This is a genomic window from Bradyrhizobium acaciae (assembly GCF_020889785.1).
GTDB classification, from domain to species: domain Bacteria; phylum Pseudomonadota; class Alphaproteobacteria; order Rhizobiales; family Xanthobacteraceae; genus Bradyrhizobium; species Bradyrhizobium acaciae.
Map to the genome: position 1 here is coordinate 55,475 of NZ_JACMYK010000010.1, position 57,671 is coordinate 113,145.

Here is a 57,671-nt window from a genome sequence, read left to right on the forward strand (position 1 = left end):
GGATGACAGAGGAAACGGTCGACGTCGTCTGTCGTCAGCTGCATCCGCGCAAGGATTTCGGCAACGGCCGACCCAAGGTGATTGCGGACGAAATCCGGAATGGTGCGCTGAAAGACGACACCGAAGCCTTCCGGATCGACCGTCCAGCCCATGATGTCGAGCGTATCCGGCCAGAGCTTTTCGCCCGCCGCCTCGATCCGCGTCGCACCGCCGTCCCCGGCGCGGAGCACGATTGCGGCGGCGCCGTCGCCGAACAGGCTGGCGGCAACGATATTCGCCTTGGTCAGTTCATCGTGCCGGACCGCGAGCGTGCAGAGCTCGAGCGCAACCAGCAGCACGTTCGCGCCCGGCCGCGCTTCCGCCAGCCGCGACGCGATCGACAGGCCCGAGACGCCGCCGGCACAGCCCAGACCGAACACCGGCACGCGCGACACGTCTGTCCGCAAACCGAGCTTACCGGCGACACGCGCCTCCAGCGTCGGCGTGGCGATGCCCGTCGAGCACACCGTGACCACGATATCGATGTCGCTGCCGATCAAATCAGCACGCGCAATCGCCTTGCGGGCGGCGTCGACGAACAGCGCCTCCGCGCCTTCGAGGAAGGCCTGCGTCCGCTCCGGCCAACCGCGCCGTTCGAGGTACCATTCGATCGGCTTGACGCCATAGCGATGCTGAATGCCGGTGTTGGCGAACAGGCTGGAGAGCGTCTCGAACTCGGGATAGCGGTCGGCGAGAAGATTGCGCGCGGCCTGCAGAACTTGTCCCTGATGGAATAGATGCGGTGGAACCGCCGTCGCCATGGAAACAAGCGCGGCCGTCTGCTTGGTCTCGGTCATCGTGGCTCCAGTTCCCCCGGTTGTGGAACCACGCGACGTGCAAAATATTTCAGGCGGCGCCGACATCAGCCGCGCGCTGCATTCACTATAAATTGACCCAGCCTGGTGGTGAAACGCCGGTCAGGAAGCGGCGGTGTCTCGTTTGCGGAGCAAGTTCTTCACGAAGCCGAACGGCACCGGCGACAGTGGGCCCTGCGGCGCACGCGTGATCAGGGCGATCAGGAACAGCGCCAGCATCGCGAGCCAGAAGCACAGCCAGAAGCCGTCAATATAGGCGAGCGTGTTGGCCTCGCGCTGCACCAGCGCCGCGAGCGTGCCGACGGCCCGCCCCATCGCCGTCCCTATGCCGTGGCCGGAGAATTCACCCGCCAGGCGCTTCAGCAGTTTCACGACGTCGACATCGCCGTTCTGAACATGCTGTCCGAGATAGTTCGAATGGATCTGCTCGCGGACGCGCAGCCAGGTGCCCATCAATGCGATGCCGATCTCGGCGCCGCCGAGCCGCATGATCTGGATATAGGCCGCGAACGCCGTGGCCCGCGACGGATCGGAGTTGGCGAGCGCCATGATGATGATCGGCAGCAGCGTGAACGCCTGCCCGACCGACGCCAGCAGAACGATGCCGACAAAGTCCTCGCGCGCCCAGACATGGCTCAGCTGCGTGCCCCAGAGATTGGCGGCGGCGAATGCCGAGAAGCCGAGCACCACGACGATGCGCGGATCGAGATGGCGGAGCAGCAGGATCGAGATCGGCACCAGCACGAACATCGGCAGCGCGCCGTAAGTGAACAACAGCGCGCCCGACTGCTCCGGCCGCAGCGCGGCGACGGTGCCGAGGAAATTCGGCACCAGCGACGAGTTCGACAGGCCGGTCAGCGTGTAGAGCAGGATGACGATCAGCGAGAGCCCGATATTGCGCGAGAACAGCACGTTGAAATGCGCCCAGGGCCGGCGCGCCACCATCTCGTTGATCATGAAGGCGACGATCAGGAGCCCGCCGCCGATCAGCAATGCCATCACCGTGCCCGACGACAGCCAGTCCAGCCGGTTGCCCTGGTCGAGCCCGGCATAGGCCATCGAGACTCCGGTGCCGAGAAGCAGCATGCCGCCCCAATCGGCATGGTGCAGCAGTTCGCGATTGACCGGCTCCTTCGGCGTACCGAGATAGACCATCAGCCCCATCAGCGGTGCGATCACCACGCCCTGCCAATACAGCCACTGCCAGCCGAGGTGCTCGACATAGAAGCCGACCAGCGAGCTCGACGAGTCCAGCGCGAAGCCGACGCGGATCGAATACATCGCGATTGCTGGAATCCACCAGCGGATCGGCAGGTTGCGCAGGATGATCATCAGCGTCGCCGGCACGAAGGTGCCGAGCAGCATGCCGTGCGCGATGCTGAGCGCGATCAGCGTCGTGTAGTCGCGTACGAACGGGATGGTCAGCGAGACCACGGCGTAGACCAGACTCGGGATTCCGAGCACGCGGCGCAAACCGAACACGGTGGCGAGCCAGGCCACCGCAGGCGCGACGAAGATCTGCGAGCCGATCGCCGCGGTCGAGAGCCAGGCGCCCTCGTCGAAGGTGAGCGAGAACGCGCCACGCAAATCTGGCAGGCCGATCGTGGTCAGACGGCTGTCGAAATTCGCCAGGAACGCGCCGAGCAGCCCGGCCACGACCGCGAACAGCGGATAGCGCGCAACGTCGCCACGCGAGACCGGACCGCGTTCGCGATCGTCACTTTCCGCCATTGGCGACCGCCTCGCCGGTGTTGATCCGCGTCACCACCGACATGCCCGGCAGCAGCCGCTCGAGCAGCGGCTGGCCCTTGTCGAACTGAATCCGTACCGGGATGCGCTGTACCACCTTGGTGAAATTGCCGGTGGCGTTGTCGGGCGGCAGCAGCGCGAACTGCGATCCGCTCGCCGGCGCGATGCGCTCGACGACGCCACGAAGCCTCTGGCCGGAGAACGTGTCCACCGTGACCTCGACCGGCTGGCCCGGTCTGACGTTGGTCAGCTGGGTTTCCTTGTAGTTGGCGATCACATAGACGTTCGGCAGCGGCACGACATTGACCAAATTGGTGCCGATGTTGACGTAGTCGCCCGGCTGCACCTGGCGCTCGCCGGTGACGCCGTCGAATGGTGCCGCGATCCTGGTGTAGCCGAGCTTGAGTTTGGCCGATGCCAGCAGGGCCTTGGCGGCGTCGAGGTCGGCGGCGCGCTGCTTCTTGGTGCCTTGCAGGACCTCGAGCTGATGGCGCTGCGCTGCGATCACCGCGCGGCTGGCCTGCACGTCGGCCTCCGCCTTGGCATAGGATGCAGTGGCCTGCTCGAGCCGCTGCCGCGTGCCGGCGTCGGTCTGCGACAGTGACTGCTGACGTTCTTCCTCCTGGCGCGCCAGAGTCTGCTGCGCCTCCGCGGACAGCCGCGAGGCCTCGGCCTGCGCGATGGTCGCATATTGCAGCTCGACCTGGGTTGTTGAGGTTGTCGAGCGCGGCCTGGGCACCGACCACGCCGGCTTCGGCCTGCGCGACCTGCGCCTGGTAGTCGGCAGGATCGATCTGCACCAGCAGATCGCCGGCCTTGACGCGCTGGAAATCGGAAACCGCGACCGTGAGCACTTCGCCGGACACCCGGCTACTGAGCTGGGTCAATTCGGCGCGCACATAGGCGTCATCGGTGGTCTGGATCGTGGCGCTGCCGGTCCATCCGTTCCAATGCGTCGTCGCCACTACGACGAACACCAACGCGACGAGCACCGCAAACAGCGGAATGGCGAAGCGTCCCCAGAAGCCGCTGGCCGCAGGCTGCGGCTTGGCTGGTGCCTGGACTGGAGCAGTCGCAGTCACTTGCGACGGACCATCTTGAACCTGCTCTGCCACGCTACACTCCTCAAGTCACGCGCCGGAACGCCAAGCCTGGTAACACTTGATGACGATGATGCCTCAGACCGTCTTCTCCGGCCACCGGCAGAGATCATTGATCAAACACACTTCGCAACGCGGGCCGCGGGCGAGGCAGGTATAGCGACCATGCAGGATCAGCCAGTGATGGGCGTGCAGCATGAACTCCGTCGGGATCACCTTCTCCAATCCCAGCTCGACCTCGAGCGGCGTCTTGCCCGGTGCGAGACCGGTGCGGTTGCCGACGCGAAACACGTGGGTGTCGACCGCCATCGTGTGTTCGCCGAACGCCATGTTGAGCACGACATTCGCGGTCTTGCGGCCGGCACCGGGCAACGATTCGATTTCGGCGCGGGTGCGCGGCACCTGGCTGCCGAATTCGGCGATCAGCTTCTCGGAAAGCGCGATGACGTTCTTGGCCTTGTTGCGATAGAGCCCGATGGTCTTGATGTACTCGCGCACTTTTTCTTCGCCGAGCTCAAGCATCTTCTCCGGCGTGTCGGCGATCTCAAACAACGGCCGCGTCGCCTTGTTGACACCGGCATCGGTTGCCTGCGCCGACAGCACCACCGCAACCAGCAGCGTGTAGGGGTTGAGATGCTCGAGCTCGCCCCTCGGCTCGGGATTGGCTTTGCGGAACCGATCGAAGACCTCGTAGACCTCCGCCGCCGTCCATGGCTTTGGCTTTGCGATTTTCTTGGCGATCTTCTTGGCAGGCTTTTTGGCCGCCTTCCCTGCCGCGCGTTTGGGCAGCGGCGTTGCCGCTTTCGCGGCTTTCTTGTTCGGCGCGGACTGAACGCTTGACGCGCCGGCGCGTTGAGGACGGATGATTTTGGCCATGAACGGGATATACTGATACGTCATGACCGCAGGCAACGACTTTGATCGGAGCGATGACCTCAGGGCCGATGACCTCGAGGTGAATGCGCCTGAGGCGGAGCCGAAGCTGTTCTCGGCGCTGCTGACGCCGCACCGCTCGCTGAACCGCACGGGCTTTATCGTGCTGATGTCGTTCGTCACCGTGATCAGCTTCATCGCCGGCGCGGTGTTCTGGTGGCTGGGCGCCTGGCCGATCTTCGGCTTCTTCGGCCTCGACGTGCTGGTGATCTACTGGGCGTTCAAGGTCAATTTCCGCACCGCCAAGGCGAGCGAGGAGATCACCGTGACGCCGTCGGAACTGCGGGTGCGCCGGATCAGTCACCGCGGCCATGTGGCCGAATGGGTGCTCAATCCACTCTGGGTGCGGTTCGAGCAGATCTCGCATGAGGAGTTCGGCATCGAACGGCTTTATCTGGTGTCCCGCGGCCGCCGGGTCAGCGTCGGCAGCTTCCTCAGCCCGGACGAAAAGGCCAGCTTCTCCAAGGCCTTGACGGCGGCGCTGAATACCGCGAAACGCGGCCCGACCTACAACCCCGTCGCCTAATCGCGCTCCTTTTTGAGCATGATCTTGTCGGAAAACCGGTCCCCACTTTTCCGGATCATGCTTGTCAGAAATCGGGTGGTTTGGACGCGCCATGGCTCCTAAATCAGACACCATGATGACACTCGCCATACATGACCAGCGCCTGGCCAAGCCGGGCCTCCAGAGCGCCGCGCTGCGCGACTATGATTCGGTGCGGCGCGCCATCGCGTTCATCTCGGAACACTGGCGCACCCAGCCGACCATCGAGGCGATGGCCGATGCCGCCGCAGTCACGCCGGATGAACTGCACCATCTGTTCCGCCGCTGGGCCGGGCTGACGCCGAAGGCCTTCATGCAGGCGCTGACGCTCGATCACGCAAAGAACCTGCTGCGCGATTCCGCCAGCGTGCTCGACGCGGCACTCGACTCCGGTCTTTCAGGACCGGGACGACTGCACGATCTGTTCGTTACGCACGAGGCGATGTCGCCAGGCGAATGGAAGACCGGCGGCGGCGGCATGACGCTGCGCTACGGCTTCCACCCCTCGCCGTTCGGCACCGCGATCGTGATCGCGACCGACCGCGGGCTCGCAGGCCTTGCCTTCGCCGACCACGGCGGCGAGCAGACAGCGTTTGCCGACATGAAGCGGCGCTGGCCGAATGCGACCTATGTCGAGGACACCGCCGGCACCACTGCGTTGGCGCAGCGCGTGTTCGATACAAGCTTGTGGCGGGCTGACCAGCCGCTGCGCGTTGTCTTGATCGGCACCGACTTCGAGGTGCGGGTGTGGGAAACGCTGCTCAAGATCCCGATGGGCCGTGCGGTCAGCTATTCCGACATCGCCTGCAAGATCAGCAATCCGAAGGCCTCGCGCGCCGTCGGCGCCGCGGTCGGCCGCAATCCGGTGTCGTTCGTGGTGCCCTGCCATCGCGCCCTCGGCAAGAGCGGCGCGCTGACCGGCTACCACTGGGGCATCACCCGCAAGCAGGCGATGCTGGGCTGGGAAGCGGGACAGGTCGGATTGCACTGATCGCCGCGAGCGAAACCTACGGTCTCTCACCGTCGCCCTGAGGTGCGAGCGGAGCGAGCCTCAGGATGACGGATCAGACGTTGCTTACCCCGCCAGATCGACCTTGGACGCGACGGTGGAATCGGCATTGAGCCGATAGACCACCGGCGCGCCGGTCGCGAGCTCGCGCTTGAGGATCTGCTCCGGCGTCAGCTTTTCCAGCACCATGATCAGCGCGCGCAGCGAATTGCCGTGGGCTGCGATCAGCGTGCGCTGGCCGCGCAGCACGCCGGGCAGGATCTCCTGCACATAATAAGGCAGCGTGCGTGCCAGCGTATCCTTCAGGCTTTCGCCGCCGGGCGGCGGAACGTCGTAGGACCGGCGCCAGACCAGGACCTGGTCCTCGCCCCACTTCTTGCGGGCGTCGTCCTTGTTGAGGCCGGAGAGATCGCCGTAGTCGCGTTCATTGAGCGCGAGATTCTTCGTGGTCGGCAATCCGGTCTGGCCGATCTGCTCCAGCATCAGCTTCAGCGTGTGCTGCGCGCGCGTCAGGTCGGAGGTGAAGGCGACATCGAACGACAGCCCCTGCGCCTTCAGCTTGCGACCGGCGTCCTTGGCTTCAGCGATGCCCTGCTCGGTGAGATCAGGGTCCTTCCACCCGGTGAACAGGTTCTTCAGATTCCATTCGCTCTGACCGTGACGAACGAGCACAAGAAGACGATCACTCATTTCAGATTCCGTTTTCGCTTAGATGGATTTCGTCGAGCGATCTCAGTCGTTCAACCCGAGAACGTCGGTCATGGAATACATGCCGGGCTTCTTGCCATGCGCCCACAGCGCAGCCTTCAGCGCGCCCTGCGCGAACAGCGCGCGATCCTCGGCATGGTGCGACAGCGTGATGCGCTCCGAGGGGCCGGCAAAGATCACGCTGTGATCGCCCGCCGCGGTGCCGCCGCGCAGCGAGGCAAAGCCGATATCGCCGGCACGGCGCGCGCCGGTCAGGCCATCGCGGCCGCGTGCCGAATGCTGATCCAACGCGATCTTGCGGCCGGCAGCAGCGGCTTCGCCGAGCATCAGAGCGGTGCCCGACGGCGCATCGATCTTGGACTTGTGATGCAGCTCGAGAATTTCGATGTCAAAGCTCTGGTCGAGCGACTGCGCGACGCGCTTGACCAGCGCGGCAAGCAGATTGACGCCAAGGCTCATATTGCCCGACTTCACCACGATGGCGCGGTCGGTGACGCTGCGGATCACCGCATCATCGGACTGCGACAGGCCAGTGGTGCCGATGACATGAACGAGGCCGCGCTCGGCCGCGATCGCGACATTGGCGATGGTCGCGGCCGGCACGGTGAAATCCAGGATGCCGTCGGCAGCCGCGGACATCGACCATAGATCGGCCGACAGCTTGACGTCATTGGCGGGAAGGCCGGCGAGCACGCCGGCGTCCTTGCCGAGCAGCTCCGAGCCGGGCGCTTCCAGCGCGCCGACCAGCACCGCTCCCGGGGTTTCGGAAATCACCCGCGTCAGCGTGCGGCCCATCCGGCCGCCGGCTCCCGCAACAATCAGACGCATGTCAGCCATGGCTCACCTCTCCAAGCCGTATAGCGAGCCATGGCTGTTCCGGCAACCGAGCCCGCCCCGGCTATGGGCTATTGTGACCTTCGATGATGATGAGGTCGGCGATCGAATGCGGCTGCCGCACCTTGATGTTGGCCTGGTATTCGGGCGAGTTATAGCAGGCGAGCGCGGTCTCATAGTCCGGGAATTCGATCACGACGTTGCGCGACCGGCTCTGGCCCTCCACGGTGGCGAACTTGCCGCCGCGCACGATGAACTTGCCGCCGAACTTCTGGAAGATGGCCGGGTTGGCGGCCATGTAGGGCTTGTAGCCGTCCTCGTTATGAACGTCGACGCGTCCAATCCAGTATCCCTTCGCCATCTCTGTTCTCCCGTGTTGTTGGTTCAGGCGAGCGCCTGGGCGATCTCGGTGTGAATGGCTTCGGCGACGGCCTTCGGATCGGCGGCCTCCATCACCGGACGTCCGACGACCAGATAATCGGCGCCGGCAGCAATGGCGCGCGCCGGCGTCATGATGCGCTTCTGGTCACCGGTCGCCGAGCCCGCCGGGCGGATGCCGGGGGTCACCAGGTTCATCTGATCGCCGATGATCTTGCGCAAGGCGCTCGCTTCCTCCGGCGAGCTGACGAGGCCGTCGACACCGAGCGCCTGCGCCTGCCGGGCGCGCGCTTCGACGAGATCGGAGACGTTGAGGCGATAGCCCGCGGCGTGAAGGTCGCTGTCGTCATAGGAGGTCAGCACCGTCACCGCGAGGATCTTCAGACCGGTGCCGGCGCGGGCCTCGACCGCCGCCTTCATGGTCTGCGGATAGGCATGCACGGTGAGGAAGGTCGCGCCGAGAGTAGCGACGCTTTCGACCCCGCGGGCAACGGTGTTGCCGATGTCGTGCAGCTTGAGATCGAGAAAGACCTTCTTGCCGCGGCCTGCAAGCTGCTTCGCCAGCACGAGACCGCCGGCGTAACCAAGCTGATAGCCGATCTTGTAGAAGGTGACGCTGTCGCCGAGCCTGTCGATCATCGCCTCGGCCGCAGCGACCGACGGCAAATCGAGCGCCACAATCAACCGGTCTCTTGGAGCGATCCCTGGAGCGATCTGGGCTGGCTGCATGTCACCTCACATCATGCGTTGGGAATGGTCGATCAGCTGTCGCACCAGCGCCCGCATCGCATTGATGTCGCCCTGGTGCTTCAGACGATCCATATCGTCATAGGCCTGCTCGGCGAATGACAGCGCGAGCTGGTTCGGGATCACGGTGGCGTGGCAAGCGGTCAGGATCAGGCGCAGCGCTGCCAGCGCACGGGTGCCGCCGAGGCGGTTGCCGGATGCCGCTGCCATCGCGAAGGCGCGGCCGTGGAACACCTGGCCGCGGGCCTCGTGCGCATCCTGCACGCGGCTGACCCAGTCGATGGCGTTCTTCACCAGCGCCGGCACCGAGGAATTATATTCGGGCGTCACGATCAGCACGCCATGATGGGCGCCGATCATCCGCTTCAGATTGACGGCGTGCTGCGGCACGCCCGATTTCGCCTGCAGGTCACCGTCATAGATCGGCAGCGGAAAATCGCCGAGCGAGATGCGGGTGACGTCGGCGCCGGATTGCGCGAGCTCGTGTGCCAGCACGGCGGCCAGCTTCGCATTGAGCGAACCGGATCGAAGCGATCCCGGGATCACGAGGATTTTCAGCGCGGACATTTCGAAATCGCAGGTGTAGGTCGCACCCAGCGCGACGGCGCTGGAAGGTCAGCCCTTGCGATACACCCAGACCCGCGCGGGCGGAAGGTTCATCCAGATCCGCTCGGAGGCCTCGGTGGACACGCCCGGAAGCGACTTCGGAATCGGGGGCGCCACCGAATAGGTGAACTGGACGAACGGCGCGCCGGGTGCGAGCGCCAGGAAGGCATCGCGGATCAGCTTCAGGCGGGTCAGCATCGGCTTGGTGACCAGCGGCAGACCGGAGACCACGGCCGAGGCGGGTGTCTTCATGACGTCCCACAGCGTATCGCGCAGCCTGTAGGCGTCACCCTGGACCACCTTGGCCTGCGGATAGCGTTCGCGCAGCAACGCGCAGAAGCCGGGATTGTACTCAACCAGGACGAGACGCTTTTGATCGACGCCGTGCTCGATCAGCGCGTTGGTAATCGCCCCGGTGCCCGGCCCAAGTTCGACGACCGGTCCTTCGGCTTCGGGATCGACATATTGCGCCATGGTGCGGGCAAGCAGCCGTCCGGACGGCATCACCGCGCCCATATGCAGCGGCTTCTCGATCCATGAACGGAGAAAACGTACCTCGTCGTCGAGACGGAGGGGCTTCTTCGACGCACGCACGGACGATTGCAGAGGCATGTCGCTACCAGGCGGGACCGCGCACAATCGAGCGGTTGTCAGAAAACAGTCATAAACACGTATAGATCGAAGTCGTTACGGTCAAGCATAACGACTGCGGCTAGACCGAGCGGTTTCCGAAGAAGTCCTTGACCTTAGAGAAGAAACCCGCCGCCTCCGGCTGGGTTGCGCCGGACGACAGTTTTTCGAACTCCATCAGCAATTCTTGCTGCTTCTTGGTCAGATTCTGCGGCGTTTCGACCACAACCTGAACATACATGTCGCCGGTCTGCCGTGAGCGGAGCACCGGCATGCCCTTTGATGCGATGCGGAATCGGCGGCTGGACTGGGTCCCGGCGGGCACCTTCACCTTGGTCTTGCCCTTGTCGATGGTCGGCACCTCGAATTCGCCGCCGAGTGCTGCGGTCACCATCGAGATCGGCACGCGACAATGCAGGTCGGCGCCGTCGCGCTGGAAGAACTGGTGCGTGGTCAGTGACAGGAAGATGTAGAGGTCGCCGGGCGGTCCGCCGCGGACACCGGCCTCGCCTTCGCCGGCGAGACGAATGCGGGTGCCGTCCTCGACTCCCGGGGGAATGTTGACCGACAGCGTACGTTCGCGTGTCACCCGGCCGGAGCCGGCGCAGGAGGTGCAGGCATCCTCGATCATCTGACCGCGGCCCTGGCAGCCGGGACAGGTCCGCTCCAGCGTGAAGAAGCCCTGGGCCTGCCGGATACGGCCGGCGCCGCCGCAATGCGAGCAGGTTTTCGGCTTGGTGCCGGCCTTGGCGCCGGTGCCCGAGCAGGATTCGCAGGTGACCGAGACCGGGATCTCGATCTGCGCGGTCTTGCCCTGGAAGGCCTCCTCGAGCGTGATCTCCATGTTGTAGCGCAGGTCGGCACCGCGTTCGCGGCCGCCGCTGCCGCGGCGCTGTCCGGCCATGCCGAACAGATCCTCGAAGATGTCGGAGAAGGAAGAGGCGAAGCCGGCGCCGAAGCCAGGGCCGCCACCACCCATGCCCTGCTCGAAGGCGGCATGGCCGAAGCGGTCGTAGGCGGCGCGCTTGTCGCCGTCCTTCAGTACTTCATAGGCTTCGTTGATTTCCTTGAACCGGACTTCGCTGCTGGCGTCGCCCGGATTCTTGTCCGGATGCCATTTCATCGCGAGCTTGCGGAAAGCCGATTTCAGCTTGGTCTCGTCCGCGTTCCGTTCAACCTCGAGGGTCTCGTAATAGCAGCGCTTGGTGGACATCCTTCAATTCCGTCCGAAGTTCATCGCGATCGCCGAAGATTGCGCCAGAGACTGCGCTGAGAATCGCGTCAAGGATTGCGCCTGTCTGGAAGATGCAGCGATCGCCTTAAAGAAAAATGACCCCCACTCCTCCGAGACGCGTCGCGTGCTCATTGGTGTGAGGGTCATGATCGAAAATCCGCTTAGGCAGACTTCTTGCTGTTCTTGTCGTCGTCGACCTCGGTGAACTCCGCGTCGACAACGTCATCCTTGGCAGCGTCGTTGGCCGCATCGGCCTCTGCCTGCTGCTTGTACATGGCCTCGCCGAGCTTCATCGAAGCCTGCGCCAGCGTGTTGGTCTTGGCCTTGATCGCCTCGGCGTCGTCGCCCTTCAGCGCTTCCTTGAGGTCGCTGACGGCGTCTTCGATCGCACGGCGCTCGGTGTCGGCGATCTTCGAACCGTGTTCGGCCAGGGCCTTCTCGGTCGAATGAACCAGGCCGTCGGCATGGTTCTTGGCGTCGACTGCCTCGCGGCGCTTCTTGTCCTCGGCGGCGTTGACCTCGGCGTCCTTGACCATCTTGTCGATGTCGGCCTCGGACAGACCGCCGGATGCCTGGATCCGGATCTGCTGTTCCTTGCCGGTCGCCTTGTCCTTTGCCGAGACGTTGACGATGCCGTTGGCGTCGATGTCGAAAGTCACCTCGATCTGCGGCATGCCGCGCGGAGCCGGCGGAATGCCCATCAGGTCGAACTGGCCGAGCATCTTGTTGTCGGCCGCCATTTCACGCTCGCCCTGGAAGACGCGGATGGTCACGGCGCCCTGATTGTCTTCGGCGGTCGAGAACACCTGGCTCTTCTTGGTCGGGATCGTGGTGTTGCGGTCGATGATGCGGGTGAACACGCCGCCCAGCGTCTCGATGCCCAGCGACAGCGGGGTCACGTCGAGCAGCAGCACGTCCTTGACGTCGCCCTGCAGCACGCCGGCCTGGATCGCAGCGCCGATCGCGACGACTTCGTCGGGATTGACGCCCTTGTGCGGCTCCTTGCCGAAGAACTGCTTCACCACTTCCTGGATCTTCGGCATGCGGGTCATGCCGCCGACCAGCACCACTTCGCCGATCTCGCCGGCGGTCAGGCCGGCATCCTTCAGCGCCTTGCGGCACGGCTCGATGGTCTTCTCGACGAGGTCGGCCACCAGCGCCTCGAACTTGGCGCGGGTCAGCTTCATCGTCAGATGCTTCGGACCGGTCTGGTCAGCCGTGATGAACGGCAGATTGATTTCGGTCTGCGTGGTCGACGACAGCTCGATCTTGGCCTTTTCGGCAGCTTCCTTCAGGCGCTGCAGAGCGAGCTTGTCGTTACGCAGGTTGATGCCCTGCTCCTTCTGGAACTCGTCGGCGAGATAGCCGACCAGGCGCATGTCGAAATCTTCACCGCCGAGGAAGGTGTCGCCGTTGGTCGACTTCACCTCGAACACGCCGTCGCCGATCTCGAGGATCGAGACGTCGAAGGTGCCGCCGCCGAGATCGTACACGGCGATCGTGCCGGCCTTGGTCTTGTCGAGGCCGTAGGCGAGCGCGGCAGCGGTCGGCTCGTTGATGATGCGCAGCACCTCGAGGCCGGCGATCTTGCCGGCGTCCTTGGTGGCCTGACGCTGTGCGTCGTTGAAATAAGCGGGAACGGTGATGACGGCCTGATCGACCTTCTGGCCGAGATGCGCCTCAGCGGTCTCCTTCATCTTCTGCAGAATGAAGGCCGAGACCTGCGAGGGCGAATAGGTCTTGCCATCGGCTTCGACCCAGGCGTCGCCGTTCGATGCTTTGACGATCTTGTAGGGAACGAGCTTCTTGTCCTTCTCGACCATCGGGTCGTCATAGCGGCGGCCGATGAGGCGCTTCACCGCAAAGAACGTACGCTCGGGATTGGTCACCGCCTGGCGTTTCGCCGGCTGTCCGACGAGGCGTTCGCCGTCGTCGGTGAAGGCAACGATCGACGGCGTCGTTCGCATACCCTCGGCATTCTCGATCACCTTGGCGTTCTTGCCATCCATCACGGCGACGCACGAATTCGTGGTGCCGAGGTCGATCCCAATGACCTTACCCATGGTTTTGATATCCTCTTTGCTACGGCAGGTTGGTTGGGCCCTGACGGCGCTCCGTACCGAACCCCCAGACGTTCACATACTCGCGATATTGCGACGGTGAGCCTGATATAGGAGAGAGGGTCCTGCCCGCAAGGACTGGACGCAACGTTGAGGCCTGAAAAGACTGACGTTTGAAAGATTGTGTCAGTCCGGCCGCGGCACCGGTTCAAGGCCAAGGCAACCCCAAGGCGACCCCCTGACCAGGTTAACAAATCGGCAATGTGCCGGGGGTCGTCGACCACGAACATCCAACGCGCGACGTCAGCGCTGTTGAGTGAACGCTCACAAACGTCGTATGCGAGAGCGGCGCACGGGTCGAGGGCGCGCTGTTTGGCCGCTGGCGGCTCATCTTGGAAATGTCGGGAAACTGGAAAGTGCCTGCCAATCAAGGCGAAAAGCCCATGGAATCGGGCCTGCAGGCCTGGCGCGGAGCGTTGGCGGCCTGTTGCAGGGCCATCAAAACCGCTAAAAGCGGTCCGACTGAAAGAGGCCATCCAGCCCTGCACCGGCCCCGTTGCGCGGCCACCAAGCAAAACCGGTAGATCCCCCATGATGCCTTTTCGAGTTCTCGTTGCGGTTGCCTTGCTGATTGCTGCCACCTGTCGTGGCTTTGCCGCCGACGTGGTGTTTCCGCCGGGCGCGCATGTCGGGATGAAGCCGCTGGTGGGCCTCGTGCGTGCCAAATCGTTCATCGGCTTCGAGACCGAGGATCAGGGCGTGAAGGTCCTGATCGCCGATCTGCCCGCGGAGGCCTACAACGAGGTCGTGAACGCCTTCAAGGCCAACCCGGGCGGCACCGGCGGCATCAAGCCGGAGAGCCTCGAGACGCCGGCCGGTCTCGGCTATTACACCGTGGAGAGTGCGCGCGACGGCGCGAGCAATGTGCGACGCTATTCCATGATCCTGCCGGGACCGACCTTCTCCGGCTATGTCGCAGTGCAGGTGCCGGAGAACGCGAGCAAGATCTACACCGACGACGCCGTGCGGCAGATGTTCGCCTCCGCCCAGATCCGCAACGAGGTGCCGGTCGACGAGCAGCTCGGCATGATGCCGTTCAAGGTCACCGAGCTCAGCAGTTTCAAGCATGTCCGCATGCTGGCGCCGGGCGCGGCGCTGCTGATGGCCGACGCCGAGGACAAGAGCCTCGAGACCAAGCCCTTCATGCTGCTCGGCATCATCGGCTCGGCCCCGGCCACACCCGACGATCGCAGTCGCTTTGCCCAGCAGATCGCCACCACGATCCCAGGCGTGCGCGACGGGCGGATCACGATGTCCGAACCGATCCGGATCGAAGGCCAGCCCGGCTTCGAGACCCGGATCGACGCCGTCAGCGGCAAGGACAACACCCCGGTGACCATCGTGCAGTGGCTGCGGTTCGGTGCCCAGACATCGATGCGCATCATCGGAAGCTCGCCGCGTACCGATTGGGAGACGGCCTTCCCGCGCTTCCGCGCGGTGCGCGACGGCATCCAGCCGCGCGGCTGATCGGCCCTTCGTAGAGCCGGTTGGAAAAATCCCACTTTCGTCGTTCGCCGAACGGAACTAGCCTCCTCGCGTGGTATCACGCAAAGCGAGGAGGGGCGCGATGTTGGATCGACGACGGATGGTTGCAGGCCTCGGTACGATGGCGCTTGCGACCCTGGTTCCAAAAAGTCTCTGGGCGGCTGCGATCAAGCCCGACGACGGCTCCGCGCTGCTGGTGATCGACGTCCAGAACTGCTTCCTGCCCGGCGGCAGCCTGGCGGTGAAGGACGGCGAGCAGGTGGTGCCTATCATCAACAAGATCGCCAAGAGCTTTGCCAATGTGGTGATGACGCAGGACTGGCACACGCCCGGACACGTCTCCTTCGCCTCGACCCATTCCGGCAAGAAGCCGTTCGAGACCATCGACCTCGCCTATGGCAAGCAGGTGCTGTGGCCCGACCATTGCGTGCAGGGCACCGACGGCGCCGCGCTGTCGAAGGAACTTGCGATCCCGCAGGCCGAGCTGATCATCCGCAAGGGCTTTCACAAGGACGTCGACAGCTACTCCGCCTTCACCGAGGCCGACGGCAAGACCACCACCGGGCTTGCCGCCTATCTGAAGGCGCGCAACGTCGAGCGGCTTTTCGTGGCCGGGCTCGCCACCGACTTCTGCGTGGCATGGACCGCGCTCGACGCACGCAAGGCCGGCTTCGAGACCTATGTGGTGGAAGATGCCTGCCGCGGCATCGACACCCAGGGATCGCTCGCCAAGGCCTGGGACGATATGGCCAAGGCCGGCGTCAAGCGCATCAAGTCGTCTGATATCGCGTAGGACGCCGCCTCGCGCGAGATCCGCATGGCCGAGTTCGCCTCACCCATTGCATTCGATTTCGCGCATCGTCTGCCGTCGCCACCCATGGCGGGCCTGATCGTCCGGATCACGGGTTATCGCGAGACCGCGACCGGCCGGTTCGCGCATCGGCAGACCGCGCCGCTCATCGTCCCGCTGATCGTCAGTTTCGGCACCCCGTTCCTGATCGCGCTGGGACGCGAGCCTGGAGCTGCCGATCGTCAACTCAGCTTCGCCGCCGGCCTGCATGCGGGGCCGGTCTACATCGAATCCGACGGCCGGGCCGCCTGCGTGCAGGTGGATTTCACGCCGCTCGGCGCCTACAGTTGCTTCGGCGGCGCTGTGGCCGACCTGGTCGGACGCATGGTCGAGATCGACGATGTGCTCGGTCATGAGGGTCGCCGTTTGCGCGAACGGCTCGGCGCTGTGACGTGCTGGCAGCGCCGCTTCGACCTGATCGAAGCCTTCGTGCTGCGCCGTGCCCGCCACACGCCGTCTCCCGAAGTCGCGTTCGCCTATCGGAGGCTGGCGCGCTCGGCCGGTGCCGTCAGCATCACGACATTGGCCGACGAGATCGGCTGGAGCCGCAAGCACCTGGCCAGCCGGTTTCGATCCGAGCTCGGTCTGGCGCCGAAATCGCTGGCGCGCGTGATGCGGTTTCACCGGGCGAGCCGGCTCGCCCAGAGCGGGGCCGCGCGTGGCTGGGCGGGGATCGCGGCGGAGAGCGGCTATGCCGACCAGGCGCATCTCGCACGGGAGTTCGTCGAATTCGCAGGGGAACCGCCCACTGCCTGGGCGCGCCGCCAGGCGCTGACCGACCGCCGGCTGGTTCACGCCGACGACGGGCTGCTCGACCGGTAACAAACCTTCAAGCCACAGCCGCGTCGGCTCGTGCAGAGTGGCGCCGTCAGCCAAAAAAGTGAGCCACCATGACGCACGACATCGAACCGCCCCGCATCTATCCCACCCTGCGCTGCACGGACGCTGAGGCGATGATCGCCTGGCTCAAGACAGTGATCGGATTCACCGAGCGCGTGGTCTATTGCGACGGCGGCGTGATCCACCACGCCGAGCTCGCCTACGGTTCCTCGATGCTGATGCTGGGCCAGAGCCGTGACGATGCCTATGGCAGGCTGGTCGGCGACTCTACCGGCCGCCGCACCGATTCAATCTACATCGCCGTCGACGACCCCGACGCCCTGCATGCGAAGGCAAGGGCGGCGGGCGCAAGGATCGAAATGGAATTGCGCGACACCGAATACGGCAGCCGCGATTTCGCCTGCCGTGACCCGGAAGGAAATCTCTGGAGCTTCGGCACCTATTGGCCGAAGGCCGATGAGAAGCCGCTGCCGTGAAGCAGCGGCTCAGACCGTAAAGTCGGCGCTCGGGGCGGGCTTGGCGCCGCCCTTGGAGACGCCGACCAGCGCCGGACGCAGGATGCGCTCGCCGATCATGTAGCCGGCCTGCACGACCTGCACCACGGTGCCCGACGGCACCGACGCATCAGGCACCTCGAACATCGCCTGCTGGAAGTTCGGATCGAACTTCTCGCCGATCGGATCGAACTTTTTGACGCCGTTCTTTTCCAGCGTGTTGAGCAACGAGCGCTCGGTCAGCTCGACGCCCTCAAGCAACGCCTTCAGGCCGGGATCGGCCGCTTCCTTGGTCTCGGCCGGCACGGCGTCGAGCGCGCGCTGCAGATTGTCGGCGATATCGAGCACGTCGCGGGCAAAGCCGGTGATGCCATAGGTCTTGGCATCGGCCACCTCGCGGCGGGTGCGCTGCCGGAGGTTCTCCATCTCGGCCAGCGTGCGCAGCGTGCGGTCCTTCGCCTCGGCGAGTTCCTTGGTCAGCGCCTCTGCCGAGCCCACCTCGGGATCGTCAGGCATGATGTAGGGCTTCGAGACCACGGGCTCACCCGTCGGCGCCGAATTCTCGGTGTTGTCATTGGCCCGGTTCGGATCGGTCATGGCTTGCCTTCTCGAAAACTCGCGTCGGTTCAAATCTTGGGGATTGCTGCCCGGGATATCGTGCTTTAGGCGGCGAAAATCAAGCGCAAGATACCGGCTTCGGGAACAGGGACCTCCGGCTTGGGTGACGAAAACCCGTCAAATGAAGGCGAAATCCGTCCCGGTCAGCCGCCCAGCATCTTGCTGACGATGCGCGCGGCATAGTCGACGGTCGGGATCACCCGTGCATAGTTCAACCGCGTCGGTCCGATCACGCCGAGCACGCCGACGATCCGGCCCTGGGCGTCGCCGTAGGGCGCGATGATGGTCGAGGAACCCGACAGCGAGAACAGCTTGTTCTCCGAGCCGATGAAAATCCGCACGCCCTCGCCGCGTTCGGCACGGCCGAGCAGATCGATCACGCCGCGCTTGGTTTCGAGATCGTCGAACAGCGACTTGATCCGCTCGAGATCGTCGAGCGCGTGCAGATCCTCGAGCAGATTGGCGTGGCCACGCACGATCAGCTGGCGGTCCTCGCTCTCGCCGCCGGACCAGCTCGCGATGCCGGCCGCGACGACCTTTTGCGTCAGCTGATCGAGCTCGGCGCGGTTTTGCGTCAACGCGGTCTCGAGCTCGAGCCGCGCTTCCGCCAGCGTGCGGCCGCGGATCCGCGCGTTGAGGAAATTGGTCGCTTCGGTCAGGGCCGAGGACGGAACACCCGGCGGCAGCGCCAGCACCCGGTTCTCGACCTGGCCGTCTTCGCCGACCAGCACGACCAATGCCTTTTCCGGCTCCAGCCGCACGAATTCGATGTGCTTCAGCCGCGCATTCGACTTCTGCGTCAGCACCACGGCCGCGGCACGGGTCAGTCCCGACAACCGCGTCAGCGCCTCGCCGAGCGCGGCCTCGACGGATTGCGCTCGGCCGACCGCCGCAAGCTGGGTCTGGATCGATTGGCGCTCGGCCTCGGTGAGGTCACCGACCTGCATCAGGGCGTCGACGAAGAAACGCAGACCGAGTTCGGTCGGCAGCCGGCCGGCCGAGGTGTGCGGCGCATAGATCAGGCCGAGCTGCTCGAGATCCGACATCACATTGCGGACCGAGGCCGGCGACAACGGTAATGCGATCAGGCGCGAGATGTTGCGCGAGCCCACGGGCTCACCGGTTGCGAGATAGCTTTCGACGATTTGACGAAAAATGTCGCGCGAACGCTCGTTGAGCTGGGCGAGCCCGGCATGCGGCGCGATCAGGCCGATCGGATCGTGGTGAGTCACACTCCAGTCCCTCACAATTATTGCCTAATTTGTCGATCCCGGAGGCCGGTGACAAGCAGGCATTCGGCCCCCTCGTACCGGACCCTGCCGGGGCCGAAAACCCTTGCCGCTGGACCTTCCCCCTCCTACAAGCACGGGCGAGCACGATCCGGAAAAGTGGCCGCCGGTTTTCCGAAAGATCATGCTCAAACAAGACGATAGAGCGCGATGACGGTTCGTCACGCTCTGGCTCATATCTCTCGGATTTTTGGAGGATTCCATGCGGCCAAGCCGCCGTGCGCCCGATGAACTGCGCCCCGTGTCGCTGGAACGCGGCGTCGTCAAATACGCCGAGGGTTCCTGCATGGTGAAGTTCGGCGACACCCATGTGCTGGTCACCGCCACGCTGGAAGAGCGCCTGCCGCCCTGGCTGAAGGGCCAGGGCCGCGGCTGGGTCACCGCCGAATACGGCATGCTGCCGCGCGCCACGCTGGAACGCACCCGCCGCGAGGCCTCCGCCGGCAAGCAGGGCGGCCGCACGGTCGAGATCCAGCGGCTGATCGGGCGCTCGCTGCGCGCGGCCGTCGATCTCGAGGCGCTCGGCGAGCGTCAGATCACAGTCGATTGCGACGTCATCCAGGCCGATGGCGGCACCCGCACCGCCTCGATCACCGGTGCCTGGGTGGCGCTGGCCGACTGCATCAACTGGATGAAGACCCGCAACATGCTGAAGACCAACGTGTTGCGCGACAACGTGGCGGCAATCTCCTGCGGCATCTACCAGGGCACGCCGGTGCTCGATCTCGACTATGCCGAGGACTCCGAGGCCGACACCGACGCCAATTTCGTCATGACCGGCGACGGCCGCATCATCGAGGTGCAGGGCACCGCCGAGAAGACGCCGTTCTCGCAGGACGAATTCCTGGCGCTGATGGCCTTGGCGCGCAAAGGTGTCGCGCGTCTGGTCGACTTGCAAAAGATCGCGGTGGCGTAGTCAGATTGGCCATGCATCGCCGAATCACCGGAAGGCTCGTCATTGCCACCCATAATCCCGGCAAGCTCGCCGAGATGCGGGAACTGCTGGCGCCGCACGGCGTGGAAGCGGTGTCGGCCGGCGAGCTCGGCCTCGCCGAGCCCGAGGAGACCGGCGACAGTTTTCAGACCAATGCCGCGATCAAGGCGATCGCAGCAGCCAAGGCGACCGGACTGCCGGCCTTCGCCGACGATTCCGGCCTCGTGGTCGACGCGCTCGACGGCGCGCCCGGAATCTACTCGGCGCGCTGGGCCGGCGAGGGCAAGGACTTCATGGCGGCGATGACGCGGATCGAGCGGCTGCTGCAGGAGCGCGGCGCCACCAACCCGGAACAGCGCAAGGCGCATTTCGTCTCGGCGCTGTGCGTGGCCTGGCCGGACGATCACCTCGAAGAGGTCGAGGCCCGCGCCGACGGAACCCTGGTTTGGCCGCCGCGCGGCACCGCCGGCTTCGGCTATGATCCGGCTTTCCTGCCCGACGGCCATACGCGGACCTTCGGCGAGATGACCAGCATCGAGAAGCACGGCCTGCCGCCGCTCGGGCTCGGCCTGTCGCATCGCGCCCGCGCCTTCGTGAAGCTCGCGGAGATCTGCCTTGAGCCACGCTGACCGAGAAGCTTTCGGCGTCTACGTGCACTGGCCGTTCTGCCTGTCGAAATGCCCGTATTGCGATTTCAACAGCCACGTGCGGCATGCGCCCGTCGACGAGGCGCGCTTCGTGCGCGCCTTCGCCCGCGAGATCGAAACGACGGCGGCGCGGGTGCCGGGGCGTGAAGTGTCCTCGATCTTCCTCGGCGGCGGCACGCCATCGCTGATGCAGCCAGAGACCGTCGGCGCCGTGCTCGATGCGATCGGCAAGCACTGGCAGGTCTCGCGCGACGTCGAGGTCACGCTCGAGGCCAATCCGACCAGCGTCGAGGCGACGCGCTTTCGCGGTTATCGCGCCGCCGGGGTCAACCGCGTCTCGCTCGGCGTGCAGGCGTTGGACGACGCTTCGTTGAAAGCATTGGGCCGCCTGCACACCGCGCGCGAGGCGCTCGACGCGGTTGCGATCGCGCGAAGCGCATTCGATCGCTACTCGTTCGATCTGATTTACGCGCGCCCCGACCAGACGCCGCAGATGTGGGCCGATGAATTGAAGCAGGCGATCTCGGAAGCCGCCGAGCATCTGTCGCTCTATCAGCTCACGATCGAGGAAGGCACGCCGTTCTTCGGGCTGCATGCCGCCGGCAAATTGCAGACGCCGGATGAAGCGACCTCGCGCGCGCTCTACGATGTGACGCAGGAGGTCTGCGCCCGCGAGGGATTGCCGGCCTACGAGATCTCCAACCACGCCCGCGCCGGCGCAGAGTGCAAGCACAATCTGGTCTATTGGCGCGGCCAGGAATATGCCGGCATCGGACCCGGCGCGCATGGCCGGCTCGACATCGATGGCGTCAGGCACGCGACTGCGACCGAGCGGCGCCCCGAGGCATGGCTGCTGAATGTCGAGGAACGCGGTCACGGCGTCGTCACCGACGACAGCCTCAACAGCGAAGAGCGCGCCGACGAATTTCTGCTGATGGGGCTGCGGCTCGCCGAGGGGATCGATCCCAGGCGCTATGCGGCACTCTCCGGCCGCAAGCTCGATCCGCACCGGATCGCGATGCTGCGTGAAGAAGGTGCGATCGCAGTCGATGCCGACGGACGGTTGCGCGTGACGAAATCAGGATTCCCGGTGCTCGACGCGGTCGTCGCGGATCTCGCTGCCTAGCTACCGCCGCCAAAATATCGAAAACAACCCCATGCACAGTAGCTGGCAGCTGCCTTGAAGCGATTTCAGGCCGGCCCCTGAACGAAATTCAGGCGCCAAAACTCTTCGGCGAGCCTGCAACCGGCGTGCTGCCGCCTGAGGCCACCTTCATGACCGCAAGGCCACGCTCATTGGTGCCGTCGGAGCGGAAGCGGAACAGGCCGTCGATACCGGCGAAACCGGATGGATTGGTCAGCGTCTCCGGCGCGAAGCGCTGCGCGCCTTGGGTGCGCGCCAGCGCCGCCATCAGCGCGACGGCATCATAGGCAAGCGTTGCGGTGCGCACCGGCTCACCACCATATTTGGTGCGATAGCGGCCGGCAAAGCTGCGGAAGCCGGCCGGATCCGGCGCGGCGTAAAGGCCGCCCTGCAAGACCGGGCTCGCGAACACCCGCGGATTGTCCCACAGCCCGGTGCCGAGCAGCTGGATGTTGTGCAGATTGGCGCCGGCTGCGGTCAACGCGTCGGCGGTCGCGACGACCGATTCGCCGTCGTCGGCGAGCAGCAGCGCGTCGGCCTGGCCGAGCGATTGCGCCACGGTCCGCGCCGGCGTCGCGCGATCGGCGCCATATTTTTCGAATGCGACGACGCGGCCGTTCTTGCGGCCGACCGCCTGCTTGAACGCAGCCTCGACCACGTTGCCATAGGCGTTGTCCGGTACCATCGCGGCGAACGAGCGTTTTCCGATCCCGGCGGAATAGTCGACGATGCGATTGATGTCGGACTCCGGCAGGAAGCTCAGGAGGTAGACGCCGCGTCCGGCCACGCTCGAATCGGTGGAGAATGCGATCACCGACGTGCCGCGCGGCCGCGTCAGTTGCGCGACGGCAGGCACCGAGCCTGCGAACAGCGGTCCCAGAATGATCTCGGCGCCCTCCGAGAGCGCCTGTTGGGCACCCTGCGATGCGCCCTGCGGGCTGCCGCCATCGTCCTTGATCAGCAGCTGGATGTTCGGGTTCTGGAATTCCGCCAGCGCCATTTCGGCGGCATTGCGCATCGACTGGGCGGCGAGCCCGGCATTGCCGGACGCCGACAGCGGCAGGATCAGCCCGATCTTGACCTGCCCGGTGCCGACCGCCTGCGGTTGCTGCTGCGGGCCGGCGGGGCCGCCTTCCGGGCTGCCGCTGGAGAATTGGCTCAAGCTCTGCTGGATGCCGGAACAGGCCGTCAGCAACGGCGCGCCGACGATCAGGCCGAGCGCGGTCCGCCGGGTCGTGCCCGACGGCGGGGACTTGCGGTGATGCGGGCCTTCCATCGTCTCTCTTCTCTTGGCCGACCGGGACCGGCCAGGACTCCATCCAGCTCTGATGAGGCGGGTGGATTTGGGCATATTGTCGGCGAATAGTTAACTAAAACAAAAGGATTATGGCCCCGCGGCGCCGTCGCCGCGGCCTCCATTTCCCTGGTCAAGGCAGCGTTCCGTCACCGCCCCTTTGCGGATGTGGCGCAAGCGCTACCATCCCTCTAGATTGGCATTATGCGCGCAAAAGCCAGTTCCCTCCACAGTTCGGATGCCCCGGCAGGCGCTGCGGCCAGAACATTTTCGATCGGCGGCCAGCATCTGGCCGCACCCAAGGCCAGGCCCGGGCTCCATCTGGTCGCGACCCCGATCGGAAATCTCACGGACATCACCCTGCGCGCGCTAGAGACATTGGCGGGCGTCGACGTCATCGCCTGCGAGGACACCAGGATTACGCGCCGGCTGACCGAACGTTACGCGATCACCGCGGAGCTCGCGCTCTACCACGAGCACAACGCGGCCCAGGCCCGGCCCAAGATCCTCGAGCGGCTGGCGCAGGGCGCCGCGATCGCGCTGGTTTCCGACGCGGGCACCCCGCTGATTTCCGATCCCGGCTTCAAGCTGGTGCGCGAGGTCTGCGCCGCCGGACATGCCGTCATCGCGGTGCCGGGGCCGTCGTCGGTGCTGACGGCGCTGTCGGTTGCGGCGCTGCCGACCGACCGGTTTTTCTTCGAGGGATTTCTGCCGGCGAAGGAGCACGCGCGGCGCGCACGGCTCAGTGAGCTGGCGCGGATCGATGCGACGCTCGTGATGTTCGAATCCGGCAATCGCGTGCAGGACACGCTGCGCGATCTCGTCACGATCATGGCCGGGCGTGACGCGGCGATCTGCCGCGAGCTGACCAAGCTGCACGAGGAGATCAAGCGCGCGCCGGTCGCCGAGCTTGCGGCAGGCGCCGACGCGCTGGAGACCCGCGGCGAGTTCGTGCTGGTGATCGGACCGCCGGCCGATGATGCCGGGGTGATGGACGAGAATTCGCTCGACGATCTCCTGCGCGCGCAGCTCGCGCGCGGCAGCGTCAAGGATGCGGTTGCGCACGCCGTCGAACTGTCGGGCCGGCCGCGCCGCGAAGTCTACGCCCGCGCGCTCGAGCTTGCGAAAACCATCGGGGACGGCGATGGCGAAAACTGACAGCGCCTCGCCCGAGCGCGTTGCCGCGTTCCGCACCGGCATCTCGGCCGAGAGCCGCGCCGCCGCTCTTCTGATCGCCAAGGGCTATCGCATCCTCGCACGGCGCTTCCGCACCCCCTATGGCGAGATCGACCTGGTGGCGCGCCGGCGCAATCTCGTTGCCTTCGTCGAGGTCAAGGCCCGGGCCAGCCTCGATGACGCCGCCTATGCGGTGACGCCGCGCCAGCAGCAGCGCATCGTCAATGCCGCCCAGGCCTGGCTGATGGCGCATCCCGAACATGCCGAATTTGATCTCCGATTCGACGCCGTGCTGATTGCGCCGAGGAGCCTGCCGCGCCATCTGTTAGCGGCATTCGACGCAAGCACTTAAAGTTACCCTCAGACCTCGCGGGACACGCCCATGAAATTGAACGTCGCCGTCCAGATGGATCCTATCGCGCGCATCAACATCCGCGGCGATTCCACCTTTGCGCTCCTGCTCGAGGCGCAGAAGCGCGGCCACGGCATTTCCTACTACACACCCGACAGACTGTCGCTGCGCGGCGAGGAGCTGGTGGCGCCGCTGCAGCCGCTCACCGTGCGCGACGAGGTCGGCGATCATTTCACGCTGGGCGAGCCGAAGCGCGAAGCGCTCAACGGCTTCGACGTCGTGCTGCTGCGGCAGGATCCGCCGTTCGACCTCGCCTACATCACCTCGACCCACTTTCTCGAACGCATCCATCCGAAGACGCTGGTCGTCAATAATCCTGCCAGCGTGCGCAACGCGCCGGAAAAGCTGTTCGTGATGAATTTCCCGCAGCTGATGCCGCCGACCCTGATCTCGCGCGACCTCGACGAGATCAACGCCTTCCGCGACCAGCACGGCGCCGTCGTCATGAAACCGTTGCACGGCCATGGCGGCGCCGCGGTCTTCCGCGTGATGCCGCAGGACATGAATTTCGGTTCGCTGTTCGACATGTTCTCGGTCACCTTCAAGGAGCCCTGGGTGATCCAGCGCTTCCTCCCCGAGGTGAAGCACGGCGACAAGCGCATCATCCTGGTCGATGGCGAATTCGCCGGCGCGGTCAATCGCGTGCCGGCAGCGGACGACCTGCGCTCCAACATGGTTCGCGGCGGTGCGGCCAAGGCGACCGAGCTGTCGGATCGCGAGCGCGAAATCTGCGCCACGCTTGGACCTGCGCTGCGCGAGCGCGGCCTGCTGTTCGTCGGCATCGACGTGATCGACGGCAATCTGACCGAGATCAATGTCACATCGCCCACCGGCATCCGCGCCATTCAGCGGCTCAACGGCCCCGATGTCGCAGCGATGATCTGGGATACCATCGAGAAGAAGCGCGCCGCGAAATAATCCTCCCTTGTGCGCCGCACATGCTGGCTGAAATTTAGCCAGGGCTTTGTCGCACCTGCGTTCGCCTTATTCTACTTGCCAGCTTGCGCAGGCGCGGGCAGCATCCTCTTGCCTGCGTCAGGTCAAGCGGCGGGCCAACGCGGGCAACAACGCGACAAACTCATAAAAATTGTGGAGGAAGACGTTATGACGCTCAATGTCTCACGACGATCCTTGCTCGCGCTCGGTGCCGGTCTCGGCGCCAGCACATTGCTCGGCGGCACCGCCCAGGCGCGCGCGCCGAAGCTCGGCACGCAAACTCCCTATTGGCACCGCTTCGAGCTCGGCGATGCCGAAGTGACCGTCGTCTCCGACGGCCCGCTTCCGCTCGGCGATCCCTCCGGCACCTTCACCGGCGTGCCGAAGGAAGAAGTGAAGAAGATGCTCTCCGACAATTTCCTGTCGCCCGACAATGTCGTGCTCGAGCAGAATTCGCCGATCGTCAACACGGGTGACAAGCTGATCCTGTTCGATACCGGCATGGGCACCTCGAAGGCGTTCGGTCCGACCACCGGCCGGCAGCAGAAGAGCATGCAGGAAGCCGGCATCAAGCCGGAGGACATCGACGCCGTCGTGCTGTCGCACGCGCATATCGATCACATCGGCGGCATCGTCGGCGCCGACGACAAGCCGCTGTTCCCGAATGCGCAATACTACATCGCGCAGAGCGATCTCGATTTCTGGACCGACGAAGGCAAGATGGGCAGTCCGTTGAAGGACTTCGTCGTGCACGCCCGCAAGAACCTGCTGCCGGTGCGCGACCGCATCGTGTTCTTCAAGGACGGCCAGGAATTCCTGCCCGGCGTGCAGGCGATCGCGGCGCCCGGCCACACCGTGGGTCACACCATCTTCATGGTGAGTTCGGGCGGCAAATCCTTTGCCTTCCTCGGCGACCTCTCGCATCACGCGGTGCTGCTGCTGGAGCGGCCGCGGATGGAGTTCTCCTACGACACCGACCCGAAGCAGGCGGCGGCGTCGCGGGTCAAGCTCTTGGAGATGCTCGCTGCGAACAAGACGCCGGTGATGTCCTATCACTTCGCCTGGCCGGGCTACGGCCACGTCGCCAAGGCCGGCGAAGGGTTCCATTACTATCCGGAACCGATGCAGATGACGCTTTGACCGCGGCGCATCCGGGGACGGCGCCCGTCGCCCCCGGATGTTCCCTTAATGTTCTTGCGCTCGGCAGCCCGCTCCGCTACCTTGGGTGGCGGAAGATAGGGGCAGCATGGTCCAGCGCGTTTCCACCGTCGCATTCGAGGGGATCGAGGCCCGTGCAGTCGACGTGCAGGTGCAGGTCGCACCCGGACTGCCGGCGTTTGCGATCGTCGGCCTGCCGGACAAGGCGGTGTCGGAGGCCCGGGAGCGGGTGCGCTCGGCGCTGATCGCCTCCGGTCTCGCGCTTCCCGCCCGCCGCATCACCGTCAACCTCGCCCCGGCCGACCTGCCCAAGGAGGGCAGCCATTACGACCTGCCGATCGCGCTCGGCCTGATGGCCGCGATTGGAGCGATCCCGCCGGATGCGCTCAGCGGCTTCACCGTGCTGGGCGAACTCGGGCTCGACGGCTCGATCGCAGCCGTTGCGGGCGTGCTGCCGGCTGCAATCGGCGCCAATTCGCGCGACGAGGGACTGATCTGTCCGGCCGCCTGCGGCTCGGAAGCCGCCTGGGCGAGCCCGGACATCCAGATCATCGCAGCTCACTCGCTGATCCAGATCGCCAATCACTTCAAGGGCACGCAGGTGCTGTCGCGGCCGCAGCCGAAGGTGCAGGACCAGAACGAGGCGCGCGAGGAGACGCTTTTGGACCTGCGCGACATCAAGGGCCAGGAAAGCGCAAAACGCGCGCTCGAGATCGCGGCTGCCGGCGGGCATCATCTGCTGATGTGATGGCCTTTTGATTTGGAATTAATTGGCCATCTCACCTTCACGTGATGTCTAATTGATTTGGAGAACTTTGCTGCCGTCTTGAACCAGGGTTGAGACGCGGAATCCCAAGGCCGGGTGAAAGGGAACATTGATCTTGTTCGAACATTTGGCAGCCCGTAAGAGCGGCTGCGGGCCCTTCGGATTGAGTGACCAGGTCCATCGAAATGGAATGAATCAGCAGACAACGAGTCGCAGAGGAGCATCTGCGTGAATAAAGCAATCAAAGCTGAAAACCAGATGCAAGCAGCAAGAAAGGAAATTCGGGCGAATATTCGGCAGGTACTGAATACGCAGAAGCTTGGCTCGTCAGTGTCGGTGGTAGAGGCAATGAATGTGTTGCTGGAGGAGAAAAGCCATCCCATACACAAATTGTTCGAGCTTGGAAGATTGGACGTGTCAAATCATGACCACTGGAGAGCTCTGACATTCATCATGGTGGATGAGATTTTTGGCGGCAAGCAGCGAGGTGCGCCGTCGAAAAAAGATGGCCCGATTAGCAACGTGGAACTCCTGCTATACCTGAACCAGATCCGAAGAATGCGAATCGAGGAGGGTTGGCCATCCGACGTTGGATATTGCCTTGCTGATCTACCAGCAATGTTGCAGGTGCTCGAAGAGAATTCCGAAACCCGAGAGCTCGCCAAGCACTACCTGAATAAGAAGGTGACCACGCTAAAAACGTACGTGCATACAGCTCTGACCGAGAGCGCAGCGCACCTGCTCAATCCGCGAAAGGAGATCGATCGAGCGCTGGCCGAAATCGCTGAGGAAGCTTTGAATAATTTTCGTCCAGATTGGCGTCAGGGCGGGAAGCCGTGACCGCCATTGAAAGAAATTTTATTCGAGATTTTTAAATGACTTTCTCTTGGAGAGAATGGGTAATCGTTCAACAGCAAGGACGATACCAATGGATTACTCATGCGATGACAGCCCCGCAACGAACTTGATCCACGGATCAAGTAAGCGGATCACCAACGAGAGATCGTTCAACGACCCTGCCAGGGTTAATCTCGTTGAGCGCATCAGGAAGCTTCGGCTTCCGACGACACAGCCTTCGAGCGGCGGCCAGCTTCTTCGGGTCCTCCGCGAGCAAATGCGCCGCAAACCGAAGACGATGTACGTGGACCGGCACAAGCCGGAGACGTCGGCGATCTCCTCGGAAGGCAATCGTCAAGTGACGGTCGCCGATCAACGCCATTCCTGTTCTCGCTCGGTCGAGTGAGGAGGGCGGTAAATGTCCACATCTGAAAAACCGACCGAAACTGCCGCCACGATCGAACAGCCTAAGCTCAGCTCAGGAGCAACTGGCTTCTTTGACGATCTTGAAGCGCTCAAGCTCTCGCAAGAGGAGATGGGGATTCAAGGTGCGAACGAGATTCTTACGCGCATTCCGGTCCGTAAGCCACAGAAGCACGAATATTTTCGTGTTCGTCCCGGCGACGAGAATAGCTTCACGGCAGTGCTCTACGAGGATCGCGAAACGCGGGAGCACTACTTCGTGGCGCCTAAGATGCTCCCTCTTCTGCGTGCGGTGACCGACGTTTCGGTCGCAACGCTGGTTCCGTTCATCACGAAGCAGAAGATGGTTGGCATCTTCCCGCTCAAGGTCGCGAGCGATGCCACCGCGCAAAGTGGCTGGCAGACCACGGCTATGACGGCGGCCCATTTGGCAAAGACCCAGTGGATCCGCATTCAGGCTGACATGGCTTTGTCGGGATACAGAATCTTTGCGGCGGAGGGGCAGCTTGGGGACCCGAAGTGGCCCGAGAAGCCGTTCAACGAACTTCTGGACCTCGCGTTCAAGGATCATGTGATCTCGAGTCAGGACCACCCTATCTTCAACAAGATCCTCGGCCGGATCTAAGAACTAAAGGCGGCGGGCAAACCCGCCGTCTTCTTCCTAGCAGTTAAAAAAATGTGGGTACCGATCATGTCCACCTTGGGCGGGCAGCTGGACGCGTTCGCTCGCGTGTCACTGGTCGATTTTGAATTTCGTGCGCTGAACGGTAGCCGTCCCGATGTGGTTTGTATGGTTGTTCGTGATTACCGCTCGGGCGAAGTGCGCCGGTACTGGCGGGACGAGCTTACAAATCTCCGCGAGTGCCCTTTTCCGGTTGGTCCGACGGACGCCATGGTCGCCTTTTATGCCTCCGCAGAGTTGGGCTGCATGCTCGAACTCGGCTGGCGACTGCCTTCATCCGTAATTGACCTGTTTGCCGAGCATCGTGTCCAGACTAACGGTCTGCAGCTGCCGACTGGGAACGGTCTGCTGGGCGCCCTGGCCTGGCGAGGTCTAGCTCGCATCGACGTCGCCGCGAAGGATGCGATGCGAGATAAGGTTATGTACCAATCGTCATGGTCAGAAAACGAGCGGACCGAGATTCTGGACTATTGCGAGTCAGACGTGGACGCGCTCGCAATCCTTCTCGGCGCCATGTCTACGACTTTGGACCTCCCGCGAGCACTGCTGCGAGGCCGATACATGGCGGCCATAGCGAAAATGGAGCGTACCGGCATCCCGATCGACACCGAACTCCGCCAGAGCTTTGTCGAAGGTTGGCGACTCGCTCGCGTAGAGCTGGTCAAGACCGTCGATTCTGACTACGGCGTTTATGATGGCTTGAGGTTCAAGCGCGGTCGGTTCGACGAGTGGCTGCGCGTTCACGGCATCCCTTGGCCGCGCACCGACGCCGGCTTGCTGAAACTCGACGACGAAACCTTCAAGGAGCAGGCGTCGATCTGGCCGGTGCTGAAGCCGCTGCGCGAGCTCAGGCAGGCTCTGACTAGCATGCACTTGCCCGACCTTCCGGTAGGTCCAGACGGTCGCAATCGGACCCTTTTGGCTCCGTTTGCCTCCAAAACCGGTCGCAATCAGCCGTCTGCCAAACGGTTCGCGTTTGGGCTTGCCGCATGGCAGCGGGGGATTATACGGCCGCCCGAAGGCTGGGGGTTGGCCTATGTTGATTTCGCATCGCAGGAAATCGGCATAGCCGCAGGGTTGTCCGGTGACCTTGGTCTAATTGAAGCATACGAAAGCGGCGATCCCTATCTCGCATTTGGCAAGCAGGCAGGGTTTGTACCCGCTGAGGCCACCCGCGAATCTCACGCCCGAGTTCGCGACGTCTGCAAGACCGTCGTACTTGGGCTTAACTATGGGCTCGGAGCGGAAAGGATGGCCTACCAGGCGGGCATTGCTCCTGTCCAGGCAACTGAGCTTATTCAACGCCACCGCATTGCATACCCTCGCTATTGGCGCTGGAGCGAAGACACTGTCACGTCCGCACTGCTCAACAATGAGATGACGTCGCTTTTCGGATGGCGTCGCACGATTGGCTCTCTCGATCGCCCGACCTCGCTGATGAACTTCCCGATGCAAGCTAATGGGGCCGAGATGATGCGGACTGCCGCCATAGCCGCCACAGAGGCTGGAATTGCGGTTTGCGCTCCTGTCCATGACGCATTCCTGATTGCAGCGCCGATCGAGCAGCTTGATCACGAAGTCGAACGCATGCGTCAACTGATGGCTATGGCTGGGCGGGTCGTAACAGGGGGTATCAACATTCGTACTGACGCGAAGGTTATCCGATATCCCGACCGCTACATGGATGAGCGCGGCATCGACATGTGGAACAGAGTCGTCCGACTGATCGACCGACCCGACGCGATTTGCTCGCTCACAAGCGTCGCCTAGCGGCGAAGGTCCATTCGCGCTCGCACGAACCCGCCACATCTAATCCGAGTCTACTTGTGCCAATGCAAACAAATGAACGTGAGATACCGACAGCATTGGCCCTTGCGAGGGCTGAGCGCGTCCGAGAACGGTTTTTGAAGGGGCCCATACCGCTTGCTGCAATCTGCAGGGCTGCACAGCTTCCTGGGCAATCGTTGGCGCTTTACTTGGCCATCCGGCACCGGTGCGATCTTACGAGAAGCTCTTGTGCCACCGTCCCGGCAGAACTGCTTGGCGCGCTTGGCATCGACAAGGATGCGAAGTCGAGAGCCCTCAAACATCTCATTGGCGCAGGCCTCGTGACGGTCGAACAGCGTCGTGGAAGGTCGGCAAAGATAGCGATGGTCGTTGCCCAGGGGGTCTGAAATGACTGACGAAGACGAATTTGAAGCGATCGTTCAGCAACGAATTTGTGAGGCGGCGAAGATTACCGGATACCCGTTTCTGGGCCTCCGCAACCTCGTCCGGGAGCTGGGCGCCTATGGGACTGCCAAGCAACTGATCGCGCCCACGCCTCAGAATTTGGGCCGATTTCCGAAGGGACTGCGTGTGCTGTTCGATCACGGCTTGCTTCGTTATTCCATTGAGCAGACGGTCATCGAGTTCGGCCAAAGCGGGAGGCTTTTCGCAGCTGAGGACATGCAGCATGCAGAAGACCGCCTGGCGCTGATAAGAGCGGTTCTTAGGAGGAGGCCACAACCATCGCCAAGAAGGTAGCTAACGTGTCGGTTTTGGTGGGGCACTCTTCGTTACGCCCACGTACGCAGAGATCAGTTAAGCCTGCAATTAGCTATTAAAGCGCCTCCACGCGAGACGCCTTCTGCACAGAACAAGTTGATCGGTTGCCTGAGAGGGGCCTTTCGCCCGGCAATCAAAGGTGGCAGTTGGTCCAATCTATGGAATCAAGCAGCGAGCTCTTCTGCCGCAGCTTGAGGAGGTAGTCAGTCCAGCCGGCATCGGACCGGTCCTGGATGTCTACCTCGTGATAGCCGAAGTCGGTCTTCGGCCATTGGTCTCGAATGATCGCCTCGAAGTGTTCAAAGGAGCAGTGGTAGGGGCGTTCAAATATGCAGTGGTAGTGCAGCCGGTGGTCGGCACTCATTTCCAAGACGCAGACCATGCGCAATCGCTTGCCGTGCACCTTCGCGGCACGACCCAGCACTCTGGTTTCCAATCGCACGCGGAAGAACCGAAGGTTTGCTGACGCGACGATGTCATCTGCTACTCGCGCTCCAACACGCTTCTTCATAGTCAGTGTTACTGCTACGGGATTCTGGAATGGCACCGCGTTGACCAAGCACCCCAAAGCATCGCGGCAGGCCGAAAGCTGCGCTTGCATTAGTATCTGATCGGCGGCCAACGTTCGGACTTGCGCAATCGGCAGAGTGTGCGGAGCAGGAAGTGTCGTGCCTTGTCGCTGAGAATGAGGACTGCACTAGTTGGGCCTGTCAGAAGCACCTTTTGCTCGCCGGTCAATGTGAGCCCACCTAATCGAATTCGATACTGACCCGTAGTACGGCGAGCGTACAATGCTCTCCGTAAGTCCATCAGCTCATCGAAGCTTTGTGGCTTATTCAATTGAAGCCATTCGAGAACGTCAGTTGGCAGCGAACCTGGATATCGTTGGCGATACGTCTTGCGCCGTTCTAGCGGTGCAGGTTGCTCGATCAACGGTGTGGAGGATGAATGCTCTGACTCGTCCCAAAGCGATCGCGACACTGAAGGTGAGCGATTCATGAGAGCTCTCCACGTTGACGTAGATCGCTCTCGTATTGCTTCCGCTGCTCTTCGGTGTACACGCGAGCAGGACTTGCCGGTCCATACGTCCCACCTCGCAGTCCGCGTTCATGTTGGAGGTTGCTGCCGCCATATCGGTTCGTCGCCATCCCACGAAGGTGTGATGGATAGTTGCCTATAAGGCGCTCTTCGATGTTGGTGGCTTTTGAAAGTCGTAATGCTGGCTTGTGCCAGCGTGTTGGCTTGCGAGCCATGATATCTCCGTTCGTCGCGAATGGGATGCAGCGTTGCGCCGCACATGGAGATATTTAGGTTAGTTGGTCGCTGTCATTCCGCCGTTTGGGGGCGATATCAGCTGCTGGCGCTTGGTCTGGCGCGGTGCAGAGCAGACGGAATTCTATCACTTTGCAGCCGCCATAAACTTCGATTCACCGAAATTGCTATTGCACCGTCGAGCATTAGCACCGCCCGCGGACGCTCACGGTTCTGATTTCGGTCGCTTTTGCGGCTGCGATGTCCTGGCTTGGAAAGCGTAGCCTGTCTTGGTTAGTCGCCGAGTAATGGTCGGGTCTGCCTTGGTTAGCAGATCGAACGCCCGGGTAGGAAAGCGACGGGCCGCTAAGGGCCAACTACTGACCTAACCTCGTTGAGGCCCTGGTAAGCCATGTCGCATTGGCCAACCATCGAGCCGCACCAGTCCAGCTAAGCGATATGCTCGTGAAATCGAGCCAAAATGATGGATCACCGTCGTCGCTGCCGGTAAGTTCGGTTCATCATCAATGAGTGCGATTGTTATTTTACCCTCTCGCCGTGCCAATGCTCGCAGGCCGCGCAATATATCCTCAGAACGATAGCGCAAGACGGGTATGCGGTTAGAATCCTGCCACTGTCTCCTAATGAGGGTGCCTTCTTTCCTCCGCTTGCAGGCTGCGAGCGTGATATCCGAATGGCTGCGACGTGGTAGCTTGGCTAGTTTTCTCGCCTTGGTAATCGATCCGAAGCGTTTGACATAGTATCCACTTTTGGGCGTGCTTCCATTCTGATCAATCAAGTTGGCTGACGTATATCCAAACTGCTGCTCAAGCCGACGTAAGGCGCGGAGAAGCCGTGTGTCGGTCCAGCGAATGCCATGGTAGTATTCATCACAGCCGGCTTTCTTACGGCGTTCCCAGCTGTGCTTTTGTACTTCACTGTGAGGTATGACTGGCAGTCCAGCCTCCCCGAGTGCGTTGGCTAAAGAACCGAGGTGTCGCCGAATGTAGTTATTTGAGGGAAGGCAGTCGCTTTTGTTGATTAGTCTGTTCGTGATGTACCCACGAGCCGCGTGCAGTTTTCGCAATCCCGCCAATATCTCCTTTTTGCTCCAATGCTTTCCATTGTTCCCAAATGGAGATACGGGAGGCGGCCTGTATCCGACAGCTTCGTATGCGGCATAAAGCGAACCGAAGTGAGCGGCCACGGTCTCCGCCGACGGGACGTCTTTTGCATTCTCGATTGACTTTTGCTTCAGATATCCTTCGCGGGCCAGCAACTGTTTCAAGGCGGCCTTGATCGTTTCCTTGTCCCACAATCTGCGCCGCGCTAGGCGCTCCTGGGCCTTCGCGTACAACGCAACCGGTACGACCGGCTTAAAAGCGGCAAACCTCGTCCATGCAGACTCAGGGTTCTTAATCACCGGATTTTGCAGCCTATGAATCGTCCGATTGTACGTCATCCGACCGATGCATAGTTCGCTCGACAGGACTGTACGAACAATTGCAGGGGTAAGAAAATTGCCCGCATGTCCTCTTAAGTCCTCGTCGGCAAGGCGTCGTGCGATCTCAGTGATCGAAAGTTCGTTGAGCACGTACATTCGGAAAATGCGTCTTACTACTCGCAGTTCTTCGGGCGGGCCGGGGACGACGACGACTTTATCGTTGCTCAGGGCTTTTCTTTCCCCGTCCTTCAAGAGCTGTTTAGGATTGCGCCCTGGATCGACCAGCACTCGCCGAAAGCCGTAAGGGACCCGAGCACCCTGGCGAAAACCCAGCTCAGCTTGCTGGCGCTTGGCACGAGCCAACTTGCCCGAGAGCTCCCGACTATACTCACCGGCCATCACACGCTTCAAATGCTTGACGATGGTCGTGACGGGAGCGACATCCTCCCCAAAAGGCTCAGCGCAGTAGACCACGCTGATACCTGCTTGGCGGCACAAAAATTCGTAGTGCGCGGCTTGATCAGGGTTTTGAAAGCGACCCCATCTGCTCACGTCGAGAACCAGGATGGCCTCGAACAACCGTTTTGAGCCTAGAGCATCGCTGAGGAGCTGCCTGAGGGCATCTCTTCCTTTTAAGGAAAGCCCACTTTTTCCCGCGTCAATGTAGGAGGCAACTATTTCGTATCCGCGCTGCTCGGCATACTCTGCAATCGCATTCCGCTGATTTTCGGTTGAGTAGCGCTGGTTTTCTGACGACATTCGCAGATATTGCGCGGCGCGGACGGGACCATTGGCGCTCGGCGCGGGATCGTAGGACATTGTAATTGCCCTCCGCTATCTGTCGCTGCCCCAGGCAGCTCAGGGTTGCCATTGATTCTTTATATCCAGCAATCGTGCTTGAGCAGAGAAGAATTCCTGCCGGCATTCAGTCTGCTTAGTGTCGAAAGCTGCTGTGAGGACCGCGTCGCAGGAAGGTCTGATTGGCCCCGCTAAGGCACCAGAAAGAGAAAAAAGAGCGATCTGCCAACTGCCTCGATCCCGTTCGGAACGTCAAAATCACGCTAATACCGTGCGGATAGCCGACTTCAGGTATTCGCGACGAATCGCTGTTGCCCAAGTGCCGAATTCAGGAGACGGCGGCTCCATCATTAACGAAGGAGCCCATCATGGCACGAGCGACGATCTCTCTGGTTTCCGTTCAGAAGCCGACTGCTAATACGCCGATCCTTCAGCGGCGCAATAAGTTCACTGCCAGCATCGAACAGCAGATCACGAAGGTTGCCCTCTTTAGGGAGGGGAAGCGGATCAGTCGGGAGGCGTTCTGGGTTGAGAACGGCGCGATATTTTATGCCCTGCGGTATGGCAAGACGCCCCTGGAATTGGAAAAGGGAAAGGCAACTCTGAAAGCATCGAGCTGGGACGATCTCATCGAGCAGCTGGATCAGATCAAGACGATCGCCGTTGCCGGCGGGCTAGACGAGGCTTTGTCCGTCTGCGCCAATGCTGTGAGGTCGAACTTCAAGACTGCGAAAGAAAAGAAGGCAGGTCGGGGCTGATCGCCGGACATCTCAATGTTCAGGCGCGACGCCCACCATTGCTCAATGATCGCGGTGCTCTGTCTCGTGTTTTGCGTGACAGCAGCGCCGTGTCTAGTTTGGGCATCGCTCGCTTTCGGAGGGCCCCTACTTCGCGCTATTGCTTTGCTTTCAGGCCCGCTTGCCTTCCTCGTGTGGATTGTAACGACGGTGAGGTCGCTACACTACCTCGGGCTCCGCTATTGGTCGCTCGCATCCACTTACGTGGTGCTCATTTCAGGACTTGCTGTTGGAGTGTTGGCTGTCATCGCTGGTGCGGTGCACACGCCGGGAGCGATTAACGACCTCTATGAGACGCTGCTCTGGGCTGCAGAGTTGACGGGCCTTATCGGATTAACTTGGTCGGTTTGGTACACTTGGAGGGCGACAGGAAGTCTACTGGTCGCCATTAGCGTGACCGTGCTGCAGCTCATCACGAGCGGCTTGATCCTCCTGATTCTGATACTTCGTTGTCGACCGCCGGAGAAAAGCCGTTCGGACTAAGCCTTCCTGGCCGCCTTCCGGATTGGACGCTGGAGGAAGTCGGCGGGCTCAACCTGAAGCACGGTCGACAGCTTTACCAGAATCTCCAAGCCGGCCCAGGTCGATCCCTTCTCCAGTTTGCTGATGTACGTACGATTGATGTCAGCCTCATACGCCAGCGTCTCCTGCGAGAATCCTCGTTCTCGCCGAAGCCTCCGCAAGTTAGCTGCGACCACCTGGCGCCAATCCATGGGCCAAAATGATCAGGCTGTCGCTTATTGACCCACCGCTTTAAATCGACAAAATATCCAGATTTTGGGAGGCGATCATGATATCTCGTTCTTTGACTTTATTCGCTTTGACGATGTTGCTTTTGCCGCTGACGGCGTTCGCTCAGCAGCCGACGCTGGCTGCGCGGGAGTGGAGCTCCCTACCTCAGGGTCTAAGAGCCTGTGTCGATAATCAGCTACGCCAAGAGCAGGGCGCCAACCTCGATGCTCTCATAGCGGCAGGAGTCCGTCCGTCCGATCCAAGGCTTGTGACGATTAAGGAGTTCTGTCTCAGCCCCGCTGGTGAGGCGTCTGTGACCAGCCCCTCTTTTGGAGGCCCCGATCGGTCAGTAGTGGAATTTGCCGCGTGGATGAATGCTAACATTCTGGCGAAACCGATCTTCGCAAAAGCATTTGCCCAGTGTCGCGAGGTCGTTGGGCTCTACCAAGATAAGGTGTTGAGTCGGTTGCAGGCTAGTGAAGCTGGAGCAACATCAAAGAGCGATCAGCTCCGTATCCGCACCATCAAAGATGAACTTGAATCGAAGAGGGGCGCTGCTGCGACGGTCGCGTGCGTTAAGCAATTCGTTGCTTCTCTGGCTATCGCCAATGCTTCAAGCGGTTTCTATGCGGATCAGTTGGGCGCGCTCAATGGAAGGCTACTCGACAACGGTATCAAACTAAAGGAGGCCGCTGCATCCAAGGTAGACGACATGACCGACCAAGGCTTGGCACAGTTGGCAACCAAGGTTGGGCTAGAGAATTTCCGAGCCCAAGACCTTCAGTCCGACATCGACTCTGTAGGACAATATGGGTCGGGATCAGGACCATTGACCTGCTTACTTCCAGCGGAGTGGGTGGGTGTCGTGCCAGGCGGTTACTCGCCATGCCATGGCTCATATCTGGAGAAGAAGGTTGCCGAGGTAGCATCCCTGCTCAAAGCCAAGTAACTCCTACTTGGCAATCCATTGAGTGAGTGGGAATACGGGCACGCATATGGATAGCGATCGCCGGTACGCCGTGGCCTCACTCCTCTTCGATTATGTGAAGAGCCCCTCATTGCAGCACCTGCGTGATCCCCACAGCGTACATAAGCTTGCACGTGAGATTATAAGCACGGTCGATCGAGCAGGTTCGGTATGGAAAAAGTGGGAAGCTCAACGGGAGGAGATCGTAAAAGCTGCAGCTCCGTGCTGGATACCGATAGAAGACCTTCGGACCTTTCTAAATGACTTGCCCGGTCCCTCGCTGACAAAGATAGACGTCGAGCAGCGTTTACGTGCGATCTGGGAGGAGCCGTACACGACCTACCCCAACGATGCTCTTAGGGAAGGCTGTCAGGCCCTGTTTCACTCGGAAAAGGCGCAGGGCACTGAAATGGTCGCAATCATTGGAGCACTTCAAGAGCACCTAGAGCGCGAAGAAGATAGGCTCAGGCGGGAGCAGGAGGAAAACTATCGTCGGTGGAAGGAGGAAGGCCGAATAAAGCTCGAGCAGCGTTTTCTCTCCGGTGCGGACTGCGGGTGGACTCGAATCGATAAGTCTGAGGCCTTCTATTGTCGTCGCAATGGTCGGACCTTCCGCATTGTGCAGGGCAAGGATAAACGCTGGACGCTTTATCGGATCAAAGAGATTGACGACAAAGGCGAGTTACTCGGCCTTTACCAAGGTCGCGGCGATGCCAATAAGGCTTTGAAGACGATTGCATACGCGAATGAACCGCAAGGTTGATGTAGAGTCAGACCGCGACCGGCTGGTTGCGGATTAGAAGCCCGGTGACTTAGTTCAGGCTGAATACCTCGAGATGGACGTTAGGCATCCGACATTCTCTCGATCTCGTCTCCATTCTCGACAGGAGGCTCGCCGAAAACCGAAACTCCTCGAACTGGAAGGGGCAAGAGCTTGCATGACTTCGTCGTCAGTAATCAACTTCTCCTACGAGATGAAAGTTATTTGACGCATACTATATATTTCGTAGCTTCGTCGGCATGATGATGAAACATAGCCGACGACGATTCATTGGTCAGTTGTTTGCTGCATCGATTGGCTCAGCAGCTTTGAACCGGGCAGCTGCGGCCACATATGACGATTCGAACGATGGCCTCGCTGAGCTGTGCGTTATCACGCGAGAGCCAGGAAACCATCCAAGCGCCGTCGTCGATGTTTGGACAGGTCAAATTGGAACGCTCGATCTCGCGCAACTACCAAAGCAACTCGGGAGGGCGGTTGTCTGGGATGACATCCGTGGCGCTAAAGGGCTGTCACAATCGATTGCCGAAATTCTTTCTGCAATTGAAGAATATTTTGTGTTCAAGCCGATCCTAGGCTCCAACGCCGCAGCTCACGTTGGTAGCTCGGGTGGTCTATTCTCCTCCATTGAAATGCTTTTTAAGCAATTCGAGCCAGCCTCCCTCTATGCAACTGGACCCCGCACAGCAGTTGTCGATCTTAGTTCTTGTGGGCTGACCCGCCTGCACTGGCTGGACATCATTCCCTTGTTGCGCCGCCACTACACTCACATCGTTGGCGTCGACTATAGTTTTCCTGACCTCTGCGAACTCGATTCAGAATTCGAGCCGCCGCATGGGTTATCCGCTCTCGCGCGCAGTACATTGCGAGCCTGCGATTATTGGCTATTGGCGAGCGATCAGTCTCTCGCTGGACGAGCTGAGTTGTCCATTGAAGAGAGATCACATGAATTTGTAATGGCGATCCGCGATTTGGGCTTCTCGTTGGCTTCTTCAGACCGTGATCGGCACATCGCAATGCGCTCACTTGCTGAACATCGGTTCGTAACATTCGGAGTGCGCGCGTGAGTATTTCCATCAAGGCGCGGGCGACGTCGAGCAACAGTCTTCGTCTAGTCCCGGATTGGGCCGAGCACTCGTATTGCTGGATGGCGTGGGCATTTCATCCGGAATGGGACTCGTTGCTGCGCTCCGCCAAACAGGAGCTGCTTGATTTGATCGTAGTCATCTCCCGTTATGAACCAGTGCGGCTCCTTACGCCGCCGCAGGCGATCAGTGAGGCGCAGTCATGCTTCGCTGGTCGAAACGTTGAAATCGTAAGTGCACCTGTGGATGATATATGGATGCGTGACATTGCGCCGGTCTACGCAATGCGTGGCAACCATGCTGTGCCAATCGATCTTAACTTCAACGGCTGGGGCAACAGCGAATATCGGGAGTCCCGGCCGGGTGATCGGCTTGCCAGCTTAGGGAGCCACTTGTTCGGGACCAGCGTTTACGCTGCGCCTTTTATTGCCGAGGGAGGGGCGTTAGTAATTGACGGGAACGGTGTCGTATACACCTCAAGAAGCTGCTTGCTTCATAAGCAGCGAAACCCGAATGTAAGCCAGTCTGAGATTGAGCGGGCTCTAATAGAGCTGGGTGCCTCAAGGGTAATATGGTTGGAGGGTGATGAAGACGAGATCATCACGAACGGTCATGTGGATGGGTATGTCCTTCCCACCGAGTCGGGCGACGTTATCATTCAAACCGCCGATCACGAGCAGAATGCGTCCGCAAGATCAGCAGACATTGGCTCCATCCGAGCCGCTCTGCTTCAAATAGATCCAAAAGCGAGCGTTGTTCTGATTTCGCCGCCTCGCAATCTCAAGACACGCAATTCGATGTTTGCTGGCAGCTACCTGAATGTGTACACGCCCAATGGTGCAGTCATCATGCCGGCCTTTGGCGACGAGAAAGGGGACTTTGAAGCTCAGCAGGCCATACGCCGGGCATTTCCGGCACGAGAGATTGCCGTGGTGAACATAAATTCCCTGGCGAGCGGCGGCGGCGGCGTTCGCTGTCTCGTGCAACCGGTACCGATCAGCTCCTAGCGCTTCCTACTATCCGAGTCGTTCCAAGATTAGGTGACTAAATTGATCTTGTCCTCCCCGATACCGAATTTTGCAGGCATCACGAACTTCGAAGACATTCAAAGCCGATTTATTGAGGCAGCGCGATCTCTCTTGCTCGGTCACCACCTCGAGTACGATGGCCGGCATCGATGGCCCATTGCGACTGTGGAGTTGTATCTACATCACCCCACCATATGGCCGGACCCAACAGCGCACGCGGTCCGATTTCCCAAGGCAGCCGCAGCTCGCCAGCTCGAATCAGGAACTTGGTATGTGCACCGCGCAATGCATCCTGCTCCTGATCCGATGCAGTCCAGCGGATTCGGGCTAGGACCGGATCGTTCGGGCATCGACATCACCGCCGGCATCCCGGCGGAGAGCATCTTTGTCGGTATCCTGATCGCTGGAATTGGTGACAAGGATGGGTCCGCCACTGCTTTGAAACAGATAGTCCGAGCTGATGCTCAAGATCGTATGGGCGAAACCAAGTGGTCATCCGAAGACAAAGCGATCCTAGCGAAAATCAACGGGACGAGAGTCGAGTCCGGACCGCTTAAGCTCGTGGCCAGCGATATGGCGGACAGCCCTTTGTGGATTGGTGCCCGCAAGGGACTTCCCGCGACCCTAGATGATTCATTTAAGGGTAGTCTGCTTCGGCTTACCACACGGGAGAAGTCACCCGTTCCAATGAAGCGTCTTGCGTGAGAGCACGACGGCGCCATTCGTCCGATTGTGTGGTTCACGCTAAGATCCGAGAACCCGAGCTAAAACGCCTTGCGCTTTCCGGTGCAATACCTCTCGTAAATCAGTCCCCAACCTCGCTGCAGTCGCTCCTCGTTCAACGCTTCCAAGGTATAGATCATGGGTTTTGTGTCGTATCTCACAACGGTCGCGACCGTCGAAGCCCCTTGATAGAGGGGAGCCAGGAGTCTGCCGGCAGCACCGCTCTGAAAGCTGATCAAGCGCGGATCTAATTCATCAAGGTTGATTAGATCATCTCCGCCGGTCAAAGGATCTTGCAACGCCTGCTGGATCGGGTCCGGAGTAGTCCCTGCGACATTGGCTCTATTAGGCTTCCTAACCAATCTATAGGCGCACTTGTCTACTCGCGTAAAATAGGCCTCGTCGGCGCCGTTGTCTTTTCCAAAGCGGCTATAGTTGAGCACCTGAGCCACTACGTCCTCTGGATCCCTCTTGGGCATGTTTTTCAAGGCTTCTTCGTATTCAATTTGAGCCTTCGACGCTGCTTCCTTTTGCTGCTGTGCTTCTCTGATCTTGTCGAGCTCTCTTCTCGATGGCTCGTAACCCTGCGTGGCTGCTTTCTGTAACCAAGCCACAGCTTGGTCTAGGTCCTTTTGCACACCGCGGCCGTTCTCGTACAAAACGCCAAGATTGTGCTGTCCTTCGGAATACCCCTGATCGGCAGATTTTCGAAACCAGGCAGCGGCCTGACCTTCATCTTTCGTAACACCTTGCCCATTGAAATACATGTTACCAACGTTCGATTGGGCAAGCGCGCTTCCTTGGGCTGCGGCTCTCGAAAGCAAGCGAAATGCTTCATCAAATTTCTGACCGCTGTAGTAGAGCCTCCCGAGCGCTGTAAATGCGACCGGGTAGTTCGCGTTGACTGCTTTTCGGTAGAAGTCAATTGCTAACGTCTCGTTCTTACTCCGCAGGTAAGCACGCCCAAGCTGAAACCAGAATCTCGGAGTGGTTGGGTATTTCTTGACGGCGTCCCTGCAGGCGGGAATAGCAAGGTCCCGATCAATTTTGTCAAAACTAACGCCTGGACCCAGGCGCTTGTCATCCAAGTCGCTCGCTGCATACTGATCGCAAGCAGTCACGGTCGTCTCCGGCGGGGGACTGGCGCTCCCACCCTGCGGTTGGAGACTGCATTCAAAGCGGACATCTGCAACGCGCAAGTCATCTGGGCCGATAACGCGCGTGATAATGTCGTTTAAAGTTGTACCCTGCTCTACAAACCGTTTTTCAGCACACGCAAGTTCGGCCGGCGGAAGCCTTTCCCATGATCCACGAGCCGAATCGGGACTCGTCACCGGCGGTGGGGGCGGCGACGGCAACAATCGGCCGTTCTGCATCTGGCCGTTCTGCGCGAAAGACTCGCTGAAGGACCAAAGCAGAACAACCGCGCAAATGAACATTTTCTTCATAATGCCGATCTCGTTCAACTTCCAAAAAGAAATGAAGAGGCATCAGTATAGGTGCGCATCGATGTGATCGCAATTACGGGGCGCGATGGGCGCTCGTGCCTCTCGTGCCGTCCTGTTTGAACGATCTGCCCTAGCCCTGGTCGGTCTATCAGCTGCGAGAACAGTGAGGTCAGCACGGCGTGCGGCGGCAACACCCTTCGCCTTCGTGGCACTTTGGGGCCCGTCAAACATAAACGCTGGTTTATGTTTTAAGGCACGGCCCGATTTTGCCTGGCTCCGTCGCTTCCTTGCCTCGTAGTATTATGCTCATTCTGCTCGGAATTTGTCGAAAGGCCCTGCCAACCATCGTTGGCACCGTATTCCCGTGCATCTCGGTTAGACCGGGGAAGCGTGGAACGCAGCAGGCCGCGGCAGCGAGGTCACCAGACCCCTGAAGTATTTCGGCCGGGCCCCTCGCCCTTCTCTACGCGCTAGACGACGCCCGGGGCGACTCGCACCTCAATCGCTTCAGCTTCGTCCCTAAAATACCGAGTCAATCACGCGTTATGCCTGAAGGGATTTCCCCCCTTCCGACCTCCGACGACACGACCTTATTGTCAGATAGTCTGAACGTAATTTCGCGAAGAGTGTCCGGATCATTGTTTTGAAGCGCCGCCGCGCCTTGCCGAACGAGATCATCGTGCAGTTGCTTGTCGATTGCCGATTCACGATCTTCAGCAAGTGACTCGAAGCGAACGACCCAAAAGTCAGGCAGCTTTGCGAGCGCGCTGAAGACAATGCTTCTAGCTTCATCAAGAGAGCGTTGAGCGTCCACGATCGAGTGGGGGCCAGGTCGGGTAAGCGCGTCTCTAGCCAATGCTGCAAGGCGCTGAACTTGTGTATTCGTCCGTTCGTCGAGAACAGAGGAGACGCTCAAAGCGAACCCCTCAATGAACTGATCAATATCGGATCGCACACTATTGCGGATGAACTCCGGCCTATTCCTGATTCTTGCGACTTCTTGCCGTACTAAACGAGCGTCCTCCGAAACAGTCCTGCGAGTATCTGCATCAGTGGCCAGCTCAAGCGTACCACGAAGCTTTCCCATTCTTGACCGAAGGTCTCGCGAAAACTCTGACACATCGGCTCCAAGCGCTCGTTCAAGGCCATCTACATCCTCACGCGCCTTCATAAGTGATTCGGATGCAAGTCGTTGTCCTTCAGAACCATCGTAACTGCGATGGCCCTCGGCCGAGACGTACATCTTTCCGGTCTCGTACGTCTGGCTGATCTTTGAAAATTCGAGTTTGCAGTTGAACAGACCGTTCTCGTCGATCGACCAATGAATGATAACTGGATCACCTCGCCTGATGATATCACCAGCTGCCAAATCGGACGCATGAATTCGAATCCCGCCTACAGCTAGGTTCAATGACGGATCGAAAACGTCATCGGCCTGCTCATATACTTCGAAGTCGAGATAATCATCATTTCCGAACCGTAGGTCTTTTGAGGCCCGGAATTGCTCTGCGCCCCTTTTGGGCAAAACAGTTCCTCGTTTGACGAGGGTATGAAGCTTGTTCTGATCTATGCCTGACGTGTTATCCAGTATCTTCACCGCCAGATTATGTGTCATAGGCATTCCCGCCGCACTCGCGTCAGACCGAAACACCAAGATGTCAGTGCGGGTAGTGGCCCCTTTGGAGTCCGCAACTTCCGCGATAAAGCGATTAACTCCGCGCTGAGCCAGCGGTATGTCGCGAATCTCCGTAGTACTTTGCAAGTCGTAGTTTCCTGAGGCCCAGCCGCTCTCACTTTTCAACTGCAAACGCGATCCAGAAAGTTGGGCTGAGTCTTCTACGCGAATCCGAAGTCGAAAGTTAGAAGATGAGACACGTGCCGGATAATCGAACCGTACGTCGCTGACTTTAGCCACGGCGCGGCTTCCCTTCGGACTGGCGCCGTCCTTCGTCCATTCCCGACTCTCCGCAAAAATGGCAGCGCCCACGGCAACTGACGTCATAGGATCGGTGTCAAGATCGACCCGCAGTCCAAGCCGAGACGCGATCCTTTCGCGAACAATCGGCATGCGACTGGGACCGCCAATAAGAACTATTCGGTCGATATCATCCAGGCCGTAGCCCGCATCCTTGATCAAGGACCGGCATAGTTCGATCGAGCGATCAACTTCGTCCACGACAATTGCTTCAAGTTGACTTCGGTCGATTTCAACATCGAGATAGATATCAGCTCCATTGCGATCTCTTGCGCCAATCTGACTTTCATCGGCGAAGATTCGATCTTGCGTTTGGGTCGACAAAGCAATCTTGGACATCTCAGCCCGATAGTGTGCCACCCGAATGAGGCGTTGGTGCTTCTCCTCGCGCTGGAAGTCGTCGGCCAAAGAGAAATTTGTCAGAAGCCATGGCCTCACAATCGAATTTACGATGGCTCGATCAAAGTCTCGGCCGCCAAGCATATTGATGCCAGCATGCGCTATCACTGTGGCGGACCCAGAAATGGTCTGAACGATCGCTGCATCGAAGGTACCTCCTCCGAGATCATAAACAAGGAATTGACCATTCTTGTTTGAGGAGCGAGCTATCGAAGCCATGGCGGCGGCAATAGGCTCCTGCAACAGCGCGACTTGAGATAGGCCCGCGTTCGCGGCGGCACGCATGGTTGCTTCAAACTGCATTTGGTTGAAGGCGGCGGGAATGGTGACAACAGCACCTTCGATGTTAAAGTCGCCGGCGCTCATCCGAGCCTGAGCCAGCAAAGCCTTTATGACCTCACAGCTAGCTTCTTCAGGCGTTATCGTGGTGCCGTTGGCAAAACGAATCGGGCTCGACGTGCCCATCAGGCGCTTGAAACCCTGGGCGATACTTTCTGGCGAAAATGCTGCTTGATCATAAGCTCGCTTGCCGACCAGCATCCCACCCCGACGATCCACCATAATCGCGCTAGGAAGTACGTCTGTGCCTTCGGGTGTCTTGAAGTGACGAAGCTCTCCGCCGCTATTGCCGACTATCGCCGAGTTCGACGTACCTAGATCAATGCCCAAATACATTATTGCTGATCCTTCCTCTCAACGAGAAAAACCTTGCCCGTAAGCACAACTTGGTCATTTAGGATTACAGTTGGTTCTAGAGTGCGTTCTATAATGCACGAGGCCTCTGAGTTCACGTCCTCCGCGTTCACAGCGGTGACGGGAAGATTGATCTCAAACTCAGCGCCGTCGAAGGTAGTTATCTTAATTCCTGCGCGGTCTAAAATCGTATCCAGCCTGCCGTTGGCGTATCGAGCCTGCGCATGGAGGCGGTTGTGATGCGCCTCCGGCGTCAATGCGATACTCCGTTCAAAAGCTCGTACGAGCTTCCAATATTCCGATGCAAGTTCGGCAACATCATTCTCGAGGAGTTGCATATCGGATGATCCTCTCAGCCCGGGCATCGTAGGTACTTGGTGGTGCCTTTGGCGCTCGACCAGGTTAGAACTTCGTTTAGGCGAGCAAGATTGATATTTGTTTTTCTAGTCTCTCCGGAGACAGTACACACAGCCGCGACCTTCCAGTTGACGCCGGAGCCGGAGAACGATTGAAATTCACACCGTGCGCCATCTGTCTCAGCGCCTTTCGTCGTGATCGTCACGACAAGTGCGTCGGTGCCCCCGGAAGCACCCTGACAGGCTCGGAGATCGGTGGTCCAAGCGCCCATGACGCTGGCCGAAAACGCTTCCTCAATATCGGACGGCGTATTCGGAGCGGTGGCTGCCATGAGGGTTTGCTCAGTGGCAGAATCCCACACGTCGTTAGGGGCAAGGCCATTTCTCGTCTTGAATTCCTTTAGGGCGTCCCGCGAAGCGGCACTCCACAGATTGTTGTTGGTCGCCCGGTAATACCCAAGCTCTCGCAGTTTGTTGTGTACCCGAGCAGCATCGTTGCGATTCAGAGGGTTGATGGAAGTACCTGCTCGCGGCGCGTAATAGGATTCTTGGGCCGGGTCTGTGCTAGGTTTTGCCCCCGGTGCAGCGCGGAGGGCTGCGGTTGAGTGCAATCGTTCAGCCGAGGCGACATCATAGCTATCGTCTGGAGATAGTCCGTTTGCTGATTTGAACGCTTTCAACGCGCTGCGAGATTGAGGGCCCCAGACGCCATTTATCGGTCCGCGGAAGAAGCCTAAGTCAAGGAGGCGCTTTTGGGCCGCGATAGCTGTTTCAAGATTGAGCAGGTCTGTGGCGGAATCGTCTTGCACCCGGGCTTCAGGTTTAGCCGCGGGCGCTCCCATGATTTCGGCCGGAAGCTGAACCATTGGGGGAGATTGGCCGTTAGGCCGCGCCTCAAGCGGTGGGGATGATCCAATGCCAGGAATGGTGGTGGGCGAAGGGCGTGAGCGCCAAGCAGACGTTATGCGGCGACCATCTTGACTCAACAAGGTTGCTTTGCTTCTCACTTCCTCTTCAACGACTCGCAAGTCGCTTTCCTGATATCGAAAGTTCGAGCAACGCGCGTTGTAGTCATCGGCAAGTTTATTGAACTCGTCTGTTTCGTACGGATTGCGTAAGTCTCCTTCAATACTTTTCAGTCTGGCTTTCTGATAGCGACAGTATCGGATATTTGACCGTGAAAGGAGATTGCCTGACCCGATGGGAGGTTTGATCTCGGACGCGTCCGCCTGGTCAGTTTGTGGAGTTGGAATTCTGGGACTTGAGAAATTGTCGCCATCTGCGCGAGGAGGAATGGATGGGAAAGTAGGCTGAACAGGGTGAGATGAAGATCTTGAGCCGGAACTTGAAGGACCCGAATTGTTCGACATGGTCGCGGCTAGCAGCACAAGGCCTATGACGCCGAAAAAGCCCCATTTGACGTACCGACCGTTCCTTTGACTCTGTAATTTGACTTTGAGTTGATTGTAGACGGCGCGGTCTTCCGCGGAGAGATCTAACTTCAATAGGTCGTCTAGAGCACCTAGCGCAGCGGAGGTCTCTCCTCCCTCCACAAGCTTCAACAGGCGCTTTTCTTTCGCATTCTTCGTGGCGGCGAAAAGGTCTTCTCGGAGCCTCCCACTGAGGTCGACTGAGGGGGCTACGTCGCTTGCTAAACGCAATAGTTCTTCGATGATAATCTTAGCGGCTACCGGCGAGTTCTCTTCATTGTTCAGGTCAATCGCAAGGCCACGTAGCAATATCCACGGGAGGTCGGCGAACTTCGTTTGTTTGAGTTCGTCCAGGGCCGTGGAGAACAGAAGCCAAAGGTCGCGAGCTTCTCCTTTTGAAGAGGCGCCGAATCCACCACTCTCTAAGTCAGCGGCGATGGTCCATTTGGAAACGCGATCAATGAAATCCTTCAGCGGGACTATTCTTCTTTCGGCAATTCGGTCTCGCAGTACTTGGTCATCCTCCGCTAACTGTTCAGAAGCTCTCGGGAGCGCTTCAAATGCTTCCGAGGCGACTTCTGAAATGGCTAGCGCCGAAATGTAATCGTCGTGCTGATTAGCGCGATCGAGGCAGAGATTTCGTATCGTGAAGTAGAGCTGACGAGAGCGGGGGTCGTCGCGACCTTTGCTTGCTTCTGATTCAATCAGGGGTCGAGCTAACTCAAGCCACTTTCGGAGATAATGTGACAGTGTGCCGACATCTTCGTTAGTCGCGGGCTTCGATTTCAAATTCTCAGCAGTAGCGGTTATTTGCTCTTCAAGTTCTCCTAATTCAGACGATGCAAACTGAGCGTATGATCTCAGCAGCCTCTCTAACGCTTGCAGCCGGTCTTCATCGGGCTGAGCCAAGATTCGTCTGGTGCAATCTCGAAGTGGCGCAGCGGCTGCCTTGGCGCTCTTCAAGCCCCCAAGCAGTGCTTTGACGTGTTGCTCGTAGAGTGTTTCGAGCGCCTCCTTCACGGCCTCCAAAGACGGGCTCACGATGCCAGCTTGCCGCCTGACGGATTGGATCTTCGTGAAGATATTGGCCGGCGCTGTTTGAGCTTGGGCGTCCAATATCGAAAAGAGAATGTCGCTCGATGCGGGCGAGCGAGAAGCTAGTTCTGTCAGAACGTTTGACCTTGAGAGCGGGGCAGCTTTTTCGGCTTCTTTGAGAAGCGCTGCCGGTGAGCCTTTCAATGCTGCCACCAATCGAGCGACTTGATTTGGCGGACTGTCAAAAAGATAAGAAACCTCTACGCTTGTGCGCTGACGAGGATTGATTAGCGCCTCACGGGCTTCCGCAATGACATCTTCCGATATCTCCGCGTCGACTAGGGCGTCCTCGACCGCCTCAGCAATCCGATCCAAAGGCGTGGTCGGGTCGACCTTGAGAACAAAGAACGGATTTTTGAGCAGCTGAAATGATCTAACATCACATTCCAAAATGTCGGTCATGCTCTGGCCCCCGCCCGTGAGCGTATGCAACCGGAGGGCGTTTTTGAAGTTAAACTTTCAGCCTGCGCTTCCAGGCGAACGAGTATGTCGATGACCCATTGGGTAAGGACTTCCCTGTAGCCGTCCCTGGACGGGACATCACTGATCGCTGATTCGCGCGTGCTTTCGAGTAATGCTGGCTAACCAACATCGGTAACTATTGCGGGCAAGCGGCCCAATGCCCATCATTAATGGACGATTCGTTTCGCAGGCTGGGGGACCGATGAAAGCGATACCGAATGCCGACACGAAGTTCGCCGACGAAGATGAGTTTCGGGAAATCTTAAAGCGGTTAATTGTCCCCGGCATTCCAATCGAGGACGTGAAGTCATTGCAGGGGCGCGAGGCGAAGCTGCGTGAAATTAGCCGCGCACTCAATTCAAAGGGAATGCACGTCTTTATTCATGGAGAACGTGGAATCGGAAAGACGTCGCTCGCGGTGAGCGCGGCGAAGACGTTCCTAAAGATTGACGCGTATCCGCCCTATGTCGGCTGTGACGAAGACGCGACTTTCGACCATTTGATCAGGGATATTTGCCGTGAGTTTCTTGGATCAGGAGTTCTGAGGCGGCAAACCGACTTCCAACAGTCAGCGGGATTCAACCTAGCTTTCTTGAAATACGAAGTTAAGGGGAGCGGGGGAACGTGGATAATTCCAGAGAAAGTCGAAACCATAAACGAGGCGGCAGACATGATCGGCGAGGCCGCACAGCTTTCGGGATATTCCGAGCCCCTTATCGTGGTGGACGAATTCGATCGCATTAAAGATGATCAAATGAAGCGTCGATTCTCTGACCTGATCAAACGCATTCACGACAAATCTGTCAATGTTCGATTCTTGTTTTGCGGGATAGGCAAAACGCTTGATGAGTTGACGAGTGGACATCTGTCCTCCAATCGGCCTTTGCATCCGATTGAGCTTGATCAGATATCTCATGATGCTCGCTGGCGCATCGTTACTCGAGCGGCTGACGCGTTAGGCTTCACGGTTGACGGTGAGCATCTCATTCGCGTGGGTCACATCAGCGATGGTTTTCCATACTACATTCATCTGGTCGCTCAGAATTTGTTTTGGATTGCCTTCGATAAGCATCCGCATGACCCCGTCATTACGTCCGCTGATTTTCATGCGGCTGTGATGGGATCCATGGAACAGGCCGAGTCGCCACTGAAGTCGGCCTATAAGTTGGCGATTCAGAAGACAAAAAACTCACTCGACTATGAGGAGGTCCTTTGGTCGGCTGCAGCAGGCACTCACATGCAGCGACAAAGTCGCGAGATGTACGACAATTCCTACATTCCAATGATGGAAGAGCGATTGCGCAAAGAACTCTTCGACACGAAGATTCAAGAAAAGAGGACGGCACTTACTTACGAGAAGTATAGGGATCGCCTCTATAAGCTGACAGATCAGCGGCACGGCCGAATTTTGGAGAAGTCGCGTAATTCTTGGTATGAATTTCCGGAGAAGGTCAATCGCGGATATGTGAGGCTCGTGGCCGAACGAAATGGCGTTCAACTTGGCACCGACCATTTTTGACAATGGTGATGGTCGCCGTTGTCCCGCATTACGAATTGAAGGAGGCAGCTTCTTTTGAGAGGCAGTCTTGGCGAAATTCATCGCATACTTCCGAGTGTCTACCGAACGCCAAGGCAAGTCCGGACTTGGTTTGGCGGCTCAGCACCGCAAGATATCCGAGTTCGTTGTAAGCGCTGGTACGCTGATCGCGGAATTCTGTGACGTTCAGTCTGGGAAAGACGATTCACGTGTGGAGTTGCAACGAGCGATCCAACTGGCGAAGCGGGAGAACGCAAAGATTGTTATTGCCCGCCTCGATCGGTTCTCACGTCGTGTCAGCTTCATCGCAGGCATTCTTGAGCAGGGCATCGGCCTCGTCTGCGCCGAAATGCCCACTGCAACCGATTTCCAACTGCACATATTCGCAGCTCTGGCTCAAGAGGAGCGTCGACTGATTTCCGAACGTACAAGAGCGGCGTTGGCCGAAGCCAAACATCGAGGGAAGATTCTCGGCTTGAATAGTCGGAATTTGGCCGCGAAGAATCGCAAGGCCGCTGACGAATTTGCATCCCAACTCAGGGAGAAATTGGATGCGGATTTGTTGCGGCGATCTTACAGTGAGATTGCGCGGCACTTGAACGATAGGGGAATTATGACGGCGACCGGGCGGAGGTTCTACCCGCAGACGGTCAAAAACTACCTGACTCGAGTCGGCGAGTAGACGTGCGTTGTCGGTGGTTCGGCAAATCGACAACTGACCGGCGTGTGAGTGCGTTCGAGCTCGCAGATGCCTCTCTAGGCGCGTGGATCCCGCTCTTAGGGCAGCTCTATGAAATAAAGTCGGTGTCGAAAGCTCGCATCATGTGTCCGAGCTTAAGAGCCTTTGACTTGAGATATCCCCTGTTTTGCTCGGTTGGCTCGCTTTCGAGCCGAACTCTCTCAACCGCAATGCCTTGGTTGGCCAGCCCGGCAATCTTACGAGGATTGTTAGTTAGCAGACGGACTGATGAGCACCCTAGGTGCTTTAGGATGAATGCCGCTTGTTCATAAGCGCGCGGATCGGGAGGTACTCCAAGCCGCTTATAAGCGTCCGCTGTGTCGATTCCCTCGGTAGCCGACAATGCCATTCCCCGAACCTTAGCAAGCAAGCCGGCACCGCGTCCGTCCTGAAGCATGTAAACGAAGACTCCACCTTCACTTTGTATCCTCCTCAAGCTTGTCTCTAGTTGCCAATGGCAATCGCAATCGACACTTTCAAATATCTCGCCTGTGTAGCAAGCGCTCTGCACCCGAACTAATGGACATTCGACCTGTTTGTCGCTCAAAAGCGCAAGGACATTGTCTTGCTCGTTATCAGACCACGAGAAGACATACAGAATGAAATCGCCGTACCGGGTACGAAGTGGAGAGTGGGCAATTCGCGGCTCACTTAGCATTGGCGTTCCCTACCTCGCCCAGTGGAAGAGACGGCGTCTTGGCTAGCAACGCATCGGGTTCAGGCACGAGACCTTCCCATTGCTCGTGGACGTGGAACGCGATTTCGGCCGTTTTCATCGCCAAGAGCTTGTTTCTTTTATCTGCATCAGCATTCGCATAGTCGTGAAGGCCAAAATCGTACGCTGCCTTCTCACGCTCCAATTCTCTTTGCGCTCGTCTATATATCGACCAAAGTCGCTGCGGCTTCCTAAGCTGGAGCCACGCTGTCGCTGCGGCCGAAAAGACCGAAAGGCACGCTGGAATAAGCTTGCCCCAAAGCCAACCATCTCCAAGGGTAACGAAGAGAGGAGCAGCTAGTGTAAAGCAAATTACCACGTAGAATGACATCTGCGATTCGTGCTTGTTGTGGTCGGCCTTCTCCCTCATTCCTGCATGGACTGCGGAGTAATAGTCAGTAGCTTTTGCGTAGGTGTCTGTTTGGATCAATTTATCATTTCGAAATAGACTCATGTCACTACCTCGTCCGAACTCGTTGGTCTGGCGCTCGCGTTCCGTACGCCTTGAGACCACCAGCCACGGGAACATTGGTTGTTTGGATCCCCTCTATACAGCTATGCTCTAAATCGATTGGCAGCACCCAAAGTCTCAATTGGCTTGAAAAGTCGAACGGAGGAAGCGGTCGCATAAATTGGGGTCGCTTCGGATAGATCAGAACCAGCTCGCCCTCCGATTGACCTCCGAGATACTTGTGACCATACGCGAATAGTTGATAGAAATCTGATTGCCGTAGATCGTAACTATCTCTCTTGTTGCCTGCATCAATCAGTTTCCATTTTGCATCGAGCACCCAGCGCTTCTTGCCATGTGTGACCAGGAAGTCAGGTTCGAGACGAAATACCTTCCCGCCATCATGCTCACAAAGGTGCTGTGACGCTGCATGTGCCTTAAGTGATGCCTCTTTCAGTAGAGCCCTTCTGAGAATTGACCCGACATACCGTTCAAAGAGCTTCTCCATCGGGAATAACAGACTTATTCCGCGCCATTCGTGGGCTAACGCCATCGGCGTCTGCTGGCGCAGTATCAGTTCACACCATGGCCTGATCTGTTGGTAACGGGCCAGCAATCGATCGTCTCGCCATTGCTCGAAATCGCTCCACACATTCGAGCTTGCAGGGATCTCATGGAGGAGGTTGCGCAACTCATGCCCGAGATGCCAATTGCGAGACTCTTGCGTCGTCTTACAAGCAATCTCTAGCGCGAGCTTAAGCAAGCGATTTTCGGGTATATCCGCCAGGAAGATGTCGTGACGAATCTGGAAATGATGCCGGCGACCCGGTGGCTGCCGCAGTTGCTTCCCAAGATCAAGCTGTCCCCGTAAATAGATCTTTTCTTCCTCGACACGGCGATAATCAAATCGGACTCCGCGCTTTACAAGGTGATCTAGCGCAAGCAAGAATTGCTGAATAACCCATTCGTTTAGTGGGGCATCAAACAACTGGAGGTCCGCTGGACCAATCTCCCTAACAGGCAGATCAAGCGCACTCAGTATCATCCGCCGAAGTAGCTGGCGGCTCTTATTGACGTCGTCACTGAGTTCAAAGTGTTTTGGAAGAATCTCGAGGCGCGTACCGCAAGGCGTTTCGAGAACGCCAACGTAGTTGTCCAATCTAAGACAACGTCGATTTTCTAGATGCGCGAGTGAAGCGCCGCTGTTCCTGAATAGAGACATGAGGCGACACAGCCACTCAAACGCTGAAGAGGAGACCCGTTCGCAATCGAGTGACCGAACGGCTAGTTCGTCGGTTGTGAGCCTTGCATGCTCTCTAACGACAATCGATTCCTTCAACTTGCGCTCGCATTCAATGCAGAAATGACGGCCGCACCCAACGATCTCGTGTTATATTCTTTTCCGCTGGAGTAGTGCGTCTTAAGACCTAGCTCCGTTGCTAACTTCCAAAGCAGCGGCCTCGCCTCGGGCAGCAGTGCTCCATTTTCCCAAACTTGGATGGTCCCCGTCGACAGCTGTTTGACAGTCAAGTGGCCTTTCCGCCCTTCAAACTCGGTTTCTGGGGAGAGTGGTTGGCGCACATGATCGATAATGCCCGAGTACGCTGCCGGCAGGTCGAACGCTTCTTCGTTTATTTCCCAACGCACTCTCTGGCCGGGCACGTTCGTTTCGCCGAACAAGGCTTCAAGGTCGTCTTTAACCTCCACCACAAAGCAATGCTCACGGCTCTTGCGATGGTCGTTCAGGACCAGCTGAATTCTCGTCCAATCTTCAAAGAAATATTCTTGCAATAGCGGAATAATCTTTTGGCGGAAGATCGCGCTCAGCACTTCGATTGTAGGTTGGCTACGCAGATCTAGGAAATACGCGTGTCCTAACCGGTGCTCTCTGTCCAATAGCACCTCAATTCGATCATTCATCACCTTCAAGAGTTCACTTACCTCGACGCCTGAGACTTCAATATCCTCAAGTTCCTCGATTTGCGGGACCATCTCTTGAAACGAGAAGCGCCGCCTCAATGCTATGTCGAGCCCTGTAAGTGATCGGTCGGCTGTATTCATGGTCGCGATCAAAAAGACGTTTGAGGGAATACTAAAGCGCGTTTTTGAGTAAGGTAGCACCACCTCGAGTGCTTCAGGCGCTCCGTGTCGTTTGGAAGGCTCCACAAGAGTGATTAGCTCGCCAAAAATACGGGAAACGTTTCCGCGATTGATTTCATCGATGATCAATACCTTAGCATTCGACTTCGATGCGGAAACCGCTGCTGCGCCGGAGAGACACCGTTCGACTAATCGCGGAAGGATGTTGTTATAGCCATTAACGAGATACGGCTCCAATTTGGAGTCCGACAGCTTGTCAAAGACGCGCTTTTCGCGGATGTCATCGAGCGTCAGATCGCCCTTTTTCACATGATCAGCGAGCGTCTTGAGCAACCCGATACCGATCGGGAGCCGGTTGCCGTTCGGCTTTGCTAGCTCGACAAGATCCGCAGAAGCGAACACGACCTCGTATCCGGTTCCAAATTGCTCACCGACCTTGAAGATCTGCGTCGAAATTTCCGAACGCGAATTCAGCAGGGCCGCCAGCTTGCTCATGTCTATCGCCCCTGGTCGTAACTCATAGAGCGTCATCTGGCTGAACTGATTGTTCATCAGCTGTTCGAGCGGCAGAGAAGGCTTATACACGCGCAACCATTTCACGGGTCGGCATTGACCATAAGAATCGTTTTGTTCCTTTCGGTCGACTCGTCGATAATCGCCTATCACCTGGCCGATTGCGCGAAATTTTGAGTTTCCTTCTGTTACGACGAGAAGGTCACCCTCGCTGACCTTGAATAGGAAGGTGTTGACCGCCGAGACAGGGTACGAATCTCGCGTGAGAGATTCTCCACTCGCGATGAATCGGTCGAAGACGTCCTCTCGGTCTTTGCAATCGCTGAAGTCGGTCGTTCCACCGTAACCAAGCAGAGCGTAGCCATTTTCGATGCATTCATCAAAAATGTAGGCGTCATCTCCCAACCAATTGCCGAGAGACATCTTCCAGACACGACGGTTCTCCAGATCGACTGGCGCTTCACGTTGCTCCGTTACTCTCGCGGTCGCAGCAGTACATAGGTTCTTGAAAACTCCATCCACGATTTCGTATCGAAGCTGTCCATTCTCATCGTTCTCGGCTCGTAGCCCCTCTACGAAATCCTCGTAGCTGAAGCTTTGATGAAAGGTCACAAACCGCACGTCGCCAGCTGCGACGAGCTGATCGAACCTGCTCTTTAGCGCTTCGCGATCATCCTGATTTTCTGACAGGAATTGGGGGTCAAGGATCTCGAGAGCTGCAGTGACGGTTGCATACGTTTTACCGGTGCCAGGAGGACCGTAAAAAATTCGGTTAAGATCAGGCATTGCTACGTTGTCCGCGATTGTTACCGGAAGAGAAGTTGTGTCGGGCCTCGCTGGATCACGTTCGAACGTTAGAACGTATCTATCAGAGCTGGCAGGATCGCGATCGAGAACCGCGAAATCGCCGGGCTGTACGTGATGCTTTTTAAATGTAGCTCCAAAGCGGAGTTGCAGCCGGCTGTACTTCCCAAGAAGACAAGTTCTGAAAACTCTCCCGTCCGGGAGTATCAAGCTAAACCTCTCCTCGGGCTCACCATCCGGAACCGCAATGAATCGGCTTGGAAAAAGCTGTTGGTCGGAGGGCACACGTATGTACCCGTTATCAATAGCGCCCTGCGTTAGCCTGATGCGAAGCGCCTCCTCGCCTGCGGCCATCACTCCCCCCCATGCAAACCGGCTCTCTGATGTGCGGCAGCTCTACCTATGCTAGATCAATCAGTTAGGAGCAATCCATACTTTTATAGAATACTTCCTCCAGGGACAGCGACAGCATTGCCCGGATGAAGTTGTAGCTTGCGGCCTTATCTGGGCGATCCAATAGCTGCCCTCCTAGACACCCCGAATGGGCTGTTTTGCCGGTGAAGGAATTTAAGATCTCTGAGTGACCAGTTTGGGAATCTTTATTTCTCATCCAGAGTCGGCTGGTCGGCTGGCAGTTGAGCAACGGTGCCATCAACGGAAAGCATGTCGAAATCCGGCGCCTTCCCGCTGATCTTCTGAATGAACTTCGTCGGGTCTTCCGGATCGACGAACAGCGTCATGCCTTGGCCATCGCGGAAGACCACCTCAAAGCGCTGAGTGTCGGGGTCCACTGTCAGGCGTAGCTCGGTGATCAACGATTGCAGCCTCGATGCTATCTGTGCACGGAGCTTGTACACGTCCCCGCCTCTGGCGGCCCGCACACGCTCGATCAGCTCCGCGACCTGATCGGGACGGCGGTAGTACGTCAATGCCGTCTGGTCGAGGACGGAAATCTCGTGGCGAAGCTGTTTCTCCAGCTTCTTCGCTGCGACCAAGTCTAGCTCTGCCTTCTTGATCCGCTCGGCAATGAATGCGCTATGAAAATCCGCCATTTTCAGGCCGATCTCGAAAGCCTTGCTCCGTTCGTCCTCCAACAGTCTAATTTTACCCACGGCGGCATCAAGGTGGAGCGCAACTTCATTTCGCTTGGACGAGTGCTCACTCGACGACACGAGCGATGCCAAATCAAGTTGCTCGACGAAGGACAAGAACGTTGACTCGAACTGGTCATAACGCCAGCGACCAGTCATCTCGCAGCCACCGTTGCGAAGTGCGTTTGAGCAAACGAGGTACGACCTACCTTTGGGTGGTTGACCCTTGTTTTGATAGTGCATTGGTTCGCGGCAGTAGTCGCAGACCGCCAGCTTCGA

The 57,671-nt window shown here is 59.5% G+C and carries 52 protein-coding genes and 2 pseudogenes (2 of these 54 running past the window's edge); 27 read left to right on the forward strand and 27 right to left on the reverse strand.

Annotation, left to right across the window (positions count from 1 at the left end; genetic code table 11):
* The 4 genes and pseudogenes from H8A92_RS07275 to nth form a co-directional block, all read right to left on the reverse strand.
* Positions 1-836 carry the 5' portion of a type III polyketide synthase gene (locus tag H8A92_RS07275; protein ID WP_229195145.1) on the reverse strand. The gene continues 226 nt to the left of window position 1, outside the view, so 836 of the gene's 1,062 nt are visible here — the first part of the coding sequence; its start codon is at positions 834-836; its stop codon lies beyond the left edge, outside the window.
* A gap of 120 nt (positions 837-956) precedes the next feature.
* Positions 957-2,585 carry an MFS transporter gene (locus tag H8A92_RS07280; RefSeq protein ID WP_229195146.1) on the reverse strand — a complete coding sequence of 543 codons (1,629 nt, stop codon included), beginning with the start codon at positions 2,583-2,585 and terminating at the stop codon, positions 957-959.
* Positions 2,572-3,718: pseudogene (locus tag H8A92_RS07285) on the reverse strand (HlyD family secretion protein). Before H8A92_RS07285 ends, H8A92_RS07280 begins: the two are co-directional and overlap by 14 nt.
* 63 nt (positions 3,719-3,781) lie before the next feature.
* Positions 3,782-4,579, reverse strand: a complete 798-nt coding sequence (gene nth / locus H8A92_RS07290; protein ID WP_229195147.1) for an endonuclease III — start codon at positions 4,577-4,579, stop codon at positions 3,782-3,784.
* Positions 4,580-4,601: 22 nt separating this feature from the next.
* Here nth and H8A92_RS07295 point away from each other — a divergent pair, with 22 nt between their 5' ends.
* Together H8A92_RS07295 and H8A92_RS07300 are read left to right on the forward strand one after the other, a co-directional pair.
* Positions 4,602-5,162, forward strand: coding sequence for a DUF2244 domain-containing protein (locus H8A92_RS07295; protein ID WP_229184218.1), 561 nt, complete (start codon positions 4,602-4,604; stop codon positions 5,160-5,162).
* 112 nt (positions 5,163-5,274) lie between these two features.
* Positions 5,275-6,171, forward strand: coding sequence for a methylated-DNA--[protein]-cysteine S-methyltransferase (locus H8A92_RS07300; RefSeq protein ID WP_229195148.1), 897 nt, complete (start codon positions 5,275-5,277; stop codon positions 6,169-6,171).
* Between the two features lie 84 nt (positions 6,172-6,255).
* Here H8A92_RS07300 and H8A92_RS07305 read toward each other — a convergent pair whose 3' ends face one another.
* The 8 genes from H8A92_RS07305 to dnaK form a co-directional block, all read right to left on the reverse strand.
* Positions 6,256-6,879, reverse strand: a complete 624-nt coding sequence (locus H8A92_RS07305; RefSeq protein ID WP_163157884.1) for a 2,3-bisphosphoglycerate-dependent phosphoglycerate mutase — start codon at positions 6,877-6,879, stop codon at positions 6,256-6,258.
* 42 nt (positions 6,880-6,921) lie between these two features.
* Positions 6,922-7,734, reverse strand: coding sequence for a 4-hydroxy-tetrahydrodipicolinate reductase (dapB, locus tag H8A92_RS07310; RefSeq protein WP_229195149.1), 813 nt, complete (start codon positions 7,732-7,734; stop codon positions 6,922-6,924).
* Between the two features lie 61 nt (positions 7,735-7,795).
* Complete coding sequence (locus H8A92_RS07315; RefSeq protein ID WP_229184221.1) at positions 7,796-8,092, reverse strand: DUF1330 domain-containing protein; 297 nt, start codon at positions 8,090-8,092, stop codon at positions 7,796-7,798.
* Positions 8,093-8,115: 23 nt separating this feature from the next.
* The gene (gene pyrF, locus H8A92_RS07320; protein ID WP_229195150.1) at positions 8,116-8,838 is read right to left on the reverse strand and encodes an orotidine-5'-phosphate decarboxylase; all 723 of its coding nucleotides are present in this window, start codon (positions 8,836-8,838) and stop codon (positions 8,116-8,118) included.
* A 6-nt stretch (positions 8,839-8,844) separates the two neighbouring features.
* A complete protein-coding gene (locus H8A92_RS07325) occupies positions 8,845-9,423 on the reverse strand; it encodes an NADPH-dependent FMN reductase (RefSeq protein WP_229195151.1) in 579 nt (192 codons plus the stop codon).
* A gap of 48 nt (positions 9,424-9,471) precedes the next feature.
* On the reverse strand, positions 9,472-10,074 hold the full coding sequence (locus tag H8A92_RS07330; protein ID WP_229184224.1) for a class I SAM-dependent methyltransferase: 603 nt from the start codon (positions 10,072-10,074) through the stop codon (positions 9,472-9,474).
* Positions 10,075-10,174: 100 nt separating this feature from the next.
* Complete coding sequence (gene dnaJ, locus H8A92_RS07335; RefSeq protein WP_229195152.1) at positions 10,175-11,305, reverse strand: molecular chaperone DnaJ; 1,131 nt, start codon at positions 11,303-11,305, stop codon at positions 10,175-10,177.
* 182 nt (positions 11,306-11,487) lie between these two features.
* On the reverse strand, positions 11,488-13,389 hold the full coding sequence (gene dnaK / locus H8A92_RS07340; RefSeq protein ID WP_229195153.1) for a molecular chaperone DnaK: 1,902 nt from the start codon (positions 13,387-13,389) through the stop codon (positions 11,488-11,490).
* Between the two features lie 588 nt (positions 13,390-13,977).
* On the opposite strand from dnaK, the gene H8A92_RS07345 reads away from it, so the two are divergent.
* From H8A92_RS07345 to H8A92_RS07360, 4 genes are all read left to right on the forward strand, one after another.
* The gene (locus H8A92_RS07345; protein WP_229195154.1) at positions 13,978-14,913 is read left to right on the forward strand and encodes a hypothetical protein; all 936 of its coding nucleotides are present in this window, start codon (positions 13,978-13,980) and stop codon (positions 14,911-14,913) included.
* Positions 14,914-15,013: 100 nt separating this feature from the next.
* Positions 15,014-15,724, forward strand: coding sequence for a bifunctional nicotinamidase/pyrazinamidase (gene pncA / locus H8A92_RS07350; RefSeq protein ID WP_229195155.1), 711 nt, complete (start codon positions 15,014-15,016; stop codon positions 15,722-15,724).
* A 24-nt stretch (positions 15,725-15,748) separates the two neighbouring features.
* Positions 15,749-16,603: a helix-turn-helix domain-containing protein gene (locus tag H8A92_RS07355; protein ID WP_229195156.1), complete on the forward strand. Its 855-nt coding sequence runs from the start codon at positions 15,749-15,751 to the stop codon at positions 16,601-16,603.
* Between the two features lie 68 nt (positions 16,604-16,671).
* On the forward strand, positions 16,672-17,097 hold the full coding sequence (locus tag H8A92_RS07360; RefSeq protein WP_229195157.1) for a VOC family protein: 426 nt from the start codon (positions 16,672-16,674) through the stop codon (positions 17,095-17,097).
* A 9-nt stretch (positions 17,098-17,106) separates the two neighbouring features.
* Here H8A92_RS07360 and grpE read toward each other — a convergent pair whose 3' ends face one another.
* Positions 17,107-17,712, reverse strand: a complete 606-nt coding sequence (gene grpE / locus H8A92_RS07365) for a nucleotide exchange factor GrpE (RefSeq protein ID WP_229195158.1) — start codon at positions 17,710-17,712, stop codon at positions 17,107-17,109.
* A gap of 164 nt (positions 17,713-17,876) precedes the next feature.
* A complete protein-coding gene (gene hrcA / locus H8A92_RS07370) occupies positions 17,877-18,965 on the reverse strand; it encodes a heat-inducible transcriptional repressor HrcA (RefSeq protein ID WP_021078184.1) in 1,089 nt (362 codons plus the stop codon).
* 259 nt (positions 18,966-19,224) lie between these two features.
* Here hrcA and rph point away from each other — a divergent pair, with 259 nt between their 5' ends.
* From rph to hemW, 3 genes are read left to right on the forward strand one after another with little or no spacing between them, the layout of a single operon-like run.
* Positions 19,225-19,938 carry a ribonuclease PH gene (rph, locus tag H8A92_RS07375; RefSeq protein WP_021078183.1) on the forward strand — a complete coding sequence of 238 codons (714 nt, stop codon included), beginning with the start codon at positions 19,225-19,227 and terminating at the stop codon, positions 19,936-19,938.
* A gap of 11 nt (positions 19,939-19,949) precedes the next feature.
* On the forward strand, positions 19,950-20,585 hold the full coding sequence (gene rdgB, locus H8A92_RS07380) for an RdgB/HAM1 family non-canonical purine NTP pyrophosphatase (RefSeq protein ID WP_229195159.1): 636 nt from the start codon (positions 19,950-19,952) through the stop codon (positions 20,583-20,585).
* Positions 20,572-21,729 (forward strand): radical SAM family heme chaperone HemW, encoded by a 1,158-nt coding sequence (gene hemW, locus H8A92_RS07385; RefSeq protein WP_229195160.1) that lies wholly within the window; start codon positions 20,572-20,574, stop codon positions 21,727-21,729. The genes rdgB and hemW overlap by 14 nt, the downstream gene beginning before the upstream one ends.
* Before the next feature lie 88 nt (positions 21,730-21,817).
* Here hemW and H8A92_RS07390 read toward each other — a convergent pair whose 3' ends face one another.
* Positions 21,818-23,023 (reverse strand): penicillin-binding protein activator, encoded by a 1,206-nt coding sequence (locus tag H8A92_RS07390; RefSeq protein WP_229195161.1) that lies wholly within the window; start codon positions 23,021-23,023, stop codon positions 21,818-21,820.
* A gap of 222 nt (positions 23,024-23,245) precedes the next feature.
* Between H8A92_RS07390 and rsmI the strand changes: the two genes are divergently transcribed.
* From rsmI to H8A92_RS07440, 10 genes and pseudogenes are all read left to right on the forward strand, one after another.
* Complete coding sequence (gene rsmI, locus H8A92_RS07395; protein WP_229195162.1) at positions 23,246-24,199, forward strand: 16S rRNA (cytidine(1402)-2'-O)-methyltransferase; 954 nt, start codon at positions 23,246-23,248, stop codon at positions 24,197-24,199.
* Positions 24,186-24,569 (forward strand): YraN family protein, encoded by a 384-nt coding sequence (locus tag H8A92_RS07400; protein WP_229195163.1) that lies wholly within the window; start codon positions 24,186-24,188, stop codon positions 24,567-24,569. Before rsmI ends, H8A92_RS07400 begins: the two co-directional genes overlap by 14 nt.
* 30 nt (positions 24,570-24,599) lie before the next feature.
* Entirely contained in the window at positions 24,600-25,547 is a 948-nt protein-coding gene (gene gshB / locus H8A92_RS07405) for a glutathione synthase (RefSeq protein ID WP_229195164.1), read from the forward strand.
* A gap of 186 nt (positions 25,548-25,733) precedes the next feature.
* Positions 25,734-26,705, forward strand: coding sequence for an MBL fold metallo-hydrolase (locus H8A92_RS07410; protein ID WP_229195165.1), 972 nt, complete (start codon positions 25,734-25,736; stop codon positions 26,703-26,705).
* 106 nt (positions 26,706-26,811) lie between these two features.
* Positions 26,812-27,468: pseudogene (locus H8A92_RS07415) on the forward strand (magnesium chelatase domain-containing protein); the annotation flags it as partial.
* Between the two features lie 249 nt (positions 27,469-27,717).
* A complete protein-coding gene (locus tag H8A92_RS07420) occupies positions 27,718-28,329 on the forward strand; it encodes a hypothetical protein (protein WP_229195166.1) in 612 nt (203 codons plus the stop codon).
* Between the two features lie 88 nt (positions 28,330-28,417).
* A complete protein-coding gene (locus H8A92_RS07425; RefSeq protein ID WP_229195167.1) occupies positions 28,418-28,732 on the forward strand; it encodes a hypothetical protein in 315 nt (104 codons plus the stop codon).
* Positions 28,733-28,744: 12 nt separating this feature from the next.
* Positions 28,745-29,374: a hypothetical protein gene (locus H8A92_RS07430; protein WP_229195168.1), complete on the forward strand. Its 630-nt coding sequence runs from the start codon at positions 28,745-28,747 to the stop codon at positions 29,372-29,374.
* A gap of 66 nt (positions 29,375-29,440) precedes the next feature.
* The gene (locus tag H8A92_RS07435; RefSeq protein WP_229195169.1) at positions 29,441-31,201 is read left to right on the forward strand and encodes a DNA polymerase; all 1,761 of its coding nucleotides are present in this window, start codon (positions 29,441-29,443) and stop codon (positions 31,199-31,201) included.
* A gap of 405 nt (positions 31,202-31,606) precedes the next feature.
* Complete coding sequence (locus H8A92_RS07440) at positions 31,607-31,957, forward strand: hypothetical protein (RefSeq protein ID WP_229195170.1); 351 nt, start codon at positions 31,607-31,609, stop codon at positions 31,955-31,957.
* A gap of 154 nt (positions 31,958-32,111) precedes the next feature.
* On the opposite strand, the gene H8A92_RS07445 is transcribed toward H8A92_RS07440, so the two are convergent.
* Together H8A92_RS07445 and H8A92_RS07450 are read right to left on the reverse strand one after the other, a co-directional pair.
* Entirely contained in the window at positions 32,112-32,600 is a 489-nt protein-coding gene (locus H8A92_RS07445) for a rolling circle replication-associated protein (RefSeq protein WP_229195171.1), read from the reverse strand.
* Positions 32,601-33,614: 1,014 nt separating this feature from the next.
* Positions 33,615-35,492: a recombinase family protein gene (locus H8A92_RS07450; RefSeq protein ID WP_229195172.1), complete on the reverse strand. Its 1,878-nt coding sequence runs from the start codon at positions 35,490-35,492 to the stop codon at positions 33,615-33,617.
* A gap of 347 nt (positions 35,493-35,839) precedes the next feature.
* Between H8A92_RS07450 and H8A92_RS07455 the strand changes: the two genes are divergently transcribed.
* Positions 35,840-36,229 (forward strand): hypothetical protein, encoded by a 390-nt coding sequence (locus H8A92_RS07455; RefSeq protein WP_229195173.1) that lies wholly within the window; start codon positions 35,840-35,842, stop codon positions 36,227-36,229.
* 518 nt (positions 36,230-36,747) lie between these two features.
* Here H8A92_RS07455 and H8A92_RS07460 read toward each other — a convergent pair.
* Positions 36,748-36,981: a helix-turn-helix domain-containing protein gene (locus H8A92_RS07460; protein WP_229195174.1), complete on the reverse strand. Its 234-nt coding sequence runs from the start codon at positions 36,979-36,981 to the stop codon at positions 36,748-36,750.
* 77 nt (positions 36,982-37,058) lie between these two features.
* Between H8A92_RS07460 and H8A92_RS07465 the strand changes: the two genes are divergently transcribed.
* The 5 genes from H8A92_RS07465 to H8A92_RS07485 all read left to right on the forward strand — a co-directional run bounded on the left by H8A92_RS07465 (position 37,059) and on the right by H8A92_RS07485 (position 41,566).
* On the forward strand, positions 37,059-37,949 hold the full coding sequence (locus H8A92_RS07465) for a hypothetical protein (RefSeq protein WP_229195175.1): 891 nt from the start codon (positions 37,059-37,061) through the stop codon (positions 37,947-37,949).
* 46 nt (positions 37,950-37,995) lie between these two features.
* On the forward strand, positions 37,996-38,730 hold the full coding sequence (locus tag H8A92_RS07470) for a hypothetical protein (RefSeq protein ID WP_229195176.1): 735 nt from the start codon (positions 37,996-37,998) through the stop codon (positions 38,728-38,730).
* Positions 38,731-38,987: 257 nt separating this feature from the next.
* Positions 38,988-39,815, forward strand: a complete 828-nt coding sequence (locus tag H8A92_RS07475) for a hypothetical protein (RefSeq protein ID WP_229195177.1) — start codon at positions 38,988-38,990, stop codon at positions 39,813-39,815.
* Positions 39,812-40,840 carry an agmatine deiminase family protein gene (locus H8A92_RS07480; protein WP_229195178.1) on the forward strand — a complete coding sequence of 343 codons (1,029 nt, stop codon included), beginning with the start codon at positions 39,812-39,814 and terminating at the stop codon, positions 40,838-40,840. The genes H8A92_RS07475 and H8A92_RS07480 overlap by 4 nt, the downstream gene beginning before the upstream one ends.
* A gap of 42 nt (positions 40,841-40,882) precedes the next feature.
* Positions 40,883-41,566 carry a hypothetical protein gene (locus H8A92_RS07485; RefSeq protein WP_229195179.1) on the forward strand — a complete coding sequence of 228 codons (684 nt, stop codon included), beginning with the start codon at positions 40,883-40,885 and terminating at the stop codon, positions 41,564-41,566.
* Positions 41,567-41,625: 59 nt separating this feature from the next.
* On the opposite strand, the gene H8A92_RS07490 is transcribed toward H8A92_RS07485, so the two are convergent.
* The 4 genes from H8A92_RS07490 to H8A92_RS07505 form a co-directional block, all read right to left on the reverse strand.
* Positions 41,626-43,032 carry a tetratricopeptide repeat protein gene (locus H8A92_RS07490; RefSeq protein WP_229195180.1) on the reverse strand — a complete coding sequence of 469 codons (1,407 nt, stop codon included), beginning with the start codon at positions 43,030-43,032 and terminating at the stop codon, positions 41,626-41,628.
* 532 nt (positions 43,033-43,564) lie between these two features.
* Positions 43,565-46,081 (reverse strand): Hsp70 family protein, encoded by a 2,517-nt coding sequence (locus tag H8A92_RS07495; protein ID WP_229195181.1) that lies wholly within the window; start codon positions 46,079-46,081, stop codon positions 43,565-43,567.
* On the reverse strand, positions 46,081-46,437 hold the full coding sequence (locus H8A92_RS07500) for a hypothetical protein (RefSeq protein WP_229195182.1): 357 nt from the start codon (positions 46,435-46,437) through the stop codon (positions 46,081-46,083). Before H8A92_RS07500 ends, H8A92_RS07495 begins: the two co-directional genes overlap by 1 nt.
* A gap of 14 nt (positions 46,438-46,451) precedes the next feature.
* Positions 46,452-49,382 carry a peptidoglycan-binding domain-containing protein gene (locus H8A92_RS07505; protein ID WP_229195183.1) on the reverse strand — a complete coding sequence of 977 codons (2,931 nt, stop codon included), beginning with the start codon at positions 49,380-49,382 and terminating at the stop codon, positions 46,452-46,454.
* Positions 49,383-49,644: 262 nt separating this feature from the next.
* On the opposite strand from H8A92_RS07505, the gene H8A92_RS07510 reads away from it, so the two are divergent.
* Both H8A92_RS07510 and H8A92_RS07515 read left to right on the forward strand, forming a co-directional pair.
* Positions 49,645-50,961: an AAA family ATPase gene (locus H8A92_RS07510; protein ID WP_229195184.1), complete on the forward strand. Its 1,317-nt coding sequence runs from the start codon at positions 49,645-49,647 to the stop codon at positions 50,959-50,961.
* A gap of 67 nt (positions 50,962-51,028) precedes the next feature.
* Positions 51,029-51,661: a recombinase family protein gene (locus H8A92_RS07515; protein WP_229195185.1), complete on the forward strand. Its 633-nt coding sequence runs from the start codon at positions 51,029-51,031 to the stop codon at positions 51,659-51,661.
* Positions 51,662-51,767: 106 nt separating this feature from the next.
* Here the strand turns inward: H8A92_RS07515 and ribA are convergent, their stop codons facing one another.
* From ribA to H8A92_RS07540, 5 genes are all read right to left on the reverse strand, one after another.
* Positions 51,768-52,376 (reverse strand): GTP cyclohydrolase II, encoded by a 609-nt coding sequence (gene ribA, locus H8A92_RS07520; protein ID WP_229195186.1) that lies wholly within the window; start codon positions 52,374-52,376, stop codon positions 51,768-51,770.
* Positions 52,366-52,887, reverse strand: a complete 522-nt coding sequence (locus H8A92_RS07525; protein WP_229195187.1) for a DUF4231 domain-containing protein — start codon at positions 52,885-52,887, stop codon at positions 52,366-52,368. Before H8A92_RS07525 ends, ribA begins: the two co-directional genes overlap by 11 nt.
* 4 nt (positions 52,888-52,891) lie before the next feature.
* Complete coding sequence (locus tag H8A92_RS07530; RefSeq protein WP_229195188.1) at positions 52,892-54,043, reverse strand: McrC family protein; 1,152 nt, start codon at positions 54,041-54,043, stop codon at positions 52,892-52,894.
* A 176-nt stretch (positions 54,044-54,219) separates the two neighbouring features.
* The gene (locus H8A92_RS07535; protein ID WP_229195189.1) at positions 54,220-56,655 is read right to left on the reverse strand and encodes an AAA family ATPase; all 2,436 of its coding nucleotides are present in this window, start codon (positions 56,653-56,655) and stop codon (positions 54,220-54,222) included.
* Positions 56,656-56,900: 245 nt separating this feature from the next.
* Positions 56,901-57,671: the end of a recombinase family protein gene (locus H8A92_RS07540; RefSeq protein ID WP_229195190.1), read on the reverse strand. 897 nt of this gene lie beyond the right edge of the window; 771 of the gene's 1,668 nt are visible here — the last part of the coding sequence; the start codon falls outside the window, past its right edge; it ends in the stop codon at positions 56,901-56,903.

Bases quoted from the DNA above. Each gene is read 5' to 3' on its own strand.
- H8A92_RS07325 (WP_229195151.1), bottom strand. From the start codon at position 9,423: ATGTCCGCGCTGAAAATCCTCGTGATCCCGGGATCGCTTCGATCCGGT.
- pncA (WP_229195155.1), top strand. From the start codon at position 15,014: ATGTTGGATCGACGACGGATGGTTGCAGGCCTCGGTACGATGGCGCTT.
- H8A92_RS07300 (WP_229195148.1), top strand. From the start codon at position 5,275: ATGATGACACTCGCCATACATGACCAGCGCCTGGCCAAGCCGGGCCTC.
- H8A92_RS07295 (WP_229184218.1), top strand. From the start codon at position 4,602: ATGACCGCAGGCAACGACTTTGATCGGAGCGATGACCTCAGGGCCGAT.
- H8A92_RS07330 (WP_229184224.1), bottom strand. From the start codon at position 10,074: ATGCCTCTGCAATCGTCCGTGCGTGCGTCGAAGAAGCCCCTCCGTCTC.
- H8A92_RS07505 (WP_229195183.1), bottom strand. From the start codon at position 49,382: ATGACCGACATTTTGGAATGTGATGTTAGATCATTTCAGCTGCTCAAA.
- H8A92_RS07525 (WP_229195187.1), bottom strand. From the start codon at position 52,887: ATGAGTCTATTTCGAAATGATAAATTGATCCAAACAGACACCTACGCA.
- H8A92_RS07410 (WP_229195165.1), top strand. From the start codon at position 25,734: ATGACGCTCAATGTCTCACGACGATCCTTGCTCGCGCTCGGTGCCGGT.
- H8A92_RS07460 (WP_229195174.1), bottom strand. From the start codon at position 36,981: ATGGATTGGCGCCAGGTGGTCGCAGCTAACTTGCGGAGGCTTCGGCGA.
- rsmI (WP_229195162.1), top strand. From the start codon at position 23,246: ATGCGCGCAAAAGCCAGTTCCCTCCACAGTTCGGATGCCCCGGCAGGC.
- H8A92_RS07455 (WP_229195173.1), top strand. From the start codon at position 35,840: ATGGCACGAGCGACGATCTCTCTGGTTTCCGTTCAGAAGCCGACTGCT.
- H8A92_RS07345 (WP_229195154.1), top strand. From the start codon at position 13,978: ATGATGCCTTTTCGAGTTCTCGTTGCGGTTGCCTTGCTGATTGCTGCC.
- ribA (WP_229195186.1), bottom strand. From the start codon at position 52,376: ATGCTAAGTGAGCCGCGAATTGCCCACTCTCCACTTCGTACCCGGTAC.
- H8A92_RS07425 (WP_229195167.1), top strand. From the start codon at position 28,418: ATGGATTACTCATGCGATGACAGCCCCGCAACGAACTTGATCCACGGA.
- H8A92_RS07495 (WP_229195181.1), bottom strand. From the start codon at position 46,081: ATGTATTTGGGCATTGATCTAGGTACGTCGAACTCGGCGATAGTCGGC.
- H8A92_RS07430 (WP_229195168.1), top strand. From the start codon at position 28,745: ATGTCCACATCTGAAAAACCGACCGAAACTGCCGCCACGATCGAACAG.
- H8A92_RS07360 (WP_229195157.1), top strand. From the start codon at position 16,672: ATGACGCACGACATCGAACCGCCCCGCATCTATCCCACCCTGCGCTGC.
- grpE (WP_229195158.1), bottom strand. From the start codon at position 17,712: ATGACCGATCCGAACCGGGCCAATGACAACACCGAGAATTCGGCGCCG.
- H8A92_RS07390 (WP_229195161.1), bottom strand. From the start codon at position 23,023: ATGGAAGGCCCGCATCACCGCAAGTCCCCGCCGTCGGGCACGACCCGG.
- H8A92_RS07490 (WP_229195180.1), bottom strand. From the start codon at position 43,032: ATGAAGAAAATGTTCATTTGCGCGGTTGTTCTGCTTTGGTCCTTCAGC.
- H8A92_RS07535 (WP_229195189.1), bottom strand. From the start codon at position 56,655: ATGGCCGCAGGCGAGGAGGCGCTTCGCATCAGGCTAACGCAGGGCGCT.
- rdgB (WP_229195159.1), top strand. From the start codon at position 19,950: ATGCATCGCCGAATCACCGGAAGGCTCGTCATTGCCACCCATAATCCC.
- H8A92_RS07355 (WP_229195156.1), top strand. From the start codon at position 15,749: ATGGCCGAGTTCGCCTCACCCATTGCATTCGATTTCGCGCATCGTCTG.
- H8A92_RS07280 (WP_229195146.1), bottom strand. From the start codon at position 2,585: ATGGCGGAAAGTGACGATCGCGAACGCGGTCCGGTCTCGCGTGGCGAC.
- rph (WP_021078183.1), top strand. From the start codon at position 19,225: ATGCGGCCAAGCCGCCGTGCGCCCGATGAACTGCGCCCCGTGTCGCTG.
- H8A92_RS07475 (WP_229195177.1), top strand. From the start codon at position 38,988: ATGATGATGAAACATAGCCGACGACGATTCATTGGTCAGTTGTTTGCT.
- pyrF (WP_229195150.1), bottom strand. From the start codon at position 8,838: ATGCAGCCAGCCCAGATCGCTCCAGGGATCGCTCCAAGAGACCGGTTG.
- H8A92_RS07510 (WP_229195184.1), top strand. From the start codon at position 49,645: ATGAAAGCGATACCGAATGCCGACACGAAGTTCGCCGACGAAGATGAG.
- H8A92_RS07470 (WP_229195176.1), top strand. From the start codon at position 37,996: ATGGATAGCGATCGCCGGTACGCCGTGGCCTCACTCCTCTTCGATTAT.
- dnaJ (WP_229195152.1), bottom strand. From the start codon at position 11,305: ATGTCCACCAAGCGCTGCTATTACGAGACCCTCGAGGTTGAACGGAAC.
- H8A92_RS07400 (WP_229195163.1), top strand. From the start codon at position 24,186: ATGGCGAAAACTGACAGCGCCTCGCCCGAGCGCGTTGCCGCGTTCCGC.
- H8A92_RS07315 (WP_229184221.1), bottom strand. From the start codon at position 8,092: ATGGCGAAGGGATACTGGATTGGACGCGTCGACGTTCATAACGAGGAC.
- H8A92_RS07435 (WP_229195169.1), top strand. From the start codon at position 29,441: ATGTCCACCTTGGGCGGGCAGCTGGACGCGTTCGCTCGCGTGTCACTG.
- H8A92_RS07450 (WP_229195172.1), bottom strand. From the start codon at position 35,492: ATGTCCTACGATCCCGCGCCGAGCGCCAATGGTCCCGTCCGCGCCGCG.
- H8A92_RS07500 (WP_229195182.1), bottom strand. From the start codon at position 46,437: ATGCAACTCCTCGAGAATGATGTTGCCGAACTTGCATCGGAATATTGG.
- gshB (WP_229195164.1), top strand. From the start codon at position 24,600: ATGAAATTGAACGTCGCCGTCCAGATGGATCCTATCGCGCGCATCAAC.
- nth (WP_229195147.1), bottom strand. From the start codon at position 4,579: ATGGCCAAAATCATCCGTCCTCAACGCGCCGGCGCGTCAAGCGTTCAG.
- dapB (WP_229195149.1), bottom strand. From the start codon at position 7,734: ATGGCTGACATGCGTCTGATTGTTGCGGGAGCCGGCGGCCGGATGGGC.
- H8A92_RS07465 (WP_229195175.1), top strand. From the start codon at position 37,059: ATGATATCTCGTTCTTTGACTTTATTCGCTTTGACGATGTTGCTTTTG.
- dnaK (WP_229195153.1), bottom strand. From the start codon at position 13,389: ATGGGTAAGGTCATTGGGATCGACCTCGGCACCACGAATTCGTGCGTC.
- H8A92_RS07440 (WP_229195170.1), top strand. From the start codon at position 31,607: ATGACTGACGAAGACGAATTTGAAGCGATCGTTCAGCAACGAATTTGT.
- H8A92_RS07305 (WP_163157884.1), bottom strand. From the start codon at position 6,879: ATGAGTGATCGTCTTCTTGTGCTCGTTCGTCACGGTCAGAGCGAATGG.